Annotated in this window: 44 protein-coding genes (1 of these 44 running past the window's edge); 35 read left to right on the top strand and 9 right to left on the bottom strand. The window is 50.8% G+C overall.

All coding sequences use genetic code 11. From position 1 onward, the window contains the following. The 5 genes from DXV75_RS07855 to DXV75_RS07835 form a co-directional block, all read right to left on the bottom strand. A protein-coding gene (locus DXV75_RS07855) for an ABC transporter permease (RefSeq protein WP_115592860.1) crosses the window boundary here: on the bottom strand, positions 1 to 379 show its 5' end (the start). It extends 845 nt beyond the left edge of the window; only the first 379 of its 1,224 coding nucleotides appear in the window; it begins with the start codon at positions 377 to 379; the stop codon falls past the left edge of the window. Positions 380 to 393: 14 nt separating this feature from the next. After that, entirely contained in the window at positions 394 to 1,707 is a 1,314-nt protein-coding gene (locus tag DXV75_RS07850; RefSeq protein WP_115592859.1) for an ABC transporter permease, read from the bottom strand. Between the two features lie 9 nt (positions 1,708 to 1,716). After that, a complete protein-coding gene (locus DXV75_RS07845; RefSeq protein ID WP_115592858.1) occupies positions 1,717 to 2,418 on the bottom strand; it encodes an ABC transporter ATP-binding protein in 702 nt (233 codons plus the stop codon). 19 nt (positions 2,419 to 2,437) lie between these two features. Next, positions 2,438 to 3,733, bottom strand: a complete 1,296-nt coding sequence (locus DXV75_RS07840) for an efflux RND transporter periplasmic adaptor subunit (RefSeq protein WP_115592857.1) — start codon at positions 3,731 to 3,733, stop codon at positions 2,438 to 2,440. A gap of 80 nt (positions 3,734 to 3,813) precedes the next feature. Continuing rightward, a complete protein-coding gene (locus DXV75_RS07835) occupies positions 3,814 to 4,989 on the bottom strand; it encodes a hydroxymethylglutaryl-CoA reductase (protein ID WP_115592856.1) in 1,176 nt (391 codons plus the stop codon). 359 nt (positions 4,990 to 5,348) lie between these two features. Here DXV75_RS07835 and DXV75_RS07830 point away from each other — a divergent pair, with 359 nt between their 5' ends. The 29 genes from DXV75_RS07830 (at position 5,349) to rmf (ending at position 46,142) form a co-directional block, all read left to right on the top strand. After that, positions 5,349 to 6,536, top strand: coding sequence for a thiamine pyrophosphate-dependent dehydrogenase E1 component subunit alpha (locus DXV75_RS07830; RefSeq protein WP_115592855.1), 1,188 nt, complete (start codon positions 5,349 to 5,351; stop codon positions 6,534 to 6,536). Then, on the top strand, positions 6,536 to 7,513 hold the full coding sequence (locus tag DXV75_RS07825; protein WP_115592854.1) for an alpha-ketoacid dehydrogenase subunit beta: 978 nt from the start codon (positions 6,536 to 6,538) through the stop codon (positions 7,511 to 7,513). The genes DXV75_RS07830 and DXV75_RS07825 overlap by 1 nt, the downstream gene beginning before the upstream one ends. 9 nt (positions 7,514 to 7,522) lie before the next feature. Beyond that, positions 7,523 to 9,118: a dihydrolipoyllysine-residue acetyltransferase gene (locus DXV75_RS07820; protein WP_115592853.1), complete on the top strand. Its 1,596-nt coding sequence runs from the start codon at positions 7,523 to 7,525 to the stop codon at positions 9,116 to 9,118. Between the two features lie 98 nt (positions 9,119 to 9,216). Further along, positions 9,217 to 10,074 carry a 23S rRNA (adenine(2030)-N(6))-methyltransferase RlmJ gene (locus tag DXV75_RS07815; protein ID WP_115592852.1) on the top strand — a complete coding sequence of 286 codons (858 nt, stop codon included), beginning with the start codon at positions 9,217 to 9,219 and terminating at the stop codon, positions 10,072 to 10,074. Next, positions 10,075 to 11,913, top strand: a complete 1,839-nt coding sequence (locus DXV75_RS07810) for a protein kinase domain-containing protein (protein WP_115592851.1) — start codon at positions 10,075 to 10,077, stop codon at positions 11,911 to 11,913. 9 nt (positions 11,914 to 11,922) lie between these two features. Then, positions 11,923 to 12,795 carry an acyl-CoA thioesterase II gene (gene tesB, locus DXV75_RS07805; protein WP_115592850.1) on the top strand — a complete coding sequence of 291 codons (873 nt, stop codon included), beginning with the start codon at positions 11,923 to 11,925 and terminating at the stop codon, positions 12,793 to 12,795. Positions 12,796 to 12,855: 60 nt separating this feature from the next. Beyond that, a complete protein-coding gene (locus DXV75_RS07800) occupies positions 12,856 to 13,395 on the top strand; it encodes a gamma carbonic anhydrase family protein (protein WP_115592849.1) in 540 nt (179 codons plus the stop codon). A 435-nt stretch (positions 13,396 to 13,830) separates the two neighbouring features. Beyond that, positions 13,831 to 14,952: a pyridoxal-phosphate-dependent aminotransferase family protein gene (locus DXV75_RS07795; RefSeq protein WP_425451689.1), complete on the top strand. Its 1,122-nt coding sequence runs from the start codon at positions 13,831 to 13,833 to the stop codon at positions 14,950 to 14,952. 102 nt (positions 14,953 to 15,054) lie between these two features. Further along, the gene (locus tag DXV75_RS07790; RefSeq protein ID WP_115592848.1) at positions 15,055 to 16,284 is read left to right on the top strand and encodes a nucleoside recognition domain-containing protein; all 1,230 of its coding nucleotides are present in this window, start codon (positions 15,055 to 15,057) and stop codon (positions 16,282 to 16,284) included. Positions 16,285 to 16,404: 120 nt separating this feature from the next. Beyond that, entirely contained in the window at positions 16,405 to 17,100 is a 696-nt protein-coding gene (locus DXV75_RS07785; protein ID WP_181898384.1) for an SIMPL domain-containing protein, read from the top strand. A gap of 22 nt (positions 17,101 to 17,122) precedes the next feature. Then, on the top strand, positions 17,123 to 17,578 hold the full coding sequence (locus tag DXV75_RS07780; RefSeq protein WP_245953149.1) for a GAF domain-containing protein: 456 nt from the start codon (positions 17,123 to 17,125) through the stop codon (positions 17,576 to 17,578). Continuing rightward, positions 17,575 to 17,865, top strand: a complete 291-nt coding sequence (locus DXV75_RS07775; RefSeq protein WP_115592846.1) for a hypothetical protein — start codon at positions 17,575 to 17,577, stop codon at positions 17,863 to 17,865. The genes DXV75_RS07780 and DXV75_RS07775 overlap by 4 nt, the downstream gene beginning before the upstream one ends. 17 nt (positions 17,866 to 17,882) lie before the next feature. Beyond that, the gene (proQ, locus tag DXV75_RS07770; RefSeq protein WP_115592845.1) at positions 17,883 to 18,554 is read left to right on the top strand and encodes an RNA chaperone ProQ; all 672 of its coding nucleotides are present in this window, start codon (positions 17,883 to 17,885) and stop codon (positions 18,552 to 18,554) included. Position 18,555: 1 nt separating this feature from the next. Next, on the top strand, positions 18,556 to 20,595 hold the full coding sequence (gene prc, locus DXV75_RS07765) for a carboxy terminal-processing peptidase (RefSeq protein WP_115592844.1): 2,040 nt from the start codon (positions 18,556 to 18,558) through the stop codon (positions 20,593 to 20,595). A 133-nt stretch (positions 20,596 to 20,728) separates the two neighbouring features. After that, positions 20,729 to 22,063 (top strand): sodium-dependent transporter, encoded by a 1,335-nt coding sequence (locus tag DXV75_RS07760; protein WP_115592843.1) that lies wholly within the window; start codon positions 20,729 to 20,731, stop codon positions 22,061 to 22,063. A gap of 28 nt (positions 22,064 to 22,091) precedes the next feature. Beyond that, positions 22,092 to 23,561 carry a Na+/H+ antiporter NhaC gene (nhaC, locus tag DXV75_RS07755; protein ID WP_115592842.1) on the top strand — a complete coding sequence of 490 codons (1,470 nt, stop codon included), beginning with the start codon at positions 22,092 to 22,094 and terminating at the stop codon, positions 23,559 to 23,561. 24 nt (positions 23,562 to 23,585) lie between these two features. Continuing rightward, positions 23,586 to 26,189: an aminopeptidase N gene (gene pepN, locus DXV75_RS07750; RefSeq protein WP_115592841.1), complete on the top strand. Its 2,604-nt coding sequence runs from the start codon at positions 23,586 to 23,588 to the stop codon at positions 26,187 to 26,189. After that, on the top strand, positions 26,173 to 26,409 hold the full coding sequence (locus DXV75_RS07745) for a DUF2835 family protein (RefSeq protein WP_115592840.1): 237 nt from the start codon (positions 26,173 to 26,175) through the stop codon (positions 26,407 to 26,409). The genes pepN and DXV75_RS07745 overlap by 17 nt, the downstream gene beginning before the upstream one ends. A gap of 184 nt (positions 26,410 to 26,593) precedes the next feature. Then, positions 26,594 to 28,657, top strand: coding sequence for a DUF1302 domain-containing protein (locus DXV75_RS07740; RefSeq protein ID WP_115592839.1), 2,064 nt, complete (start codon positions 26,594 to 26,596; stop codon positions 28,655 to 28,657). 13 nt (positions 28,658 to 28,670) lie between these two features. Next, complete coding sequence (locus DXV75_RS07735) at positions 28,671 to 30,038, top strand: DUF1329 domain-containing protein (protein ID WP_115593058.1); 1,368 nt, start codon at positions 28,671 to 28,673, stop codon at positions 30,036 to 30,038. A gap of 74 nt (positions 30,039 to 30,112) precedes the next feature. Further along, the gene (locus tag DXV75_RS07730; RefSeq protein ID WP_115592838.1) at positions 30,113 to 31,147 is read left to right on the top strand and encodes a WD40/YVTN/BNR-like repeat-containing protein; all 1,035 of its coding nucleotides are present in this window, start codon (positions 30,113 to 30,115) and stop codon (positions 31,145 to 31,147) included. A gap of 9 nt (positions 31,148 to 31,156) precedes the next feature. Beyond that, positions 31,157 to 33,490: an efflux RND transporter permease subunit gene (locus DXV75_RS07725; RefSeq protein ID WP_115592837.1), complete on the top strand. Its 2,334-nt coding sequence runs from the start codon at positions 31,157 to 31,159 to the stop codon at positions 33,488 to 33,490. Between the two features lie 204 nt (positions 33,491 to 33,694). Then, positions 33,695 to 38,533, top strand: coding sequence for an NAD-glutamate dehydrogenase (locus tag DXV75_RS07720; RefSeq protein ID WP_115592836.1), 4,839 nt, complete (start codon positions 33,695 to 33,697; stop codon positions 38,531 to 38,533). Between the two features lie 58 nt (positions 38,534 to 38,591). Next, the gene (pyrD, locus tag DXV75_RS07715; protein WP_115592835.1) at positions 38,592 to 39,599 is read left to right on the top strand and encodes a quinone-dependent dihydroorotate dehydrogenase; all 1,008 of its coding nucleotides are present in this window, start codon (positions 38,592 to 38,594) and stop codon (positions 39,597 to 39,599) included. Positions 39,600 to 39,653: 54 nt separating this feature from the next. Then, on the top strand, positions 39,654 to 41,750 hold the full coding sequence (rlmKL, locus tag DXV75_RS07710; protein WP_115592834.1) for a bifunctional 23S rRNA (guanine(2069)-N(7))-methyltransferase RlmK/23S rRNA (guanine(2445)-N(2))-methyltransferase RlmL: 2,097 nt from the start codon (positions 39,654 to 39,656) through the stop codon (positions 41,748 to 41,750). Beyond that, positions 41,747 to 41,980 carry a glutaredoxin family protein gene (locus DXV75_RS07705; protein ID WP_115592833.1) on the top strand — a complete coding sequence of 78 codons (234 nt, stop codon included), beginning with the start codon at positions 41,747 to 41,749 and terminating at the stop codon, positions 41,978 to 41,980. The genes rlmKL and DXV75_RS07705 overlap by 4 nt, the downstream gene beginning before the upstream one ends. Then, positions 41,977 to 43,908: an ATP-binding cassette ATPase Uup gene (gene uup, locus DXV75_RS07700; RefSeq protein ID WP_115592832.1), complete on the top strand. Its 1,932-nt coding sequence runs from the start codon at positions 41,977 to 41,979 to the stop codon at positions 43,906 to 43,908. Before DXV75_RS07705 ends, uup begins: the two co-directional genes overlap by 4 nt. Before the next feature lie 12 nt (positions 43,909 to 43,920). Next, entirely contained in the window at positions 43,921 to 45,612 is a 1,692-nt protein-coding gene (locus DXV75_RS07695; protein WP_115592831.1) for a DUF3466 family protein, read from the top strand. A gap of 353 nt (positions 45,613 to 45,965) precedes the next feature. Beyond that, positions 45,966 to 46,142 (top strand): ribosome modulation factor, encoded by a 177-nt coding sequence (gene rmf / locus DXV75_RS07690; RefSeq protein ID WP_115593057.1) that lies wholly within the window; start codon positions 45,966 to 45,968, stop codon positions 46,140 to 46,142. A gap of 51 nt (positions 46,143 to 46,193) precedes the next feature. Here rmf and fabA read toward each other — a convergent pair whose 3' ends face one another. Further along, positions 46,194 to 46,712 (bottom strand): bifunctional 3-hydroxydecanoyl-ACP dehydratase/trans-2-decenoyl-ACP isomerase, encoded by a 519-nt coding sequence (gene fabA, locus DXV75_RS07685; RefSeq protein ID WP_115592830.1) that lies wholly within the window; start codon positions 46,710 to 46,712, stop codon positions 46,194 to 46,196. Between the two features lie 130 nt (positions 46,713 to 46,842). On the opposite strand from fabA, the gene DXV75_RS07680 reads away from it, so the two are divergent. The 4 genes from DXV75_RS07680 to DXV75_RS07665 all read left to right on the top strand — a co-directional run bounded on the left by DXV75_RS07680 (position 46,843) and on the right by DXV75_RS07665 (position 51,466). Continuing rightward, positions 46,843 to 47,103, top strand: a complete 261-nt coding sequence (locus DXV75_RS07680) for a hypothetical protein (RefSeq protein ID WP_115592829.1) — start codon at positions 46,843 to 46,845, stop codon at positions 47,101 to 47,103. A 99-nt stretch (positions 47,104 to 47,202) separates the two neighbouring features. Further along, positions 47,203 to 48,630, top strand: a complete 1,428-nt coding sequence (locus DXV75_RS07675) for a cryptochrome/photolyase family protein (protein ID WP_115592828.1) — start codon at positions 47,203 to 47,205, stop codon at positions 48,628 to 48,630. Between the two features lies 1 nt (position 48,631). Further along, positions 48,632 to 50,170, top strand: a complete 1,539-nt coding sequence (locus DXV75_RS07670; RefSeq protein WP_115592827.1) for a cryptochrome/photolyase family protein — start codon at positions 48,632 to 48,634, stop codon at positions 50,168 to 50,170. Between the two features lie 210 nt (positions 50,171 to 50,380). Beyond that, the gene (locus DXV75_RS07665) at positions 50,381 to 51,466 is read left to right on the top strand and encodes a zinc-binding metallopeptidase family protein (RefSeq protein WP_115592826.1); all 1,086 of its coding nucleotides are present in this window, start codon (positions 50,381 to 50,383) and stop codon (positions 51,464 to 51,466) included. A gap of 3 nt (positions 51,467 to 51,469) precedes the next feature. Here DXV75_RS07665 and DXV75_RS07660 read toward each other — a convergent pair whose 3' ends face one another. Next, on the bottom strand, positions 51,470 to 52,207 hold the full coding sequence (locus tag DXV75_RS07660) for a proteasome-type protease (protein WP_115592825.1): 738 nt from the start codon (positions 52,205 to 52,207) through the stop codon (positions 51,470 to 51,472). A 168-nt stretch (positions 52,208 to 52,375) separates the two neighbouring features. Here DXV75_RS07660 and DXV75_RS07655 point away from each other — a divergent pair, with 168 nt between their 5' ends. Together DXV75_RS07655 and DXV75_RS07650 are read left to right on the top strand one after the other, a co-directional pair. After that, complete coding sequence (locus DXV75_RS07655; protein ID WP_115592824.1) at positions 52,376 to 53,830, top strand: circularly permuted type 2 ATP-grasp protein; 1,455 nt, start codon at positions 52,376 to 52,378, stop codon at positions 53,828 to 53,830. Between the two features lies 1 nt (position 53,831). Then, a complete protein-coding gene (locus tag DXV75_RS07650) occupies positions 53,832 to 54,752 on the top strand; it encodes an alpha-E domain-containing protein (RefSeq protein ID WP_115592823.1) in 921 nt (306 codons plus the stop codon). 19 nt (positions 54,753 to 54,771) lie between these two features. Here the strand turns inward: DXV75_RS07650 and ypfJ are convergent, their stop codons facing one another. Together ypfJ and DXV75_RS07640 are read right to left on the bottom strand one after the other, a co-directional pair. Further along, positions 54,772 to 55,659 carry a KPN_02809 family neutral zinc metallopeptidase gene (ypfJ, locus tag DXV75_RS07645; RefSeq protein WP_115592822.1) on the bottom strand — a complete coding sequence of 296 codons (888 nt, stop codon included), beginning with the start codon at positions 55,657 to 55,659 and terminating at the stop codon, positions 54,772 to 54,774. Between the two features lie 243 nt (positions 55,660 to 55,902). Next, complete coding sequence (locus DXV75_RS07640) at positions 55,903 to 57,060, bottom strand: pyridoxal phosphate-dependent aminotransferase (protein ID WP_115592821.1); 1,158 nt, start codon at positions 57,058 to 57,060, stop codon at positions 55,903 to 55,905. Positions 57,061 to 57,671 lie beyond the last annotated feature (611 nt).

The following is a 57,671-nucleotide window of genomic DNA, read 5'->3' as shown; positions in this document are numbered from 1 at the left end:
GATAATTGGCCGTGCCAACATCTTCCACATCATCGCCAGGTTCAGTGGTCAGGCTCATGGACCAACCGCCACCGCTGATGGGAATCGCATTAATCTGTACTGCATCGACCACGCCCGGGGTATTCCTGATCAAGTCCAAATCTTCGCTGATTACCCGGCGTGACTCAAAATTGGCACCAAAGCCGGTACTGGTAAGATAGAATGTATTGTCTTCATCCAGACCGCTTTCACGCTGCATCAGCGCTGCTCGTTCAGTAATGATAAATACGGCGTTTACAATGATTGTCATGGTAACCGCCATCTGCAGGGCAATTAACAGTGCACCTACCTTATTGCGCAGAAGGGCTCTGAGAATAGGCCCGATTTCCAACTGGCTCATAGTGCCTCTCCTCGTTACTGATTTTTAAGCTGGCTGGCAGGGGGAACACTGCATGCACGCCAGGCCGGATAAGAGCCGGCCAGGATACTGACCAGTATGCTTAGCAAAATGGCGACACTGATCATGGTAAAATCCAACGTAGCCAGTTCGCTTATGAAATCCCCATACAGGCTGCGGATGCCAATTAATCCCACATTTGCCAGTATAAGTCCGAACAGACCTCCCAACACGCCAACCAGAGCCGATTCCAGAATGTACTGGGTGAAAATGGCCTGACGGCTGGCACCGATTGCACGGCGCAATGCGATATCGGAGGTACGGGTCGAAAATTTCGACAGCAACAAGCCTACGGTATTCAAAAGGCAAACCAGTAAAAACAGAAACGCCAGCCACATCATGATTTGCGCGTCGTCTGCGACGACTTTTTCGTTTTCCATCCATTGCATGACATCGGAAAGCCGATTGTTAATAGGGCGAGGAAAGCGCCCAAGGGCTTTCTGTTCTTCTGCATAGGCGTTGAGGTAATTGAAGTATTCTTCCCTATCCGCCGGGGTTGGCAGCTCAACCCACATCTGAAAGTTCACGCATTCAGACTGCAAAAAAGCCTCAAACCCTTCGCCTTCGGGTGATTTCCAGCAGTTGGTGTTACCGCCATTGGATAACTGCAGTGTCTGCTTGAAATAAAAAGGGATAAACACATCTTCAACGCTCTGAAACGCATCAGTAGTGACATCGTAAAACCGGGGAACCAACACCCAGTTATCCAGTACGCCTGTTACCCGGAATTGCGTGTTCTCAATAGTTACATAGCGGCCGACAGAATTCTCTCCGCCAAACAGACGGTCGTTAATTGGTTTGCTCAGCACTATTACCGGGACACGTTTGTCATCGTCGTTGGATGTCCAGCCGTTGCCGTACAAAAAGGGGGCGTCAAACATGGGGAAGAAATCGGCAAAATTGAGGCGTAATGACGCCAGAAAGGGTTTTATGTCAGGGTTGCCGGATTCTATTACAGCACCACTACTGGCCATGGCAGACTGGCGGTAAGCCTTGGCCGCAGACATGAGTTGGGTAGCATCCCGCCAGGTCAGCTGATCGGGTGGGTCATTGGGTTCCCGGGCGGCAGAGTAGGGGCTCCAGTTGTCAAGTTGCACATAGTAGAGCTGCTTGCTCTTATGCGGAATAGGGTCTGAAGACATGAGGTAATTAATGGTCAGTGTGGTCATGCTGGCGCCGATACCCAGTGCAATAGCGAGGGTCATAAGGCTGCTCAAATACGGGTTACGCCTCAGGCTTTGAAGCGCAAGTCTCAGGTAATAGGAAAACATACAGAGTCCTTACTGGTTGCTGACAGCCGGGATCGGATCGGGCAAATCTGAGGAGCAGATTCGACCGTCTTTTACTATCACAGTCCGCGCCGTCTGGCTGGCCAGTTCCGGGTCGTGTGTCACCATCACAATGGTTGTGCCTTGGCGGTTAATTTCCTTGAGCAGGGCCATAACACTTTGTGCCATTTGGCTGTCAAGGTTACCGGTCGGTTCGTCTGCGAGCAAAAAACGAGGCTCACCGGCGAGTGCTCTGGCGATGGCAACACGCTGTTGCTGCCCCCCGGAAAGCTGCGAAGGTAGGTGTTTCATGCGGTTGGCTAATCCCACGCGCTCAAGACTCTGTGTGATCCGCTGGTGGCGTTCGGCTGTACCAAAACCGCGATAACGTAGTGGGACATCGACGTTGTCATACAGGTTAAGGTCGGGGATGAGGTTGAAGCTTTGAAAGATAAAACCGATTTTTTCGTTTCGCAGGCGACTGCGCTGTCGATCGGTCAGGGCGCTGACATCCTGGCCATCCAGGAAATACTGCCCACTGGTGTAGGTTTCCAGTAGGCCGGCAATGTTGAGGAATGTGGTTTTTCCGGAACCGGATGGCCCGGTTACCGACACAAAATCACCGTCTTTAACCTGGAGGTTGAAGTCCCGCAACGCGTGCGTTTCCACCAGTTCGGTACGAAACGATTTTTGTACATTTTTCATCAATAACATGAGCGCTCCCTGAGTGTATTTAGTCAGTTATGAGTACGGTCTGTGCACCTTTGAAAGCAGCAGTATCAGACACTATGATTCGGTCATTAGCCTCCAGGCCGGAGAGGATTTCGATATCTGACATGCTGCGCACACCGGTGGTGATCTGCACACGATAGGCGCTGTCGCCATCGATTTTGTAAGCAACCCGACCGGCACCGCTGTCAAGAAACTGTCCGCGTTGAACCATGAGGACCTGAGGTTTGCTTTCAAGCAATATGCGGGTGGTCAGGCGTTGATTCTGGCGCAGACCTTCTGGCGTGTTCACCAGTTCACCGTCCGGTGTCTGGTCAAGAAACCGTACCCGGCCGGTAACCTGATTATTCTCGACTTCCGGAGAAATGGTGATCAGTTGTGCCGGGTAGGCGCGCCCGTTAATTACCACTTCCGCATTCATGCCTATCGCAAGGTCATCGGCGTAGCTCTCCGGAATCGCTACTTCGAGTTCGAACTCACTCAGGTCAACCACACTCAGGACCACCTGATTCTGATCGAGCTGGTTTTTCTGCTCTACCGCGAGATTGCCGACAATGCCGTCTACTGGTGATCTGAGGGTGAGTTGCTGGACCTGGCGGGTTAGATCGGCGACTTTGTAGGTTTGCCGGTTAAGCTGATGGGTTTTACTCTGGATTTCAAAAGTCAGGCTCTCAGCGTTAAGTTGTGCATCAGCCACCGCGTGTTCGTGAACCAGTTTTGCGTTTTGCAGATCATCCTGGGCTTTTTCGTAGTCAATGGTACTGATGGTGTGAGTGGCAAATGCGGCATCGGCACGGCGTTTTTCCCGATCAGCGGCTGTCAGCGAGACTCTGGCAAGATCGATGGCTTTCTGATCTGCCAGCATTCGGATCTTTGACTGGATCTTCTGGCGTTCCAGTGCGGTGGTGAGTTCATCCACTACAGCCTGTTGCTGTTCAAGTTCGTTTGTGAGTTCCGGACTGTCGATGGTGGCGAGAATTTGGTCTTTTTTGACTTTGTCGCCGGCATCCACCTGCAAGGTAATGGTGCCTTGGGCGGGGCTGTAGAGTTTGGGGCTAATGGCCGCGACAACGCGGCCCTGGACAGAAAGATCGCGCACCAAATCACCATAACGAACGGTGGCGATACGGAGGCGATCATGTGGTACACTGGCTTCAGATTTTCCCCATTGGGTTACCGCAGGGACAACATAAGTTGCAGAGACAACAATCAGGCCGGCAAAGCCGGCCCAGAGAAAAGGGCGTTTTCTGGTGTTCGGAACCAATGGCGTATCCTGGCCACTGGTGTCGGCAATCTGCATAACAAGTCCCACAAAGCAAAAGAGGTTGTCCTGCTATGTCGATGCCCGAACCGAAAAAGTTTATACGAGCTGAAAATTTTTTATTTGTTGCGCCCGAATTTGTCGTGGCTGGATACCCAGTGGCCAGCAATGACCGCACATGCCAGTGATATATCGCCGGCAAGAACCGTAGCCGCGACAATCTCGGCGAACTTGTTGGCCTTGCCTTTACCGTAACATCCAAGCAATTCGAGGCATTCCCGCTGTGTTGGTAATCCTGTGCCACCGCCGTAAGTCGCCACGATCAGTGACGGCAGAGTGACCGACAGATACAAATCCCCGTTAGCCAGCAATTCGTGAGACAGCAGGCCAGCGTGTGATTCCACCACATTGGCCTCATCCTGGCCGGTGGCAATAAACAAGGACGCGATGCCGTTCGCCGAATGGGGGCCGTTGTAGGCTGCACCAGCAAGCATAGCACCCATATTGGCCAATACTGAGGAGCGGGCCATGACCCAGGTGTCAACTTTCATGAGTTTCCTCATGATGTCTTTTTTCAGCACAACCTCTGCAATAACCCGCTTGCCCCGGGAGTGAAGCATATTCAGGTGAGAATGTTTTTTGTCTGTGTCCATGTTACCGGAAAGCAGGTATTCACAATCCCCCGGGTAATGGGCCTTGATCCATTCGCAGGCTGCGAGTGTGGCCTTACCCACCATATTCTGGCCCGCCGCGTCACCGGTTGTGTAGTTAAACCGTACGTATCTGATCCGGGATACTGACCATTGTTCCAGATGAATGAGTTTTCCGATGGAGGTGGTGCTTTCCGCCGCTGCGCGGATCCCTGCCATGTTTTCGTCCAGCCACAAACCAAACTCCCTGGCTTCCCGGGCGTCGCTGAAAATAAAAGCGGGGGCGCGCTGCATGTACTGCTCTACTACGGTGGTTTTCACTCCGCCGCATTCATTGATGACTCGCATACCCCGACTGTAACTTGCAACCAGGGTTCCTTCCGTAGTCGCAAGGGGAACATAGAAACGGCCCTGAGCGTGCTCACCATTGATTTCGATGGGGCCTGCAACCCCAACGGGCATCTGTACAATGCCAATAAAGTTTTCTATGTTTCCGGGCAGTACACCCGGGTCAATTGAAAATTTGCCGGTGTGTGTGAGCTCAGTACCGGTTTGCTCGAGCAAAAAATCCCGTCGAATTTCAGCCTGTTCCCGACTGTGATCATTTTGCCCATCGCGAGGAATTCGGTAGCGACCATCGCCCATAGCCTATCTCCTTATAATAGTGTGCTGTTGTCCACTATACATGAGAAGTGTTGCACGAAAAGCCATCGATTACTGGTAAGAGGAATTTTTCCCGGCTTCGATTTGGCGTGGGCTGGCGCAGACTTTGCGTAAATGCTATCAGAAAGAAAGCATGTTACTCATATGGCTTTCAAATTTATCATTATATTTACGTGGTGTTTACATTGTTAGGATGGGCATCCTTTATAGGTTTGGTTTTATAGGCAATTTATCTCGCTTGACAGGAGGAGGGCACCGCAAAAAGCAAGGCCATTCAATTACACTTGGTCTAGCATATTGACACCAAAAAGATTCCTCAACAGCGTCAAGAGGGCAACAGTGTGCAAGATCGTAATCATCTGGCAAGGGTAAAGGCTACGCATCAGGTTGAAGTGATTGAGAATGGCCTGATCGACATACCCATGCTGCAAATTCTCCAGTCTGACGGAACCTTGCATCCAGGTGCCAGTGCGCCCCCGCTCAGCCAGGACGTTGCAGTCAAAATTCTTCATACCATGCAATACATCCGGATTCTGGATGAGCGCATGATTGCCGCCCAGCGCCAGGGGCGCATCAGTTTTTATCTTGCCTGTACCGGCGAAGAAGCCGCGGCGGTTGGTAGTGTCGCGGCATTGAGTGATCAGGATATGATCATGTCCCAGTACCGTGAACAGGGGGCGCTGGCATACCGTGGTTATTCTACTGCCCAGTTTATGAACCAGATGTTCAGCAACCAGCTTGATCCAAACAAAGGCAGGCAGATGCCCATCCACTATGGTGACAAAGCGCTGAATTTTATGACCATTTCGTCGCCGCTGGCGACCCAGATCCCACAGGCAGCCGGCTACGCCTATGGCCAGAAAATGGCAGGAAACGACGCCATTACCATTTGTTATTTTGGCGAAGGTGCGGCATCAGAAGGAGATTTTCACGCTGGTTTGAATATGGCTGCCGTGCTGAACTGCCCAGTGGTGTTTTTCTGTCGCAACAACGGTTACGCTATTTCTACGCCCGCGGAAGAGCAGTTCGCTGGTGACGGTATTGCGTCCAGAGGCATCGGTTACGGCATAAAAACCATTCGGGTAGACGGTAACGATGTGCTGGCGGTTTACGCAGCTACCCAGGAAGCCCGCAGGATCGCTGTCGAACAGCGTTGCCCGGTTCTTATTGAAGCTATGAGCTACCGTCTGGCGGCCCATTCAACCTCCGATGACCCCAGCGGTTACCGTTCTCGTGATGAAGAAGACAAATGGCGGGCAAAAGATCCTGTCGCCAGAATGATTCACTGGTTAGATAGCCAGGGGTGGTTCGATGAGTCACAAAACAGCAAATGGCTGGAACAGTCACGGCAGGAAGTACTGGCGGCGCTCAAGGAAGCAGAGAAAGTTCCGGTAAACCCCATCGAAGATATTGTCGAAGATGTCTATGATTCGGTCCCCTGGCATCTCAGTGCGCAGCTCGAACAGCTCAAGTCCCACATCAAAAAGTACCCTGAGGTGTACCCCAAAACGTCGGGGAGAGTGAAGTAATGGCAAGAATGAATTTACTGCAGGCTGTTAACAATGCCCTGACCATCGCTATGGAACAGGACGAAAGGGTTATGGTGTTTGGCGAGGATGTGGGGCATTTCGGTGGCGTATTTCGGGCCACCAGCCACCTGCAGGAGAAATTTGGCAAGCCCCGGTGTTTCAACACCCCGCTCACCGAACAAGGCATCATTGGCTTTGCCAACGGGCTCGCTGCCCAGGGGGCGGTGCCAGTTGCAGAGATCCAGTTCGGCGATTACATCTTTCCGGCCTTTGACCAGATAGTTAACGAAACCGCCAAATTTCGCTATCGCTCGGGCGGGCAGTTTTCCTGTGGCACACTTACAATCCGCACACCCTACGGTGGTGGCATCGCCGGCGGGCACTATCACAGCCAGTCCCCAGAGGCGTTTTTTGCCCACTGCCCGGGCCTGAAAATAGTTATTCCTCGCGATCCCTATCAGGCGAAAGGCTTGTTGCTGGCGTCGATCCGCGACGATAATCCTGTTTTGTTTATGGAGCCTAAGCGTCTGTACAGAGCGTCGGTTGCCGATGTGCCGGAAGACGACTTCGAGCTCCCATTAGGCAAGGCTGATTTGGTTCAGGAAGGGCGGGACATCACTCTGGTTGGCTGGGGGGCTCAAGTAGAGATTTTGCAAAAAGCGGCTCAAATGAGCCTGCAGGACGGCATCTCCTGTGAAGTAATTGATTTGAGAAGCATTCTACCGTGGGACAGGTTAATGGTGGCGGAATCAGTAATGAAAACCGGCCGGTTGCTGATCAATCATGAGGCTCCATTAACCGGCGGTTTTGCCAGTGAAATTGCCGCTGCCATACAGGAACAATGCTTTTTGTATCTGGAAGCGCCGATTGCCCGTGTTTGTGGGCTGGATACGCCGTATCCGCTGGCCCATGAGAAAGAATATATGCCGGATGAATACAAAACCTACGAAGCCATTAAGCGTACGATGACGTATTAGGGGGACTGCATGAGTATTGAATTCCTGTTGCCTGACATCGGCGAAGGCATTGTAGAGTGTGAATTGCTCGAATGGCTGGTTGAGGAAGGCCAGCATATAGTCGAGGACCAGCCTGTAGCCGAGGTAATGACTGACAAGGCGACGGTGCAGATTCCTGCCATGCATGCAGGAACGGTTGAAAAACTTCATTACCGCCAGGGTGAGATTGCCCGTGTTCATCAGCCTTTGTTTTCTTTAGTGCCGGAAGCTGAACAGGTACCTGAAAATTCTGAAGCTGATTCAGATTACCCGCCAGCAGTGCAGCCTGATAGTGCACAGAGTTACGAAAGCACATTTGTGGATAAGAAGGGCCATATGGAGGACTTTATTCTGCCGGACATAGGTGAGGGTATTGTGGAATGCGAAGTCGTCAAATGGCATGTTCACGAAGGGGACTTTATTGAAGAAGATCAACCAGTCGTTGAAGTCATGACTGATAAAGCGGTGGTTGAAATCCCGGCGAAACACGCCGGAAAGGTAATGCACCTGTATTACCAGCAGGGTGATATCGCTGCTGTACATCAACCGCTGTTCTCACTGAAACGCGAGGATGGCCTGGCAGAGGCGGAAGTCGAATTGGCGACCGAGCAGAAAGCGAAAGCAGGTTCAGTGAAAAAAGCAGCAGTGACTGGCTGGCCCGATGGGGCATTCGAGCCGCCGGTGGTCATTCCGGGAAAAGTAATTGCCAGCCCGGCTGTGCGCAGGGTTGCCAGAGAGGCCAATATTGACCTGGCTCAGGTTCAGGGCAGCGGAAAAAAAGGGCGGATTTTAAAGGCAGATGTGCACACTAGCGCCATGGCTGAAAATACACAAAGCAAGGCTCAGGAAAGTGTCGAGTGGACAGAAGCGCCCCGGGATAGTGGTGTCCGGACAGAAAAAGTTCGCGGTATTCAAGCGGCCATGGCGCGGCAGATGTCGGCTTCAGTACACACTATTCCTCACTTTACCGTGAGTGATGAGGTGGTTATGGACAGCCTGATACAACTGCGAAATGCGCTTAAACCCGAGTTTGAACGAAAGGGCCTCAGACTCAGCTTTATGCCGTTTTTTATCAAGGCTTTATCACTGGCATTGCGTGAGTTTCCCATCATCAATTCCCAGTTGAACGACTCGGCGACGGAACTTAGCTATTTTGATGACCACAACATCGGATTTGCTGTGGATACGCCGAATGGATTGCTGGTACCAAACATTAAACAGGTTCAGACATTAAGCCTGATGCAGATTGCCGAACACATGCAGCGGATTGTTGAAGCAGCCCGTGAGGGCAGAATCGCCGGTGAAGATCTGAAAGGCGGGACAATTACCATATCCAACATTGGTGCAATAGGTGGGATAACGGCAACGCCGGTCATCAATAAGCCTGAAGCCGCTATTGTAGCTTTGGGTAAAACGCAGACTCTGCCGCGATTTAATACCAGCGGTGAAGTGATTGCACAAAACATCATGATGGTTAACTGGTCAGGTGATCACCGTATTATCGATGGCGCGACTATGGTGAAGTTCAATAACCTGTGGTGCCATTATCTGACTCATCCCTCGCAGATGCTGATGCACTTAAGTTAAGAAAGATAAGCCCGAAGGCGCAATGCCTTCGGCGCTTGTACCCCATTTACCTGGCGCGTTACACTTACGCTTTAAAATTATTATCAAGCAGACCCTAAGTGCTCAGTTATCAACACGCTTTTCATGCCGGAAATCACGCAGACGTGATCAAGCATTTATGCTGGCTGGGGGTGATCAATCACCTTAACAAAAAGGCCAAACCATACACCCTTATCGACACCCATGCCGGCAATGGCATATACCCGCTGGACTCAGAACAGGCGCTCAAGACCCATGAATACAAAAGTGGCATTGATGTGGTTCGCCAGCAACAGGCAGCAGGAGGCCTGCTTGGTGACTATCAAAAGCTGTGCGAACGCTACCTCAGTCTGAATCAATACCCTGGCTCACCGGCAGTCAGTGTAAGTGCCGCCCGTGCAGGTGATCATCTGCACCTGATGGAGTTACACCCTGCGGCGTTTCAGGATCTTTCTGCCAGGATATCTGGCATAGGCTGTGAGCCACAACTCCATTTGCACCACAGAGATGGCCTAGAAGGCGGTATCGCCCTTTGTCCGCCTACGCCAAAACGGGGAGCTGTGCTGATCGACCCGCCTTATGAACGCAAAGCCGAATACCAGGAAGTGCAGGCGGCCGTTGAAAAAATGCTAAAGCGCTGGCGAAGCGCGCAACTGGTGGTTTGGTACCCGCTGTTATCAGAGCGCGCGGGGGAAAAATGCGGTGCCAGTGAGCGCATGATCAGAAAACTGGGCCAGTCGGGGAATACCGCTTTTTGCGCTGAACTGATTGTGCTGGATAGGTCACAGGACCCTGGAATGTACGGCTCTGGCGTGTGTGTTATCAACCCCGCGTGGCAACTGGATACTGAGCTGGAACAGGCATTAAAAGAAGTGACGCGATGGATGGGCCCATCCTCGTCCTACCGGATCAACTGGCTGAAAACCGAGCAGAGCTGAATGAATCAGCCCAAGGCCCTTAAACATTTTTATATCCCGGAAGAGCAGTCGATATATTTGCTCTCACACACCGACGCAAAAAAACTCAAGGACTGGGTTAACCTGTGTATCGAACAACTGGGGTTGCTGGGCTACCGGAATATCCATCTTATTGGCAAAGGTGCTTTTGGCTTTGTGTTCGGAGGCCGGACACCTGCAGGACGACACCTGGTATTCAAGTTTTCGCGCATTAATCTGCCACAGCATGTACAGGATCGCCTGGAAGAAGAAGCCTTCATGCTGGGCCACGTGAGGCAGGCCAATGTACCGCAACTGGTTGAGTTTCAGCAGGTTGGTAAACAGGGGATCCTCGTTATGGAACGGGCCCGGGGTGAAGATCTGGAAAAGGTCAGTTTGCGCTACGGGCCTTTGCCAGCACGTTTGATTGTTAAAATTGCCGTGCAGGTCGCGGAGATATTGGGGGCACTCAGACACTACCAGCAAGGTGGTGAAGCCAGGCCAATCGTTCATGGCGACATTAAGCCGTCTAATCTGATGTGGGATACCGAACAGGAAGAAATCGGACTCATCGACTGGGGCTCTTCGGTGTTTGCCCAGTTAGATGCCCAAGGCCAGTTTGTTGCCAATAATGTCATGGATTTAATGTCCGGTGACATGCACCAGACCAATGCCCGTCTGGGCGATGTGTACTTTATCGGTGAAGAACAGTTGAGCGGCGCTTTGTCCTCGCCGCGATTCGACGAACAAGGGTTGGCGAGTACGCTTTATGCCCTGGCTTCGGGACAGTCCTGTCGGTTTGGTCACAAGGTTATCAAGCCCCAGTCTCTTGGCCTGCCCAGAATGCTGGCAGAAATTCTTGACCATATGCTAAGTGAGGATGCACAACGCAGGCGTCAGGGAGGCGATTACCTGTTTCGAAACCTCCATGTGCTTAAAAATATGGTGTTCGCCGAAGATGAGGCTATGCAGGTCAATGCGCTTATACCTACCTGGCTGGGTGCACAGAAGCAGGATATCGAAACTGTGGTTTACAGTTCACGCAAATCCTATTTACGACAACAGTCCTCAGGTGTTGAGGCCGACCTCAAATATGTGGACGATGCCCAGTTCGAGCGATATTACAAAAATTATTTGCAGGGGATGGGCGATACCGAAAAAGCATTTGTATCGGCTGTCAGCCGCCTGGGCCGCTACCCGGTAGTCGGTGGAATGGCGGTTCGCTGGGAGGCCGAAGGGGTATACGTTGATTCCAGTCTTAATCTGCATGACAGTGAACTGCGACCGGCATTTGAATCTGCGGTGAATAACGTAATCCATCTTGCAAGGGCTATCCATCGTCACGGCGTATTCAAGTGCTGTTTGTTTAATGCCAAGGATACGCTACATATTGAGCGCCACGATGAACATCAGCCTTTCGTTCCACCTGCGAACTGCAGGATCCCGTTTGAATTGTCGCGGGTGCGGATTGAAACCGACGAGTCCCGTACCCACTCGTATTTTGAAGATGGTGACGACCCTGATGAGCTGCTTCGTTTACCAACCCGTATCATGCATTTGCTGGAACAGTTAAACCGCATTCATCACACCGGTTGCATCATATTTGAGGCGCTTCCGACGCATCTGAAGATCCACAGCTACTACCTGCTGCTGGATCACCGTCAGCGGGAGCGCTTTGCGCAAATTCTCGACGCTATTGTCGAAGCGGTACCGGAAATTGTTGGTTTGGGCATTTCCGGATTTATGAAATTACCGTATAAAGACACGCGTTTTTTTGAACATCAGGCCCATATGCCCGAAAAATACTATCCCCGCAATCCCAAAGCCGCTGTAAAGGAGTAATGCCAGCCCATGTCTGAAGTTAAGTTGTCTGAATTATTTGAATTGGAATGCATTGAAGCTGGTCTGTATCGTGGCCAGAGCTGGGACCTGGGGTTTCGTGCTCTTTTTGGTGGACAGGTGTTGGGACAGGCCCTCGCCGCAGCGTGTCAGACAGTACCCAAGGAGCGAATTGCCCATTCATTTCACACCTATTTTTTGCTTCCCGGTGATGCAAAAAAGCCGGTTGTGTACGATGTGGAAACCGTGCGTGACGGCCGCAGTTTTTGTACCCGGCGAGTCAAGGCCATACAGGACGGGCAGACCATATTTTATATGACCGCTTCATTCCAGGGTGAAGAGCATGGGGTAAGCCATCAGTTTGCTGAAATGCCCAAGGTTCCGGCGCCAGAACAGGTGGATTCTGATCTCGCGGTATTTGAAGCCAGGCTGGAACACATGCCGCTGGCGCTTCGTGAAGCGCTTGCTTACCACCGGCCTATTGATATTCGTACGGTGGATGCGGCATACGCATTTAAAAGCCTGAAACGCCCGCCACAACGTTACATCTGGATGCGGGCCCAGGAGGTTTTAAACGGTACCCTGGATCTGCATCAGGCAATTCTCGCGTACGCTTCGGATTACCACTTTCTGAGTACATCACTGCAGCCTCATGGTATCGCAATTACAGATAAAAACCTTCGTATTGCTACCATTGATCATGCCATGTGGTTCCACAAACCGTTCAATTTCAACGAATGGCTGCTCTACGCCATGGATAGCCCATTCAGCGGAAACGCCCGGGGATTGGTAAAAGGTCAGATTTTCAACCAGGCTGGTGAACTGGTGGCTTCGACAATGCAGGAAGGTATGATGCGCCAGATTCATCCCGAGTCCGGGCAATGAAGGCAGGTACGGAAACCTGCCTTTTCAGTTGCCCTCTGAATGTATAAAGGAGATAACACCATGCTTTATCAGTTCGGTGAGCACGCCCCCAGACTGGGCACCAATGTTTATCTGGCTCCGGGAAGCCAGGTTATTGGCCGGGTAGACCTTGCAGACAACGTCAGTGTCTGGTTTAACACGGTTATTCGTGGTGATACTGACCAAATCCTCATTGGTGCAAACACGAATGTACAGGACGGATGTGTGCTGCACACTGATTCTGGTTACACCCTGAAACTCGGAGAAGGGGTGACTGTGGGTCACAAGGCCATGCTGCATGGCTGTGAGGTAGGTGATTTCAGCCTGGTTGGTATTAATGCCGTCATACTCAATGGTGCCAGGATTGGCCGTTACTGCGTTATTGGTGCCAACACACTGATACCTGAAAATATGCAAATCCCTGATTATTCGCTGGTGGTTGGTAGCCCTGGCAAGGTTATTCGTACACTGGACGAAGGGGCCGCTGAAAAACTGGAGATGTCTGCCCGGCACTACGTAGAAAATGGCCGAAAATTCAGGCAGCAACTTAAAGCACTGCCATACGAAGACATGGAGGCATAGCCGTCCGCACAATAAAAAATGCCCAGAACGGTTAAGTTCCGGGCCTAGGGGAATGGCTCATTGCTGAGCCGTGCGCTAACTTGTACAAAAGTTGTTCAGCCGAACAACTCAAAACGGACAGTAACTATAGATCAAAACTGGTCGAAATATAAACTATTTTTTATGAAATTTATGTTTCTCCATTTCAATAGCTTACGAAAATTGCATCAGCCCGCCATTCGTTATGCCCAAAGACTTTCCGCCAGAGCTGTAAATATTTGTACAGACATTGTCCACATGCTGTGCACAGATTGTTCAGTAGTCTGTGTCTGGTTTGCACTACGTGTGTTTGCTACCTCCTTTTTTACATTCATGTTGTTTATGTTCATGATGGATAATTGCATGTCTGTGAATGAGCTGCCAGAATGATTTCACCCTCAAAAAAGAGTGTTTCTGATGACTGAATACCGCCCGTTTGTACCACCTGAAAGAACACTGATGGGGCCTGGTCCCTCTGATGTCAGCCCGCAGGTATTGAATGCCATGTGCCGAAGTACCGTCGGTCATCTGGACCCGGAATTCATCAAACTCATGGATGATACCAAACGGCTCCTGCAGTACGCGTTTCAGACCGCAAATCCTCTTACTATGCCGATCTCTGCTCCGGGCTCTGCAGGGATGGAAGCCTGTTTTGTCAATCTGGTTGAGCCAGGCGATAAAGTCATCGTGTGTATCAATGGCGTCTTCGGGCAGCGTATGGCAGAGAATGTGGTTCGTTGCCAGGCCACTCCCATTCTGGTCGAGGACCCCTGGGGAACGCAAACGGATCCAGATAAAGTTGAACAGGCGTTGAAGGCTCATCCGGATGCCAAGATACTGGCGTTTGTGCATGCTGAAACGTCTACGGGAGTGCGCAATGATGCAAAGGCGTTGTGTGCACTGGCACGGCAGTACCACTGTCTGACCATAATGGATGCAGTAACGTCGTTGGGTGGAATAGAGGTAGATATTGACGGATGGCAGGTGGATGCGGCCTATTCTGGCTCGCAGAAGTGCTTAAGCTGTGTACCCGGTCTGTCGCCGGTAACGTTCAGTCAACGGGCAGTTGAGCTGATTCAGAATCGCAAGACCCCGGTGCAGAGCTGGTTTCTGGATATGAACCTGATCGTGGGCTACTGGGGGCAGGGTGGTAAAAGGGCATACCACCATACCGCACCGGTAAACAGTATTTACGCCTTATATGAGTCTTTGCGTATTCTGCATGCGGAAGGACTGGCAGCGAGCTGGCAACGACATCATCGCTGCCATCAGAAGCTGGTTAACGGTCTGGCAGCAATTGGCTTGGATATGGCTGTTGATGAACATTATCGCTTGCCCCAGTTAAACTCGGTGCTGGTGCCCGAAAACATCAATGAAGCTGAAATTCGGCAGCGCCTGCTCAACGAGTTTAATCTTGAAATTGGTGCAGGACTGGGGAAACTGGCCGGAAGAGTATGGCGAATCGGTTTAATGGGATACGGGTGTAGTGACAAGAATGTGGATTATTGCCTTTCCAGTCTGTCCACTGTAATGAATTAGGCCAGGCCGGCCTGAACAACCGGAATGCGGGGTAAAGAGCACTGATCTTTACGCCGTTTTTGCGTTACACTGGCGAAATAATTCGAATAAAAAACTACGCTTATGCTCCATCGGATCTGGTTATTTTTCATTGTCAGTGCGTTTCTGGCAACCTGTCTGCAATTTTTTACCGGTGCTCAGCCCGAGGGCTTCCAGGATGTAATGGCTTCGGTGAATGCCATGGCAGGCCTGAGTGTTGAGATTGCGATTGGGTTGGTTGGGGTACTGGCGTTCTGGTTAGGCATCTTCCAGATAGCTGAGCAATCCGGGTTGATAAATCATGTTTCCCGGGTTCTTTCCCCTTTGTTGTGCCGTCTGATGCCGGATATTCCCCTTGAGCATCCTGCTCTTGGTAGCATTACCATGAATTTGTCAGCGAATATGCTGGGACTGGACAACGCAGCCACTCCGTTCGGCATCAAGGCGATGCAGGATATGCAATTACTGGCACCAAAAAAAGATACACTGACCAACAGCCAAATATTGTTTCTGGTACTCAACACCTCCTCGGTTACCTTGTTTCCAATTGCGGTATTTTTATACCGGGGCGAGCAGGGTGCTGCTCAGCCCACTGACGTGTTTATTCCCATTTTGCTTGCAACCAGCGCTTCCACATTAGCGGGCTTATTCGTGACCTGCCTGGTGCAGCGGGTCAATTTGTTTAATCGCGTGGTGTTGCTTTATCTGGTAGGGGTATTCGGTTTTATCGGGGCACTGGTGTTGTATTTTGCGCAGTTGGCCGCCAGCCAGCTTGCCAGTCAGTCAGCACTGATTGCCAATTTCCTGCTTTTCCTGTTTGTGGTTGTGGTGTTGCTTGCAGGCTGGCGCAAACAACTGAATACCTACGAGTTGTTTGTGGAAGGCGCAAAAAAGGGGTTTGACGTTGCGGTAACCCTTATTCCTTATCTAATCGCCATGTTAATAGCGATTGGCATGCTACGTGCGAGTGGGCTGTTGACCCTGGTTGTTGAATCCATTGGCTACCTGGTGGCTTGGCTGGGTATGGACCCACGGTTTGTTGACGGTTTACCTACCGCGTTGATGAAACCACTCAGTGGCAGTGGTGCCCGGGCTATGATGATTGAAACCATGCAGCATCAGGGTGCTGACTCGTTTGCCGGGCGTTTGGCTTCAGTGCTGCAAGGCTCAACAGAAACCACATTTTATGTGCTGGCGGTATATCTGGGAGCAGTAGGGATCAAGCATGCGCGCTATGCCGTTGCCTGCTGTCTGGCGGCTGATTTGGCCGGTATTGTGACGGCAATTGCCGTCTCTTACTGGTTTTTTGGTTAAGCACAGGTACAGACTGGTTCATACAGCGTTCACCTTTAATGGGCATCCTGTTGTCAGAACTGCAGCTGTCCACCATAAAAGAATGGCTGTGTAAGCAAGCTAATGACAATGAGGTATATTATGAATTCGAGGGTAAAATTTCTGTTGCTGCTGACAACTGCTGCCATTTTAACGCTGCCAGCCAGTTACGCCCAGTCAGCTTCAGCCCCAGCAATCCATGTGCAAGGGCAGGGTGTTGTGAATGTGGTGCCGGACGCATTTTCGGTGACCTTTGTACTGGAACAACGGGGGGCTTCAGTCACAAAACTGAATTCCCAGCTGGAGTTTGATCTTAATCAGGTCGTCAGTTACCTGCTTTCTGTGGGGGTAAGCGAAAAGCACATTCAGTCAATGCAGGTTCAGCTTAATCCATGGATAGAGCATGGGCCAAATGGCAGGGAGGACAAGGGATTTGTGCTTGCGCGCCAGGTAAGGGTGATGCACGGTGATCTGCAAAGCTATGATAAACTGCTGGATGGCGTAATGGCGCGCGGCGTAACCCGTATTCAGCAATTTGAGTTTGTTGCCAGCACGGAAAAAAACGCTTATCAGCAGGCATTGATAAATGCAGTAGGAGACGCCAGATCCAGAGCACAACTGCTGGCACGGGAGTTGGGCGTGAAGATCGGCCAGGTTATATCGGTATCCGAATCCGGGTTCAGTCAGCCCACACCGGTACACCGGGCAGTGATGATGGACAGAGAACGAACCTCTTCAATGCCGGGCCAGCAGCAAATCGAAGCCAGAGTGCAGGTTTCCTTCGCCATAGCGGAGTAGCAACTATGAAGGTAAACATACATTGAGCAATACAAACTACACCCAACTGGTTGAGCAGGCGAGAAGCCTGGTCAGCGGAGAATCTGATCTTATCGCTAACATGGCCAACATCAGTTCGCTACTGTTTAACCAGTTACCTGCAGTAAACTGGGCAGGGTTTTATCTCTACAAGCAGGAGCAACTGGTGCTTGGTCCGTTTCAGGGGCAGCCAGCCTGCATCCGAATTCCGATGGGCAAAGGAGTGTGCGGAACGGCAGCGGCAACCCGTGAGACCCAACTGGTGGAAGACGTTCACCAGTTTAAAGGGCACATTGCCTGCGATGCGGCGTCAAATTCCGAAATAGTGATCCCATTGGTTATCGGCGACGAACTAATTGGTGTACTGGATATAGACAGCCCGGAGTTTGGACGATTTTCCGAACAGGACAAACAGGGGTTAGAGCAGATTGCGGCAGCGTTGTTGGAAAGCCAGCAATGAAACATAACGTAGACATTCATATTGTTCTTGCCACCGCTTCTGACATGGAGGATTATCACTCCGACCCTGACGAAGCGGCGGACAGGATCAATTTTATACTGCATGGCATGTACGATAATGCAGATGATGATATTGAAACTGCCCGTTTGGAAGGGTTGCTGCAATACACTTGGGCATTCTGGCATCAAAATGGCAATTTATTGGACGTTGAGGACGATGATTTGCTGGATTGGGTTGACCACACGCTGGCAACTTGGGATGATGCGGATACAGACGAAATCTTCTGATCAAGCTAGTAAAATTGATGGATTCACCAGAGAAGTTTACCAACAGTAAGGAAGTCATCGCGTTTTTGGCCGATGCGTTTCCAAATTGTTTTTCAATCGAAGGCGATGCCAAGCCTTTAAAAATAGGCATATTTCAGGATTTGGCTTCCCGCCTGCAGGATGACGAACGTGTTAGCAAAACTTTGCTTCGTTCTTCGTTGAGGCATTACACCAACAGCTGGCGGTATCTGCACTGTATCAAGGAAGGGGCTTTCAGAGTCGACCTTGACGGAAATCCGGATGCACCTATCGAACAGGATCATGCTGAACACGCCAAACAGCAGCTGGATGAAAGCAAAGCCAAAGCTGCTGAGAAGCGCAAAGCCCGTTCAAAGCAGGCGCCTCGTTCGAAAGACAAACGACACAGTCTTCCCGGCACATCCGCCGGTGCTGCAGACAGCAAGAAAGCCGCAGGCGTGAAGTCGGGAACTAAATCAAAAACCGGCAGACCAAATAAAACACCCCCGGCGAAGTTAACGGAATCGGACTTACAGACTGGCACCCGGGTTACAGTGAAGTTAGGCAAGGCGCCTATGCCCGCTGTGATCACCGAAATTGCTAAGGATGGAGTTCATGTCCAGCTGGACTCGGGGATGGTCGTTAAAGTCACTCCAGAGACTTTACGTTTGGCGAGTTCCAAGAGGTCGTAGAATGAAAGATATCCTTCGTATTTCCATTGCAAGTGCGTTTATGGGCGTCAGTATCGGCGCCGGTGCCGTTTCCACAACGCCGTCTGTTGAAGATCTTCCCATGCTGCAGCAGGAGTCTCAACACAGTGTGGCAGTGAAACGGATCAGTAACCTGTTCACCCGTGCTCACTACAAGGAAATAGCGTTGGATGACGCGCTCTCAAATAAAATTTTCGAGCGCTATCTGCAGTCTCTGGACAATAATAAGCAAATCTTCCTGCAGTCAGATGTAGACGGGTTTGAAAAATACCGCGATCAGTTTGATAACGCGCTGAGCCGGGGAAACCTGTCCATTGCCTATGAAATGTATAACCTCAGTGCTGAGCGGCGTGTAGAGCGGTTTGAATACGCGTTATCCCTGCTCGAACAACCGTTCAACTTTGAACAGGAAGGCGACAAATTCTACTTCGACCGTGAAGATGCGGCATGGCCCACCACTGTTAACGAACTGAATGAACTGTGGCGCCAGCGCGTGAAGTATGACGCACTCAATCTGGTTATGGCGGACAAAAGCTGGGAAGAAGCCAAAGAGCTGCTTACCAAGCGCTATAATCGGGCAATCAAACGGCTGAAGCAGGCCCAGAGTGAAGACGTTTTTCAAACGGTCATGAACTCTTTCGCCCGCAGCATTGAGGCGCATACCAGCTATTTGTCTCCCCGCAATGCCGACCGCTTCCAGATGGAAATGAATTTGTCATTTGAAGGCATCGGGGCTGTGTTGCAAAGTGAAGACGATTTCACCGTCATTAAAAGCATCGTGCCCGGTGGCCCTGCCGATAAGTCCAAGGCGCTTAAGCCTGAAGACAAGATAGTGGGTGTTGCCCAGGATGACGAAGAATTCATTGACGTGGTTGGCTGGCGTCTTGATGAAGTGGTCGAACTGATTAAAGGGCCAAAGGGCAGCACAGTGCGCCTGCAGGTTCAAAAAGGAACCACTGACAGCAAATCCATGTCTGTGGTCAGTCTGACTCGTGACAAAATCAAACTGGAAGACCGGGCTGCCAAATCGGAGGTGTTTGTCCCTGATACTGGTCCTAATCAGGGCGAAAAGCTCGGCGTGATAACCATCCCAAGCTTCTACAACAACTTGCACGCCGACGTTCAAAAGGAAATCGATTCACTCAAAGCGCAGAATGTTAAAGGCATTATTGTGGATTTGCGTGGTAATGGTGGAGGTTCCCTAACCGAAGCAACCTTGTTGACAGGCCTGTTTATTGAGCAGGGCCCAGTGGTTCAAATCCGTTACGGAGAAGGCAAAGTCAGTGTTAACAGCGACACTGATGGTGTGGTTTCCTACGATGGCCCACTGACAGTACTGGTTGACCGCTATAGCGCATCCGCTTCTGAAATTTTTGCCGCAGCAATGCAGGATTACAATCGCGCCCTGATAATTGGTGAACAGACTTTCGGTAAAGGTACGGTTCAGCAGCACCGCGGTCTGGGCCGTATTTACGATTTGTACGATAACCCGCTTGGCAGTGTGCAGTTTACTATTGCAAAATTTTACCGTATTGACGGTGGCAGTACCCAGCATCGGGGTGTAGTACCGGATATTCAGTATCCTTCACCCATCGATCCGGCAGACTGGGGCGAGAGCCAGGAAGAAAATGCACTGCCTTGGGACAGTATTGAACGGGCAAATTACACTACTTTTGCCGAAGGGCAGACAGCGTTGGACGTATTGACTGCCAAACACAATGCCCGGGCATTGCAGGACCCTGAGTTTGCTTACCTGTATGAAGACATTCAGGAATACCAAAAGAATAAGGACAAAGATTATATCTCTTTGGTGCAGTCCGAGCGTCTGGCAGAAAAACGTGAGGCTGAACAAAACCAGCTGAAGCGAACCAATGAACGGTTGGCCAGACTGGACCAGAAACCGGTTGAATCGCTGGATGATTTGCCTGAAGTGCTGGAAGATTTGGATCCGTTTCTTAATGAAGCGGCCAATATAACCTTTGATATGATTGATACCGGCCGTTACGCAATCACGCGCAATTAGGCCGTGCGCATATAGCGGGGGCTGGTATTTGCCAGCCCTTTTTTGTGCCGACAATATTAAAATACACAGGCTGCTCGCCAGCGCCGGTAGCCTGTGGTAAACCTGTCATTAATAGAATAATAAAGGGAACAGAATGGCAACACGTGGAGAATTCTCATCCCGCATCGGGTTCATCCTGGCAGCGGCCGGGTCAGCGGTAGGGTTGGGAAACATATGGGGTTTTCCTACCCAGGTCGCAAGTAACGGCGGGGCGGCGTTTGTGCTGGTCTATTTAATACTGGCGTTTGTGCTGGCGTATCCCGTTCTGATGGCAGAGTTGATCATAGGCCGTTCCACCCGCGCTAACATGGTCGACGCTCTTGGTAAAATTTCCGGTAATGTTCTGGGGCGCATGACCGGTATCTGGGGTTTTATCACCGTATCGTTGATTCTGGCTTTTTACGCCATTGTCGGCGGCTGGATGCTGGCCTATTTCGTTAATTCAGGCCTGAATTTGATAGGTATTGATGGCCTGTCTGAATGGTTGCTGTCTTTTTCCACTCCCCGCAATCTGCTGTTCTGTGGCTTGTTCATGGCGCTGACGTCATTCATTGTTATCGGTGGCGTAAAAGCCGGTATTGAAAAATGGTCTGTGCGCCTGATGCCCACACTGGTTATCATCATTGCACTCCTCATTATCTATGTGAGTTTTCAGCCTGGCGCTGTCGAAGGCTGGGGGGCCTATCTGGTGCCGGATTTCAGCCGCATCCTGGACCCTGATTTGTTAATCAGTGCGATGGGACAGGCGTTCTTCTCAATGTCACTGGGGGTTGGAACCATGTTGGTATACGGTTCCTACGTCAGCAAGAACGAGAATCTACCCTCAATCGGTGCATCTGTCGCCCTCGTTGATATTGGTGTTGCAATCATTGCTGGCATGCTAATTATTCCGGCGATGTACGTTGCGCTCAATAATGGGGTAGAAATTTTTACTGCCGATGGGTCATTGATCGAGGGTGATCAGCTTATTTTTACCGTTCTGCCAGCACTGTTTGAATCGATTGGCTATATGGGAATTCTGGTATCGGCCGCATTTTTTGCATTGATGGTGATCGCTGCCGTGACTTCATCAATCTCAATGCTCGAAGTGCCGGTTGCCTATCTGGTCGAAAGCAAAGGGCTGGGGCGTAAAAAAGCTGTTGTGTGGATGAGTTCCATAATCTTTCTTTGCAGTTTCGTTATTATGCTCAATTTTGAGCAGTTGTTCGGGCTGGTGATCGCGGCTACCACGCAGTATAGTCAACCATTACTGGGGCTTGCCCTGTGCCTGTTTGCGGGTTGGGTATGGCGTCGTGATGCGATTCTGGAAGAATTGAAACACGGCAGCCCCGACATCGAAACCGGAATGTTCTGGCGAATTTGGCCGTGGTACGTTCGTTTTGTGTGCCCGGTAGTGATTGCGGTGATGTTTTTCCGCTCAGTGTTGTAAACAACGTAAGTAAAGATTGATTCCTATAATGACAAATACAATCAAACAACCCACTCTTTTGGATGCACTCATCCCCATTATTTCCCTAGTGATCATGATGGGGGGCGCAGTTTACCTGTTTGGCGACGGCTCCTCGTTTGGCCCTAACCAAGTAGCCCTTTTGCTCGGTACCGGCATGGCAGCCATTATCGGCATGAAGAATGGCCACAGCTGGCTGGAGATTGAAAAGGGTATCGTCAAAGGCATTTCTATGTCATTGGGAGCCTGCCTGATATTATTGGCGGTAGGGTCACTGATTGGTTCCTGGATGCTGGCCGGGACGGTTCCCACGTTAATTTACTATGGCCTTGAGCTGTTAAATCCGTCTTTTTTCTACGCCGCAACCTGCCTGATTTGTGCCGTGGTTGCGATGAGTATTGGCAGTTCCTGGACTACAGCGGCCACTGTGGGTGTTGCCTTGATGGGGGTTGCTTCCGGCATGGGGATGTCTCCGGCAATTGCTGCAGGTGCGGTAGTTTCCGGCTCGTATTTTGGCGACAAGATTTCACCCTTGTCTGAGACCACAAATCTGGCACCTGCCGTTGCAGGGACCAACCTGTTTGAACACATTCGCTATATGCTGTGGACCACCATCCCCAGCTTTGTAATTGCATTAATTCTATTTACCATTCTGGGTTTCAGCGAATCAGGAAACGCAACCGCAGACCGTATTGAGCAAATGCAGACATTGCTCGAACAGTCTTTTTCTCTGGGCTGGCATCTTCTGGTCCCATTAGTGGTACTGCTGACATTGGCGATTCGAAAGATGCCAGCATTTCCAGCGGTAGCAATTGGTGCGTTACTGGGCGCGTTGTGGGCCGTGATCTTTCAGTCCGATGTCGTCTACAGTATGGTCGGCGAGGGCGAGCAGAGTGCAATCGGAGCACTCAAAGTTGTCTGGACTTCGTTATTTGATGGGGTGAGCTTTTCCACCCCGGATGAAAACCTCAACAGTCTGTTGAGCCGAGGTGGCATGTCGTCAATGCTCAATACCATATGGCTAATCATCTGTGCCATGTCATTTGGTGCGGTGCTGGAGAGCGTTGGGTTGCTCAAACGCGCCGTTAGTACAATTCTGTACGGAGCCAAATCTGCCGGGGATATGGTCAGCCGAACCATCCTTACCTGTATTGGTACCAACCTGATTACGGCCGACCAGTATATGTCAATTGTCATGCCAGGGCGCATGTACAAGGAAGAATTTGAAAAGCGTGGGCTTGACCGTCTTAATCTTTCCCGCAGTCTGGAAGACGGTGGAACCATTACCTCACCACTAATCCCGTGGAATACCTGTGGTGCGTATATGCAGGGTGTATTAATGGTTCATCCGTTTGAATACATTTTCTATGCGTTCTTTAACCTTATTAGCCCGGTGCTGGCAGTGATTTACGCCTATCTGGGGATAAAGATCCTTAGAATTGAGCCTCCGTATACAACTTCTGCCAAAGAATCCAACTAATCAGACAGTCTGAATAGGGCAACTATGAACATGCAAGTTAAACGGCGGGCGGATTATACCCCGCCGCTTTTTGTCATCCGTGACGTCAAACTGTTTATCGACCTGAATCCTACCCAAACCCGGGTGAAAAGCCGCCTGGAGATAGAACGCAAGGGCAAGCACTCCGAGCCCCTTATCCTGGATGGTGAAAAGCTGGAACTCGTCAGTGTCCGGCTCGAACAAAAGGTATTGGAAGATTATGCTCTCAACGACACCAGCCTGGCGCTGGCGAACGTTCCGGATTGTTTTACCCTTGAAATTGAAACTCTCATTGACCCTCAGCACAACCAGGCATTGGAAGGGCTTTACCTGTCCAATGGGGTGTATTGTACTCAGTGTGAGGCGGAAGGATTCAGGCGCATAACCTATTTTCTTGATCGCCCGGATGTACTTGCAACCTACGAGGTGACAGTTCAGGGCGACAAGACATCACTGCCCACCCTGCTAGCCAATGGAAATCCGGTTGCCCGGGGAGAAAATACTGACGGCACCCATTGGGTGACCTGGCAGGACCCTCATCCAAAGCCCTGCTATCTGTTTGCTCTGGTGGCCGGTGACTTTGATTTGCTGACCGATTCCTACACTACCGCCAGCGGTAGGGAAGTCGCTTTGGAATTGTATGTAGATATCGGGAAACGGGAGCGGGGCAGGTTCGCACTTGATGCGCTGAAGCGAGCGATGCGCTGGGATGAGCAGAAATACGGCCTGGAGTATGACCTCGATATTTACATGATTGTTGCGGTGGACTTTTTTAACATGGGAGCCATGGAGAACAAGGGGTTGAACGTCTTTAACAGCAAATTTGTGCTGGCGGACCAAAACTCTGCGACCGACGAGGATTTCTTTAATGTTGAATCGGTGATCGCCCATGAATATTTCCATAATTGGACAGGTAACCGGGTAACCTGCCGTGACTGGTTCCAGTTGAGTCTGAAAGAAGGCTTGACCGTATTTCGCGATCAGCAATTCAGCGCGGATATGACATCGCCGCTGAGCAACCGTATCAAGCATGTCAGAGTCATGCGTGAACATCAGTTTGCCGAAGACGCCAGTGCCATGAGTCATCCTATTCGGCCAGACGAAGTCATCGAAATGAATAATTTTTATACGGTGACGGTTTACGACAAGGGTGCGGAAGTGATCCGTATGCTGCATACCTTGTTGGGTGAAGAGGGATTTCGCCAAGGTATGGACGAATATTTTCGGCGTCACGATGGTCAGGCGGTAACTTGTGATGACTTTGTCGCAGCAATGCAAAGTGCCACCGAACTGGACCTGAGCGCATTTTCACGCTGGTACAGCCAATCCGGAACACCGGTCATTGAGGTTGAACGTAAACCCGTTGATGAGGCAGGGAACCAGACCATTACGCTGCGTCAGCGTAACCCGAAAACCGCCGATCAGCACAAAAAAGAGCCACTGTACTTACCTGTGGCGATGGATTGCATTGACGCCAACGGCGCACACATTACTGATGATGAAGGTAAGATAAAGGATGGCCTGGTTATTCTGGACTCGGAATCAGTAACGCTGAGTTTTTCAGGCCTTGGCAACCCGGTTATTCCTGTAGTGCTGGGCAATTTTTCTGCCCCGGCCAAGGTAAATAATCCGCTGTCGGTACAGGAATTACTTCATGTATTTCGTTTTGCGGACGACAGTTTTAATCGTTGGGATGCTCTGCAGTCGCTCTATGACTGGTGTATTGAACAGTACGCGAATGGCAACGGCAGCAACGTTAACGATGCCATATGGTCCGGGTTGAAGGGCGTGTGTCTGGACGAAGCAGATAATCACGAATTGCTCGGCGAATGCCTGGTTATTCCCAGTTTTGAAACCCTGTGCCAAAGTCGCACGCTGGTGGATGTAGACCGGTTGCACCGTGCCAGAGAACAGTTTTGCCATGACTTTGCGATGCAGCTGAGTGAGCCGCTTACACAGATATACGCTTCGATTGCTGCCGGGTCGTATCAGTATTCCCAGTATCAGGTGAATGCGAGAAGGGTCAGAAATGTGGTTTTAGGCCATCTGGCACTTACCGAAAAGGGCAGTCAACTGGTTGAGCGCCAGTACCACAACGCTGATAACATGACCGACACACTGGGTGCGCTGAAAGCGGCACAACGTGGAAAGTCGCAATTGTTCGAAACCCTGATGGCAGACTTTGAATCTCGCTGGAAGCAGGACCCACTGGTGCTGGATAAGTGGTTTTCTCTGCATGCGACCTGTGAGCGGGCAGACAGCCTCTCACAACTGACACTGCTCAGGGAACACCCACAGTTCAGTGACGGCAATCCCAACCGGGTACGTGCGCTGATTGGCAGTTTTGCATTCTACAATACGGCCGGCTTCCATGCTGTGGATGGCAGTGGTTATAAGTTTGTCACTGATTATTTGCTCCAGTTGGACAAAACCAATCCACAGGTTGCGTCGCGCATTGTTACGCCGCTCACACAATGGCAACAATTCGCACCCGGGTATCAGGAGAAAATGAAAGCCCAGCTTGGGCGTTTGCTCAATCAGAGTGGGTTAAGCAGGGATCTGTTTGAAAAAGTCAGTAAGAGCCTGGCCTTTGATGAACACCAAGCCTGAGCAAATTTATTACTTCACTTTGTCGTTAAACTACCAGCAATGTGAATCGCTTTATTTTCCTGGCAACCACAAGGTAGTATTAACGGCCGAAAACGGTACGAGGGTTCAGATACCCTCAAGCCGCTTGCGCTCCCACGTTCACAGCTATGGCCTGAGCGGCCGTTTTCGTCTTATTGTCGGTAATGACAACAAAATCCGCACCTTTGAGAAGATTCGTTGAATTACCTGCGCTTGCTGCGTTGATGTGCGTCACACATCAACTCTCAGGTTATTTTTCATACAGTTGTTTGACTGGTACGATTTGTTCTTGCGATCAATGAAAAATGATGTAATCATTTTGTTAAACAACGTGATTGGTCTTACAGTCAGCACATGTAACGTGATGACTTAGGAGAATAAAAACTATGACAAACAGGCCTGGTCCATTTCAAAAGTCTCCCATCGCAGCAGGCGTTGTCGCAATACTCGGTGCGGTTTCAGCCCCCGGTTATGCGGCGAGCTGGCAAGTGGGCGATGTTAGTATTTCACTCGACTCCAACTTTACTCTGGCAACCAGTATCCGTACTGAAAACCGGGATTTCAGTCTGATTGGAAACAGTAACCACCCCCAGTTTGACTGGAGTGGGTACAATGCCGCAACCAACGTTATCTACCCTGCGGCTGACGTTTGGGCGTCTTCTGACGGCGCATATTCAACAAACAACGATTTGGGTAACCTTGCACACGACCCCGGTGAAGCGTTCTCTACCCAGGTATCCGGTAACCATGAGCTGGATGTGAACTTTGGCGACTATGGTTTTTTTGCCCGCGCATTCTGGTTCCATGATTTTGAACAGATGGATGGCGATCGTCCCTGGTCCAATCCCATTACCGGCACCCAGGTAGACCTGTGTGAAGACCCGGAAGCCAAGGATTTGTTGTGCCAGGATATTCGGCTGCTGGATGCGTTTTTCTACGCAGACTGGTGGATTGGTGATCAACCCTTGTCGGTCCGTGTCGGTAACCAGGTTATCAGTTGGGGTGAGAGTACTTTTATACAGCACGGCATTAACACCACGAATCCGGTTGATGTTACCCGGGCCAGAGCGCCTGGCGCAGAGTTGAAGGAAGTATTTATTCCGGTAGGGATGGTGTTCGCTTCGCTTGGTCTGACCGATACACTGAGCGTTTCCGGTTATTACCAGTATGAGTGGGAGCGCAGTTGGCTTCCGGTTTCAGGAAGCTATTTTGCTACCAACGACTTTGCCGGCGAAGGCGGGCAGGCCAATAACATTCAGCTGGGCTTTACCGGAAACCCCGATATCGATATGGAGCACCTGTTATCTTCACTGAATGATTTGGGTGCAGCGCTGGCAGCCGGTGCCGATCCGGCACAGATCTCACAGGCTTACCTCGCTTACCCGACCAAAGTAGCTGTGCGTGGCTATTCAGATGCCGCTCACCATGATGCTGACGATCAGGGCCAGTATGGCTTGCGCCTGACTTGGTTTGCGGAAGAGCTGAACCAGTCAGAACTGAGCTTTTACCACATAAATTACCATAGCCAGCGTCCGCTGATTTCCGGTGTAACGTCTGACTTCACTGCTGCCGGTATCGGTGCTGATTTGGCCTATATGGCTCAGAATACCATCACCAAAGAAAATATTACCGACTTGCAGGCTTTTACCGAGGCCCAGTTCTTTTACCCGGAAGACATCAAGCTTTACGGATTCAGCTTCAACACCAACGTAGGTACGACGGCTCTGGCTGGTGAATTTGCTTACCGCCAGGACGAACCTCTTCAAATTGACGACGTTGAGTTGCTCTATATGGGCATGCCCGAGCAACTTGCCAATGTGGGATTAAGACCCGACCTTGCGGGCATTTCGCAACTGAATAACATCGGCCGCAATGTCGGGCCAGGCGAGACTGCACAAGGTTTTCTGTTCTCCGATACCTGGCAGGCCCAGTTTACGGTTTCACATGTGTTCGGACCGGCGCTCGGGTCAGACAACCTTATTCTGTTGGGTGAGGCAGGGTACGTTAATATTATGGATTTCCCTGATCCGAACGTTGTCCGTCTGAATGCGCCGGGCACTCACCGTACACCTTCACTGGAACCGACAGCCGATGGCAACCCTCGTCCTGGTTTGCACACAGGTCTGTCTAACGGGCCGGAAACCAACCCGTTTGCTACCGAAGATGCATGGGGCTACCGGATCCTTGCGGTGGCAGATTTTAACAACGTCTTTTCCGGTGTGAATCTGCGTACCCGGGCGACCTTCTCCCACGATGTTGATGGTACAACGCCTGATCCACTGTATCTGTTTTTGGAAGACACCAAGTCTGCCAGCATATCTTTGACATTTGATTACTTGAGCAAGTGGTCAGCAACAGCGGCCTACAATGCCTATTGGGGTGGTCTGGGTACCACCAACGCGCTGTCTGATCGTGACTTTGTGTCTTTCAATATCAAGTATTCAATCTAGAGGCCAAATAATGATGATTAAAAAAGTTGGATTAATTGCTGCGGCATTATCCCTGGCGCTGGGCAGCGCTGCCGCCAATGCCAAAATCAGCCCTGAAGAAGCCAGCAAACTGGGCAACGAACTCACGCCTCTGGGCGCTGAAAAAGCGGGTAACGCAGATGGCAGCATTCCCGCCTGGACTGGTGGTATCACCACCCTGCCTGCAGGGTATCAGGTTGGCGACCATCACCCGGATCCTTATCCTGGCGATGCGGTGTTGTTTGAAATTACCGCCAAAAATTACAAGGAATACACTGCCAATCTGACCGAAGGGCAGATCAAAATGTTTGAGACTTATCCGGATACCTTCCGGATGCCGGTCTATCAAACCCGCCGTTCTGCATCCAACCCGCAGTCGGTGTATGAGCAAACCAAGATAAATGCGACGCGCGCGGAACTGCTTGACGGCGGGAACGGGTTAAAAGGTGCGGCTATCGGGATCCCTTTCCCAATTCCACAAAACGGTCTGGAAGCCATCTGGAACCATATTCTGCGTTACCGTGGTGAAGCCATTCAGCGTTATGGTGGCCAGGCTGCAGTTACATCCTCCGGAGACTACAACGTAATCGGTTTTGACGAGCAGTTACTGCTCCAGTATTCAAAAGCTGATGCAACGCCGGAACAGCTTGAGGCGGACAATATTCTGTTTATGTTCAAGCAGAAAATTACCGAGCCGGCACGTCTGGCAGGAACCGCGTTGCTGGTACACGAAACGGTTGACCAAATTAAAGAGCCACGCAAAGCCTGGACGTACAATACCGGGCAACGTCGGGTGAGATTGGCACCAAACATTGCCTATGACACGCCGGGAACTGCATCTGACGGTCTGCGTACTACTGACGATTTCGATATGTTTAACGGTTCTCCGAACCGCTACAACTGGGAACTGAAGGGCAAGAAGGAACTGTACGTAGCCTACAACAACTATGCGCTGCACAGCGACAATGTGAAGTTTGCTGACGTTCTGCAGCCAAACCATATCAATCCGGATTTAACCCGCTGGGAAAAACACCGGGTCTGGGTGGTAGAAGCTACTTTGAAAGAAGGTTTCCGCCACATTTACCAGAAGCGCGTGTTTTTCATTGACGAAGACAGCTGGCAAATTCAGGTTGCTGATATGTACGACAATCGCGGTGAGCTGTATCGGGTTGGTTTTGCCTATGGTGTAAACTACTACGAGGTACCCACCCAATGGTCTACGCTTGATGTGTACCACGACCTGAATTCCCGTCGCTATCTCGCCATGGGGCTTGATAACGAGAAGACCATGTACGACTTTACCATTCGCCCGAGAGAGGTAGAGTTCACGCCGCAGGCGCTGCGACGGGAAGGCATGCGTTAGGACCAAGCGGTTGGCATTGCCAACCGTTTTTGTATATACAGAATGAAAATAAAAAATAAGGAGCAAACCCGGGTATGAAGAACGCTCTTGCGTCGGTGCTCGTGACATCCGCCATCACTTTTTCTGCCTCCGCCCAGGAGGCATTTCTGGCACCTCTGGTCGAGCAATCGGTTCTGCTGGATGTGGCGGCGAGTGACTATCTGGTGGTAGTTGGTGAACGCGGGCATATTCTGACATCCAATAACGGCGTTGATTTTACGCAGTCTGCAGTTCCTACCCAGTCCACCCTTACTGCAACAGCGGCAGTGGGTGATCGGGTTTGGGCAGTTGGGCATGACGCCACCATTTTGCATTCTGCTGACCGGGGCCAGTCCTGGCAGACTCAGATGCAGGAACCCGATCTGGAACGCCCGTTTCTCGATATTGTGTTTTGGGATCAGGCACATGGTATAGCGATAGGAGCCTACGGGCTTTTTTACCGCACACTTGACGGCGGCGTGAACTGGCGGGCAGAGCGCCATGCTACCTTGCTCGACCCCATGGACCAGGAATACCTTGAACAGATACGCGAGGAAGACGAAGCCTTCTACCAGCAGGAACTGGATTCCATATTGCCACACCTGAACAGGGTTACCCGGGCGGGTGAAAAGTTGTATCTGGCCGGTGAGGCGGGTTTACTGGCCGTAAGCGAAGACCAGGGGCGTTCCTGGGTACGTTTTGATGTGGATTACACAGGGTCATTTTTTGATGTTCAGCCACTGGATGAAAACACCATTTTAGCGGTAGGACTACGGGGTAATATGTTCGTCAGGCGCGAGCAGGGCGATTGGGAATACGTCAACACCTGTTCAGACAGTACACTGAATTCCGTATTACCGCTGCAAAGCGAAGTCATCGCTATGGGTAACAATGGCATCATCATTCATGCGCAAAGGCCACTTCCGGTCAGTGAACCAGATCCATACGCCAGCTCTGTCACCTGCGAGCCACCTGCCGGTATTACCATGGAGCAGATTAGCGATAAGGCGGCGATCCTCAATGCCGTTCAATTTGACGGAAAAGTGATTGCTGTCACCGCCAACGGCATCAAACAACTGAATAAAGAATAAGAAGATTACATGTCCAGAATCATTCATTTTCTTGAACACCTGATTTTTGGTAACCGCAGGCTCGTAGTGGGCCTGTTTGCCCTGCTTACGCTGTTTTTGGGCTATCAGGCCTCAAACATGAAACTCGACGCCGGGTTTGAAAAGAACATTCCGCTCAATCACCCCTACATGCAAACCTACATGAAGCACCGCAAAGATTTTGGTGGTGCCAACAATGTGTTGGTTTCCGTGTGTGATCGTAACGGTAATATCTTCAATCAGAACTTTTTTGACACACTCAAGAATGTCCACGACCAGCTGTTTTTCATCAACGGTGTTAACCGTTCTCTGGTAGTGTCCCTGTTTTCGCCTTCAACACGGTTTACCGAAATCGTTGAAGGAGGTTTCGCCGGTGGCCCGGTGATACCGGCCGATTTTAATTCGGCCAACCCAAGGGCACTGGAACTGGTAGCCGCCAATATAGAGAAGGCCAACATTGTTGGCCGTCAGGTTTCCAATGATTACAGCTGCGCAATGGTAACCGCGCAACTTCTGGATATTGACCCTCAGACCGGCGAGTCATTGAACACACTGGCGCTGGCAGGCGAGCTTGAATCCAAACTGCGTGGGCAGTTTGAAAACGATCGTATTTCCATTCATGTGATTGGGTTTGCCAAAATGATCGGCGATGTGGCCGATGGTGCCAAAGATGTGGTGATGTTCTTCGCCATAGCCATCGCCATTACCGCTGTGATGGTGTATTTTTTCTCACGCAGCATCATGCTCACCATACTGCCGCTGCTTTGTTCTGTCATTGCAGTAGTATGGCAACTGGGTTTGCTGACGGTATTGGGGTTCGGTTTGGATCCCATGTCGATTCTGGTCCCGTTTCTGGTTTTTGCCATTGGTGTCAGCCACGGTGTGCAAATGATCAACGCGGTAGAAAAGCGTGCGGTCTCGGGCATGGGTGCGAAACACGCCGCCATGGCGGCTTTTCACAGTCTGCTTATCCCGGGGGGCATTGCCCTGTTGTCGGATACCGTAGGCTTTCTGACACTGCTGGTTATCGACATCGGCATCATTCGTGAACTGGCTATCACCGCCAGCATGGGTGTGGCCGTGATCATCTTTACCAACTTGGTATTACTGCCCGTACTGATGAGTTTTTTGCAATTCGGTGAACATTACGTCGATCGTTTTGCCAACAAAGAGCAACACTCAGAGCGCTTTTGGTCCTGGGTGGCGAAGTGTTCGTACAAAAAGCCTGCTGCCTGGATTCTTGCGATTACCACTGTGCTGTTCGTTGCCGGTTTCATGCAATCCCAGCACATGAAAATTGGTGATCTTCATGCCGGTGCTCCTTCGTTGCATGAAGACTCCCGGTATAATCAGGATACTTTCCTGATTACGGACCGTTATGAAGTAACTGTCGATTACCTCTCTGTTCTGGTAGAAACTTCGCCTGAAGCCTGTACTTCGCACTCCGTGATGAAAGCCATTGACGACTTCCAGTGGCGAATGGAAAACGTCGATGGGGTGCAGTCAACGGTTTCACTGGCTTCAGTGGCCAAAATCGTTAACGCCGGTTACAACGAAGGCAACGTAAAATGGCAGGTGCTTCCGCGCAATCAGCAGACACTGGTGCAGGCCATTTCCCGCATACCTTCCTCATCCGGTCTGCTGAATGGTGATTGTTCGGTAATGCCAATTATTCTGTTTATGCAGGACCACAAGGCGGAAACCATCAGCCGGGTAGTCGATGCTGTTAAGCAGTTTCGTAAGGAGTTTGAAACCGACGATATGACCTTCAGTCTGGCGTCAGGGCCGGTGGGCGTGATGGCGGCAACCAACGAAGCGGTGGCGGCGGCACAAATCCCCATGATGGCCTATGTATTCGGCGCAGTGATAGCGCTTTGCCTGCTGAGCTTCTGGTCTGTACGTGCAACACTTTCCGTCGTTATCCCGCTGTTTGTGGTATCCGTGCTGGCCCAGGCGCTGATGACCCTGCTTGAAATAGGCCTTACGGTGTCGACTCTGCCGGTGATTGCCCTGGGCGTAGGTATTGGTGTGGATTATGGGATTTATGTGCTGTCCACCATGAGCTACCGTCTTAAGCGTGGTGACAGTGTTCAACTTGCTTACACCAAAGCACTTCAGGAACGTGGCAGCGCCGTTTTGTTCACTGGTATAACCTTGGCGATAGGTGTCAGTACCTGGGTATTTTCAACACTCAAATTCCAGATGGACATGGGCATTTTGCTCACATTTATGTTCCTGGTGAATATGCTGGGTGCCATCATCGTATTACCCGCTTTGGCTCGTTTTTTATGGCCCAAACGAAACATAGACACAAATGCAGATTAAGCGAACTGAAAATACAGCAAGTGTAAAAAATATTTTTGCATAGCTACGCATTAAAAAGGGCCTTCGGGCCCTTTTTTTTCGGCCTTTTGTGCATACTTATCTAATCTGTTAACTAATGGTTAAAAAGGGGCTTTTATTGGATTCCCGTTTTAGCGAAAATAGCGCGCGCTAGATATGCACTTACGACAAAACTAAGGTTTTAACATGACTGTCACTTCGCAACGCCATTCTGTTTTGCTTGACAACGTTTACTCGCTAATCGACAAAAAGGTGGATGCACAACAAAAAACACTGGTGAAGCAATTCGGCCAGGTACTCTATAAAAATATTTCCAGTGATGATTTAGAAAACCGTAACGACAGCGACCTTTACGGTGCCACGCTGAGTTTGTGGAATGCGCTGGACAAATTTGACAGCGACGAGCAATACATCCGGGTGTTTAACCCCGAGATCAGTAAACACGGTTGGCATTCCACCCATACTATTGTTGAGATCATCGTCAAGGATATGCCTTTTTTGGTCGATTCGGTACGCATGGCACTGAATCGCCTCGGGATCACCGCCCATTTATTCCTTCACAGCCCCATAGGGCTCGTCAGAGACGAAGCCAGCAAGATCACCGATGTGGTTGAACCCGGTAAAAAGGTTAAGGGCACGCAAAAGGAAACGGTCATTTTTATTGAAATTGACCGTCAGACCAGCCGCAAGGAACTGGACGCTCTGACCAAAGAACTGCATTCGGTTGTCGACGAGGTATCGCTGGCGGTCAACGACTGGCTACCCATGTCTGAACAGCTGAGCTCCATTACCGAAAACAGCCAGTCACTCAACTGGCCGGTGTCCGATAAGGAAAAACAGCACATTCAGGCATTTCTGGAATGGCTGGTTGATCATAATTTTACCCTGATGGGCTATCGCTACTACAGCATAAAGGCCATCGAAGGGGATCACCGCTGGATCCCGGAGAACGACACCAGTCTCGGACTGATGAAAAATTCCATCAGTGATCGTGAGCGTCTGTTATCAAAACTTCCTGCCACGGCCCGTGCAGAAGCTTTGAGTAAGTCGCCGTTGCTGGTAACCAAAACCAATTCCCGCTCCCGGGTTCATCGGCCGGCGCACATGGATTACATCGGTATCAAGGTGTTTAACGAAGCCGGTCAGGTTGTGGGCGAACACCGTTTCCTGGGCTTGTATTCAGCGGCATTTTACAATTACAGCGTTACCCAGTTGCCTATCCTGCGGGAAAAAATCAAACGTGTGTGTGAGCTCTCCGGCTTTGAATCGGGAACCCACGCCTACAAAGCGTTTGTCAATATTGTTGAAACTTACCCCCGTGACGAACTGCTGCAAACACCTGCCGAAGAACTGGCACAAATTGTCATGGGTATTTTCCAGATGCAGGAGCGCGGCATTTCGCGGCTGTTCATTCGCAAAGACGTGTTCGGGCGCTTTTTTTCCTGTCTGGTCTTTGTTCCCAGGGAACGCTACAACACCCAATTGCGTAAGGAAACCCAGGCTTTGCTGAAAGCCTCGCTGGGGGCGGTAGAGGAAGTGGAATTCACCACCTTCTTTTCTGAGTCGGTTTATGCCCGTACTCATTACATTGCCCGAGTTCAAGACAACACTGCGGAATTCGACGTGAAGGAAATTGAAAATAACATTATTGAGCTGACCAAGACCTGGAACGATCGTCTCGCGTCAGCCATTGTCGCCACCCATGGTGAAGCCAAAGGCAAGAGCCTAGAGCGTAAATACAATAACGCGTTTTCCCGCAGTTACATGGAACAGAATCTGCCCGGCGCAGCCCTGATTGATATTGAAAAGCTGGAATTGCTGGACGAAAACCATACGCTTGATATGTTGTTCTACCGCCCGCAGGAAGAACAGTCCGACAGCCAGATTGTGAAGCTGAAACTGTTCCATAAAGCAGAACCGATTCACCTTTCGGATGTACTGCCAATGCTTGAAAACTTCGGTCTGAGAGTGGTGGACGAAAGCCCGTATAAAATTACCTGTGCCGAAGGTGAGCGCAACTGGGTGATGGATTTCACCATGCTGCACAAAAGCGGGCAGCACATGGACATGGAAAAAGCCCAGCAACTGTTTCAGGACGCCTTTTCCAAGGTCTGGTACAACGTTCTGGAAGACGATGCCTTTAACCGCCTGATATTGGGCGCAGGCATGACCGGCCGTAAAGTCACCATTCTGCGTGCCTACGCAAAATATATGCGTCAGACCGGTTCTTCATTCAGCCGTGATTACATAGCCAATACACTGTCCAATTACCCGGATATCGCCCGTTTACTGGTGGCCTATTTTGAGCAGGCTTTCGACCCGGCCAGAAAACGCAGTCAGAAAAAGCTTGATAGCCTGTTTGAAGAAATCAAAGCCCAACTCGACAACGTGGGTAACCTCGATGACGATCGTATTATCCGTCGTTATCTGGATATGATGAAAGCCACCCTGCGAACCAACTTCTATCAGCCGGACGAGCAGGGTTACGAAAAGTCCTATGTATCGTTCAAAATGATGCCGGAAAAAATTCCGGATATGCCGCTGCCACTGCCCAAATTTGAAGTGTTTGTGTACAGCCCACGGGTAGAAGGGGTGCATCTGCGGGGTGGAAAAGTAGCCCGTGGCGGCTTGCGCTGGTCTGACCGGCAGGAAGATTTCCGTACGGAAATTCTGGGCCTGGTAAAAGCCCAACAGGTGAAAAATACGGTAATTGTTCCGGTTGGTGCCAAGGGCGGCTTCGTGTGCAAGCAATTGCCGGTTGGCCAGGGCCGTGAAGCAATTCAGGCCGAAGGGCAGGCTTGCTACCGCACTTTTATTCGCAGTTTGCTCGACATCACCGACAACATTGTTGACGGTCAGATTGTGCCGCCAAAAGATGTGGTGCGCCTGGACGATGATGACCCTTATCTGGTTGTCGCCGCCGACAAAGGTACAGCAACCTTTTCTGACATTGCCAATGGCATTTCCGAAGAATACGGCTTCTGGCTCGGTGATGCCTTTGCGTCCGGTGGCAGCATTGGATACGACCACAAGAAAATGGGTATCACCGCCCGTGGTGGCTGGGAATCGGTCAAGCGCCACTTTCGGGAAATTGGTATTGACTGCCAGACCACCGATTTTACCTGTGTGGGTATCGGTGATATGGCAGGGGATGTATTCGGTAATGGCATGCTGTTGTCGGAACACACCCGTCTGGTTGGTGCATTTAACCATTTGCACATTTTCTTTGACCCGAATCCGGATGCGGCTTCCAGTTACAGGGAGCGCAAGCGTCTGTTTGAAAACCCGCAACTGAGCTGGGAAGACTACGATTCCAGCCTGATATCCAAAGGCGGAGGCATTTTCAGCCGGGCAGCCAAATCCATTAAGCTGACGCCAGAAATGAAGCGTTGCCTGGGCACCCGTCAGGTCACAATGACTCCCAACGAACTGATCCACAATATGCTGAAAATGCCTGTGGACCTGATTTGGAACGGTGGAATTGGTACCTACATCAAGAGCCGCAAGGAATCCCATTCCGATGTGGGTGACCGCGCCAACGATGACCTGCGGGTTAATGGCCAGGACGTCAAAGCCAAAATCGTCGGCGAAGGCGGCAACCTGGGCCTTACCCAACTGGGCCGTGTTGAATACGCGGCACACGGCGGGCGCGTAAACACCGACTTTATCGACAACGTGGGCGGTGTGGATTGTTCCGATAACGAAGTGAACATCAAGATCTTGCTCAACAGCCTGGTTAACGCCGGAGATCTGACGGTTAAGCAGCGTAATAAACTGTTGTATGACATGACTGACGATGTGGCACAAATCGTTATTAACGATTGTTATCGCCAGACCCAGTCCATCTCCATTACAGAGCGAGCCGGTGTTACCCAGCTGAAAGAGCAGCTTCGCTTTATTCATGGCCTGGAGCGGGAAGGGGCGTTGAACCGCGAACTGGAATTTATTCCCAGCGATGATGAAATTTCCGATCGCGTGGCTTCCGACCAGGGCCTGACCCGTCCGGAACTGAGTGTGTTGATTGCATACGGCAAAATGGTGCTTAAGGATGCGCTGAACATCCCTGAGATCACCCAGAACCCGTATCACGGCAAGCTGTTGATTGAAGCCTTCCCGACGGTACTACGGGAAAAATTTGCCGCACAAATGCAGGATCACCCTCTGCGTAGCGAAATTATTGCCACCAAGCTGACCAACAATATGGTCAACGACATGGGGCTGAATTTTGTATTCCGCATGCAGGAAGAAACCGGTGCCAATGTGGCAGAAATCGCCAATGCCTATTCAATTGTTAAAGGCATCTTTAACATTGGCCCATTGTGGAAACGCATAGAGCAGCTGGACAATGTGATAAGCGCCGATCTGCAACTGGAAATGCTGGAGGCTACCCGCCGCACCATGCGCCGCAGTGCCCGCTGGTACATTCGCCACGGTAGCAAGTCCGCGGGGATTCAGGAAGCCATCGACAGCTATCGCAGCACCTTCGATGATCTTTCCCGTAATCTGCAGCATTACCTGGTAGAAGACGAGTATGCGCAGCTTGAGTCTGCGACCTCACGTTTGATCAAGGCAGGTGTGCCGGATGACATAGCCTATCAGGTTGCCAGCTTCTCCAATATGTTCTCAAGCCTCGATTTGGCACAAATCAACGAGGTTGCCAGCCATGGTCACGATGTGATTGCCAAACTGTACTTTGAGCTGGGTTCCCGACTGGAATTGCACTGGTTCCTCGACCAGATCAACAATCAGGCGGTATCCAATCACTGGCAGGCGCTGGCGCGGGCTTCCTATCGCGAAGAGCTCGACTGGCAGCAGCGTTCGATTACGGCGAATCTGCTGCATTCCCGCCCTGATGCCAAAGACGCGGATGAAATCCTGGGTAACTGGATGGATCAAAACCAGACTCTGCTGAAACGCTGGTATCACATGATGTCGGAGTTCAAAACCAGCAGTACTCACGAATTTGCCAAGTTTTCTGTGGCATTACGTGAATTGATGCTTTTAAGCGTTAAGTCGAACCATTAGAATACCCCCATTCTGAACTGACCAAGCCCTGCTCAGCAGGGCTTTTTTATGGTGTTTCATGTTATCTTTAGGCCAAAAACTGCTGTTACAGTTTCCTGCAGAATTCAGTCATGACCTGACCATCCGGACTTTGCACCAAACCCAACACACCCCGTTGAAGTCCCTTTACAGCACCCGTCTGGAAAGAAAACCAGTGAAAGTTGCCGGGCTTACCTTTGATAATCCGGTAGGGTTGGCAGCTGGGCTGGACAAGAACGGTGAGTGTATCGACGCTTTTGGTGCCATGGGTTTTGGTTTTGTTGAGGTAGGCACAGTCACGCCCCGTCCACAGCCGGGTAATCCCAAGCCCCGTTTATTCCGCATTCCGGAAAAACAGGCCATTATTAACCGTATGGGCTTCAACAATAAAGGTGTTGATTACCTGGTTGAACAGGTCAAACAGAGCCGTTACCAAGGCGTAATTGGCATTAATATCGGTAAAAACAAAGACACCGAAGAAGCCAGGGCACTGGAAGACTACCTGATTTGCCTGAACAAGGTATACCCTTACGCCAGTTACGTTACGGTGAACATTTCCTCGCCCAATACGCCCGGATTGCGGAATCTGCAGTACGGAGAAGCGCTGGACAACCTGCTCACCGGCCTGAAAGCTGCGCAGGAAACCCTGTGTCAGACTCACAGCAAGTATGTGCCTCTGTTCATTAAAATTGCCCCGGATCTGAACGACGAGGAGATCAACAGCATCGCTGGTTCTTTGCTCAACAGCAAAATGGACGGTGTGATTGCAACCAATACCACGCTAAGCCGTGAAGCGGTGGCAGGCCTTCCAAACAGTGAAGAGGCGGGTGGTCTGAGTGGTTCGGTGTTAACCGACATGAGCTTGTTGGTGACCCGCAAACTTTCTAAGGCGCTGGACCGGGCCATTCCGATTATTGGTGTTGGGGGCATTGACAGCCCACAGGCGGCGAAAGACAGAATTGATGCCGGTGCTTCACTGGTGCAGATATATTCGGCGTTTATCTACCAGGGCCCGGAACTGGTTAAACAGTGCGTTAAAGCCCTGTGAAACGCCAATTTGATGCTACATCCATGCGCCTATGCGCGGTGAGATTTGCCTGCTATGAATAAAATACTCGTAACTACCAGTCGTGGTCTGGACGAACTGCTTAAACAGGAAGTCCTAAACCTGGTGCCCGGTGCTGAAGTGAAAGTGTCGCCCGGTACCCTGATGTTTGAAGGCACGCTGGAGCAGGCCTATACCCTGTGTCTGTGGTCAAGGCTGGCGAACCGGGTTATCTGGTTACTGGCTGAAGGCAAAAGCGATTCTGCTGATGCCTTGTACCAGTGTGCCCAGTCGGTTGACTGGCAACAGCACATGAGCCATAAGCATACCTTAAGCGTGCAGTTTGTCGGCACCAATCGGGCGATTAAAAACACCCAGTTTGGCGCAGTGCGTATCAAAGATGCGATTGTCGATCAGTTTAACGAAGAGTTAGGCCATCGTCCCTCGGTGGACCGAAGTCAGCCCGATATTTCCATCTATGCCCGCTGTCAGCGGGACCGGCTGCTGCTCGGCCTGGACCTCTGTGGTCAGAGCCTACACCAGCGGGCCTATCGCCAGGATACCGGGTCAGCGCCGCTCAAAGAGCACATTGCCTGTGCCATGCTGATGCGTTCCGGCTGGACCGACAACATGCAGGCACCGCTGATTGATGTGATGTGCGGTTCTGGCACCATTGCGATTGAAGCGGCTTACATTGCCCGTAACATAGCACCGGGCATAAAGCGCGATCGCTGGGGTTTCAGCCACTGGTTACAGCATCAGCCAAAAACCTGGGATGCCTTGCTCGAAAAGGCCTTCGGGGCCCAGCGCCGTATTGAACAGCCAATTTATGCCAGCGACGTTAGCCGCAAACTGGTCGCCATCGCGCGAAAAAATGCCGACGAGGCAGGCGTATTTAACGACATCCAGTTTTCGGTACAGGATGCCAGCAAGGCATCACCGCCAACCAAACAAGCCGGTTATCTGGTTTCCAACCCGCCTTACGGTGAGCGGTTGGGGGAGCTTGCTGAACTTATTCCTCTGTTTGCCCAGTGGGGCAGGCAGCTCAAGGAAGCCTGGCAAGGCTGGCAGGTTACCCTGCTGAGCAGTAACCGCGACTTACTCAGAGTACTCAAGCTGCGGGCGGAGAAAGATTACGCCATGAACAATGGCCCGCTGGAATGCCGTTTGGTGAATTACCCGATGGACGCAGGTAATTGTCAGCAATTTGGTGGTGACGCCGAACAGCATGATTTCGCCAACCGTATCAGGAAAAACCTCAAGCGCATGAAGCGCTGGATAGATCAGCAGGACACCAACTGTTACCGCATTTATGACGCCGACCTGCCCGAATACAATGTAGCGGTAGACCGTTATGCAGACTGGCTGGTTGTGCAGGAGTACGCGCCGCCGAAAACCGTGTCGGAAGACAAAGCCCGCCGGCGTATTCAGGAAGTGCTCATGTACCTTCCAGCGGCCACTGGCGTGTCAGCGAAGAATATCGCTCTGAAAGTGCGCAGCCAGCAAAAGGGCAAGAACCAGTACGACAAGTTTGACACCAAAGGCGAACGGCTTGAGGTGTGGGAAAACGGTGCCAAACTACTGGTGAACCTGACGGATTATCTTGATACCGGCCTGTTTCTTGATCATCGCATCACCCGTCAGTGGGTGAGGGAGCGCGCGGCCCAAAAGGACGTATTAAACCTGTTTTCCTATACCGGCAGCGTGTCGGTGTTTGCCGCACTGGGTAAGGCCCGCTCTGTTACCACCGTGGATATGTCGAACACCTATCTGCAGTGGGCCAAAGACAACTTTAGGCTTAACAATTTAAATGGGCCGTACGCGTTTATACAGGCTGATTGTACCCAGTGGCTGGGCCAGCACAGCGGCCAGTACGATTTGATCTTTATCGATCCGCCTTCGTTTTCCAATTCAAAACGCATGAATACCACCTGGGACGTGCAACGGGATCACCTGCGCTTACTTACTGAAGCGCGCAAATGCTTGCGTCCCGGTGGAACCATCATCTTTTCCAACAACCGGCGTGGATTCAAACTGGAAACCCTGGAGTTGGAAGCCATGGGGTTCAGCGTGGAAGATGTGAGCAAGGCCAGCATTCCGGAAGATTTTGCCCGTCATGCCAACATCCATCAGTGCTGGGTGCTGCAGCTATGAAATTAGCGTTTTATACCGGCCCGCACTGCCATTTGTGTGACGACGCCCTGGCTATTTTACAGGCCAGCCGTTCGTGGCCGTCACTGGACATTGAAAAGTTCAATATTCGTGAAGACACGCAGCTTTACCATTTGTACGCCGTGCGTATTCCGGTCATCAAGCGCCTTGATAATGGCGAAGAGCTGGGCTGGCCCTTCGATTTAACCCGCCTGGAGCAGTTTCTGAAATGAGTGTGATTCAGTTAAAAGGCATTACTGTTATTTATGGTAACCCACCATTACTGGACGGCGTGGAACTGGTTGTGCAACCCAAAGAGCGCGTGTGTCTGGTAGGCCGCAATGGCAGCGGAAAGTCCACCCTGATGAAAGTCATTGCCGGTGACATCATCGCCGACGACGGTCAGCGCATTATCGACAGCAAAACAGTTGTTGCGCGACTGGAGCAGGACCCGCCTCAAACCACCGATGTCACCCTGTTTGATTATGTGGCAGAGGGGTTGTCGGATGTGGGTGAAATACTCAAACAGTATTTTCACTGTACCCGTGTGGTGGCCGATGACCCGTCTGAGGCCAACCTGATCCGTATGCAGAACCTGCAGGAAGCCCTCGAAGCCCGCGATGCCTGGCAGTTTGAACAGCAGATTGAACAGGTTCTGACCATGCTCAAGCTTGATGGTAATGCTTCATTGTCGACCTTGTCCGGCGGTTGGCGACGCAAAGCCGCGTTGGCCCGGGCGCTGGTACGCCAGCCCGATTTGCTCTTACTTGACGAGCCCACCAACCACCTTGATATTGAGATGATACGCTGGCTGGAACAAAGCCTCAGCCACTACAGTGGTGCCATTGTTTTCGTCAGCCACGACCGTGCTTTCATTCGTAATATGGCTACCCGAATTGTTGACCTGGACAGGGGAGCACTTACCAGTTATCCGGGCAATTACGAAGCCTATCTGGAGAAGAAACAGCAGGACATCGAAGTCGAAGCGGCTCAGAATGCGGAGTTTGATAAAAAGCTGGCGCAGGAAGAAGTTTGGATCAGACAGGGCATTAAGGCTCGCCGCACCCGCAATGAAGGGCGGGTGAGGGCGCTGAAAAAGCTGCGCGAAGAACGTCGACAAAGGCGGGAACTGCAGGGCAATGCGGTGGTGAACCAGCACCAGGGTGCGCGTTCCGGTAAGATGGTGTTTGAAGTAACCGGTTTGCACTACCAGATTGAAGGAAAGACGATTGTTAAGGGGTTGGATCTTAATGTATTGCGCGGCGACAAGTTAGCGCTGATTGGCCCTAATGGTTGCGGAAAAAGTACGCTCATCAAGTTGTTGCTTGGCCAGCTTAGCCCTGATTCCGGGCAGTGCCGCCAGGGTACCAACCTGGAAGTAGCGTATTTTGATCAGCACCGGCAGGGCCTCGATTTGGAAAAGTCGGTGATTGATGTGGTGGGTGACGGCAAGCGGGATTTGATGGTCAACGGCCATCCCCGCCATGTGATCAGTTACCTGCAGGATTACCTGTTCACGCCAGAACGGGTGAATGCGCCGGTTAAATCCCTTTCCGGGGGGGAAAAGAACCGCCTGATGCTGGCCAAACTGATGCTCAAACCCAGCAATCTGCTGGTTCTCGACGAACCCACCAACGATCTGGATGTGGAAACGCTGGAAATGCTTGAAACCCTGCTGGCTGAATATCAGGGTACGGTGTTGCTGGTAAGCCACGACCGTGAGTTTGTGGATAATGTTGCCAACAGTTGCCTGGTGTTTGAAGGTGAGGGCAGCGTACGGGAATTTGTCGGCGGTTTCAGCGATGTACAGCAGTGGTATGCCCAACAGCAGGAACAACAGCGCAAGGATGCAAAAAAAGTTGGCGTTAGCGAAACTAAAGCCGACGTTGGCAGTCCTAGTGCTAAGTCTTCACCCCGCAAGCCGAAAAAGCTATCATACAAAGATCAGCGGGAACTGGAAGCGTTACCTGCACAAATCGAGAACCTGGAAATCTCCCTTGGAGAGGTGCAGGAACAGGTTAATCACCCAGACTTTTTTAGGCAGGACAGTGATGCCACAGCGGCCACGCTGGCTCAGCTTAACGAGATTGAATCACAACTTTCCCAGAAATACGCGCGCTGGGATGAATTAGAAAGCATGCTGGAAGATAATCAGCAGTAAATAGGATTTTGAATGAAAGTAAATCAGCTTGCAGCGGCCATTTTATTGGCATCCAGCAGTGCAACTGCCCTGGCTGCCACCTACTCTGTTACCCCGTTACCGGTCCAGGAATTTTCCAAAAACAATTTTGGGCAGTCGCTGGACAACAGTGGTTTTGCAACTACGAGTTTGCAATATGAATTTAATCCACCGATAGATGTAGACCGGCTTGATGACAGCGGTTTTTACAGTGCTGTCACGTTGGAAAACGAAGAAGACGTTAAACAGGGCATTTTCAGCGATCGGGACTACACAACCATCGTGAACTATTTGCTCACTGGGAGAGATAGTCGTTTCGTTCAGCAATTGGCAGCTTACCGCAGTTACATTACCGATGGTGTGAGCTACAACCTGGTGCCTGGCCTTGATGAAGAACTGCCACTGTTTGGAACCTACAGTCATTCAGTTAATACCCTGGCTCGGGATAGCCTGGCGGGCGACTACATTGTCGGTACCACCGAAGGGGTTTACAAAGAGGTGGATTACGTTGATGAAGAAGTCAACGAGCTTACCTACACCTACAACGAGACCCTTCAGCAAGCTTATGTGCAGGTTAATGGCGTTACCCATGTGCTGGCACCACAGAACGCGTTTCTGAACGGTATCAGTGAGGCGTATGCCATCAACAACAACCTCCAGGTAACAGGCTACGGTACCACCGAGGTTACCGACGCGATAATTGAAGACGCTGAAGAATGCAACGACCCGGAACTGCGCGGGGATGAACCGGTTGAAATTTGCATCAGCGATACTCGCCGCTCGTTAGCTGGCGCCGCACAGTTCCGGCCCCACATCTGGCAACTGGACGCCACCGGAAACGTAATCGATCTGCAAACCTACCCGCTGGTGTTTACCCCTGAAGAAGATTCTACCGCAATTTATCTGGCCCGGGCTTATGATATCAACGACGAAGGCATTGCAGTCGGTGAGTCTATGACAGGTGAATTTGTCTGGGTTACCCGCCCTCAATCGAACCCGTCACCAGAGAGTGAGCTAGTCGCTACCATCTATCAGAATGGCGAAACCACTGAATTGTTGCCTCGGGATGAAAACATTCAAAGTGCCGCCAACGTCATCAATAACAACAACTGGGTAGCAGGTTATGTGACCCGTGCCCCGTACGACGTGGCCAGGAACAGGTTGTTCGTTCACAACCTGGATACAGGCGAATCCCGCTACCCCAGCGGATTCTTCTCTGGTTCGCAGGTTACGGTAAAGGCCATCAACAATAACAATATGGTAGTGGGCAAGGCCGATGTGGAAACCAGCGATGAGCGTAATCGTGAAACTCACGCTTACATGTATAACATCGACACCGAAGAGTTTGTTGACCTGAACACACTGCAAGCCTGCGATAGCCCTTATACCTTGCTGGAAGCGGTGGACATCAATGACAATAACGAAATCCTGGTCAACGCCCGTTTTCGTGAGCCGCAAACGTACGTTACCGGCAATGAGGTGCTGAATTCCGCGGGTGAAACCGTACCTGTGGACAATGTCATTGCCGTTCTCATGCGCCCGCTTGACGGGGGCAGTATTGAAGAGTGCGAAGCTGACGGTGGCAAGTATGAACGTCAGGGTGCGGCGCTTTCAGCCTGGTGGCTGGCCTGTTTTGCCGGGCTGGCATTTATGTTCCGCCGTAAACGCCCGCAACTTAATAGCTAGTAATATTGCGCCAGGGCACAGTGTTTTACGGAAGCAAAGCCACGCAAATAATGCGTGGCTTTTTGTTTTTGAGCAGGCCAAAAAATGCTGGTGATCCAATTCAGAATCAGCATAGATCCAATCGTAGTAATAACTGAAACATTTATGCAAAAAAAGTGTAACTTAAAAAATCACACTTTTTCATTATGTTACCGCTTGTCAATAGCCTGAAGATAACTTTTCTCTTGAACCAAACTCTCCAAAGCACTATCTCAGTAATTGCTGTGACACTTTTTAACGGCACTAGCAAACACAAATTGGTGAGGGAGCCTGAAGGTTTGTCGCAGCATTTAACCCAAAAAAGAGGCTTATCAATGAAAAGACAAAAAAGAGATAAATTGACGCGCGCCCACGCTAAGGGGTATCAAGCTGGTATTAGCGGTCGATCAAAGGAAAATTGTCCATTTCAGGCGTACGATGCCAGGTCCCACTGGTTAGGTGGATGGCGTGAGGCTGTCGAGGACCGACAGCTCGGTTACAACGTTCGTTGAACATCTCTTTGAGCACAGCTAAGCCCCTTTAACGGGGCTTTTTTATGCCCGTCAGAAACTGCTGGTGTCCTGGAACAGGCCTACTTTGAGGTCTTTGGCGGTGTAGATAACGCGGCCGTCAACCGCAACGCTGCCATCGGCCAGGCCCATAAACAACTTGCGCTTAACCACACGTTTCATAGTGATACGGTACTCTACCTTTTTTGCAGTAGGCAGGATTTGGCCGGTAAACTTCACTTCGCCCACACCCAGTGCGCGACCTTTACCCGGGCCTCCGCTCCAGCCGAGGAAGAACCCAACCAGTTGCCACATGGCGTCAAGCCCAAGACAGCCTGGCATTACCGGGTCACCGGGAAAGTGGCAATCAAAAAACCAGAGGTCCGGAGTGATGTCCAATTCCGCGATGATTTCGCCCTTACCGTGTTCTCCTCCATCCTCGGTGATTGAGGTGATGCGATCCATCATCAGCATGTTAGGGGCGGGTAGCTGGCTGTTTCCCGGGCCAAACATTTTACCCTGGCTACACGCCAGCAGGTCGTCACGGTTAAAGCTATTTTGTTTCTCTGACATTGTTTACTCAGTAGTGGTTGCAATCAACGGGCTAATTTAGCGAACAGTCGTACGCCAAACAACTCTGAACAGTAATTTATTTTGCGTTTTTCACCGTGGTACACTGCCGGTTCATCAAAGAGACAACAACATGAATGAAAAAAAGAAAACCAATTCCAATGCCAACGCTGAAAAGCAACGTCGTTTCCGTGAACGGCAAAAAGCCGCCGGTAAGAAACTGGTTCGCGGGTATGTAACCCCACAGGCCATGGAGTGTTACGAAGAGATCAGTGAAAAAACCGGCTGGAGTGACAGTGAAGTGTTGTCTAATGCATTGCGGGTGCTTTACGCCGCATACCGCTGTGGGCAAATTAAACTGCTCAACGAATGGTTAAAGGACCACAAACGTTAGGCCCTTGAGGGGAAACTGAAAATTTTTCCGCCACCCGGAGATCGTAAAGTTCCAAAATACGTAAAGAACAGCTATTAGCACCTTTAGAAAGGAAGTGATGTGGCTGTTCCTACCTGCCTGATGTGGTTCCGCCAGGACCTGCGTGTCAACGATAACCCTGCGTTAAGAGCTGCCTGTGACGAGGGCAAGATCATCCCGGTATTCATTCTGGACAGCACCGCTCCCGAACAATACCAACCCGGTGGTGCATCGCGTTGGTGGCTACATCATTCTCTGCAGAGCCTCAATGAGCGCCTGAATAATCACTTGCTGGTATTTAAAGGGGACGCGGAGCGTCTGCTTCCTCAGCTTATGAACGAACTGGGGGCAAGCTGTGTTTTCTGGAATCGTTGCTATGAACCCTGGCAAATTCAACGGGATCAACGGCTCAAGCAATCCCTTCGGGAGCATGGCTTTAAAGCACAGAGTTTCAACGGCAGCCTGTTGTGGGAACCCATGGCCATCAACAAGGCTGATGGCAGCCCCTATAAAGTGTTTACACCCTATTACCGAAAGGGGTGCCTGAATGCCGCGCCCCCGCGCTATCCGCTGGCAGCACCAGCAAGAATAACCTACGGGCAAACTGAAAATTCAGGTAGTGCACTGGATTCGCTGGGCCTCATCCCGGCTATCCGCTGGTACCAAACCATGGGGGCAATCTGGAACCCGGGTGAAGAAGGCGCCGCTTCGCGTTTGAAAACCTTCATTGAAGACGCCGCGTTAAACTACAAGCAAGCCCGGGACAAACCCGGGTTACAGGGCACTTCCAGGCTGTCCCCACACCTGCACTTTGGTGAAATTTCCCCCAACCAAATCTGGTATGCCATCAAAGATGCGTTCGGCGATACTGACAATCAGCACATCGACTGCTTTATGAGCGAACTGGGCTGGCGGGAATTCAGCTACTATCTGCTCTACCATTTTCAGGAACTGCCTGAATGCAATTTCAACCGAAAATTTGATGGCTTTCCCTGGCGTTACGATAACGCCCACCTTAAAGCCTGGCAACGGGGCCAGACTGGTGTGCCCATAGTGGATGCAGGTATGCGGGAGTTGTGGCAAACCGGCTACATGCACAATCGGGTGCGGATGATAGTCGGCTCCTATCTGGTGAAAAACCTGCTCATTGACTGGCGGCAAGGGGCCCGCTGGTTCTGGGATTGCCTGCTTGATGCCGACCTGGCCAGCAACAGCGCGAGCTGGCAGTGGGTGGCGGGTTCCGGCGCCGACGCAGCACCATACTTTCGAATTTTCAACCCGATACTGCAGGGAGAGAAATTTGACAAGCAGGGCGAGTATGTAAGGCACTACTGCCCGGAGCTGGCGGAGTTACCGGACAAATACATTCATCAGCCCTGGCAGGCTCCTGAGCCGATTCTACAGCAGGCCGGGGTTGAACTGGGCAAGACTTATCCGCAGCCTCTGGTGGATCTCAAAGCTTCCCGCCAGCGTGCACTGGACGCCTTTGTGAGCATAAAAGGCAACTGATATGGCAGGCACACTGTTTTTACTGCTGGGTGATCAGCTCACCGAATCTCTGGAAATGTTTCAATGTATTAATAAGAACACCGATGCGGTGCTGATGGCAGAGGTTAAGCAGGAAGCGACCTATGTGCACCACCACAAAAAGAAAATTGTGCTGCTGTTTTCTGCCATGCGCCACTTTGCCAGGCAGCTGGAAAATAGCGGAATCGAAGTTATTTACCGAACTTATGACTGTGCTGACAATCAGGGCAGCCTGCAGGGTGAAGTGATGCGGCAGTTAAAGCTGCGAGATTGGGGCCGGGTGGTGGTAACCGAACCGGGCGAGCACCGTTTGTTAATCAGCATGCAACAATGGTCGTCCATGCTGGGGGTTGCGGTAGAAATTTTACCGGACACCCGTTTTATTTGCTCCAGGCAAGGCTTTGCAGACTGGGCAGAAGGGCGAAAGCAACTTCGCATGGAGTTTTTTTATCGTGAAATGCGCCGTCAAACCGGAGTGTTAATGGAGGGAACCCGTCCGGTTGGCGGAAAGTGGAACTATGATCAGCAAAACCGCGAACCCATGCCCGCTAATGTGGCCGTACCAAAACCCACGATTTTCCAGCCAGACCCGGTTACAAAGGAAGTCATAGCGCTGGTAAAAGCGCATTTTCCCGATCACTTTGGTGAACTGGAACGTTTTGGTTTTGCAGTGACCCGGGAGCAGGCTCTCACGGTTCTGAATACGTTTATTCAGGAGCGACTGCCTGATTTTGGCCGTTATCAGGATGCCATGCGGGAAGGGGACCCATGGCTGTTTCATTCGCACCTGTCTTTTTATCTCAATTGTGGCTTACTGACACCCCGGGAAGTGGTTAGTCAGGCCGAAGCTGCCTACCATGCGGGGCAGGTCCCTTTAAATTCAGCAGAGGGTTTTATTCGCCAGGTACTTGGATGGCGCGAGTTTGTGCGCGGGTTTTACTGGTATTTTATGCCGGATTTGGCAAGCCAAAACTATTTTTCTGCCCAGCGGCCTTTGCCTGAATTCTTTTGGACCGGCCACACCAACATGAATTGCCTGCGCCAGTGTATTCAGGACACCCGTAAACACGCCTATGCCCACCACATCCAGCGCCTTATGGTGATAGGCAATTTCAGTCTGTTGGCAGAGTTATCCCCCCAGGCGGTGCAGGAGTGGTACTTACTGGTGTATGCCGACGCCTATGAATGGGTTGAACTGCCCAACGTGGCGTCGATGATCCTTTATGCCGACGGTGGAAAACTGGCCAGTAAACCCTATATTGCCAGCGGCAGTTACATCAATAAAATGTCGGATTATTGCAGTAACTGCGGCTACAGTGTGGCCAAAAAAACCGGCCCCTCGGCCTGTCCTTTTAATTACCTTTACTGGCAGTTTGTGGCGCGGCACGCAGACAAACTTGCAAGCAACCCCCGTATGCAACTTATCTACAACAGTTTCTACCGAATGGATGACAGCAAGCGAAGCGCTGTGGAACAAAGCTGCGCGGAGTTCTTGCAAAAACTGGAGAAAAATGACGTTTAACACCATAGTGCGTAACCCTAAAGCATTAAATCCTGTTACGCGTAACCTATTAAGCTTCTGAAATATAGTAAGTATTGAGTCTGTGCGCGAGCAGTCCTCCGGGCCCTTAATAACGTCTGCCGGAACATGAAAATCACATTTACTTGGTAGGCCGGTGTCAATTCCGCTTATACTTAAAACATTATTCCAGAAATTTAAGAGGGAACTCCGGTGAAAAATTTCCACTGCGAATGTGGTAATACGCTGTATTTCGCCAATTCCATGTGTTTGTCCTGTTCCAGGCCAGTGGGGTTTATCGGTGGTTTGCTGGAAATTACCGCTTGCGACATTGTGGAGCCAGATTTGTGGCGGGCCTGCATTGATCACAAGCTTTACCGCCCCTGCACCAATTACAGCAAGAACCAGGTTTGTAACTGGCTGGTACCGGCAGAAGAGGACCATGCCTTGTGTGAGTCCTGTCGGCTAACCGACACCATTCCCGATTTGTCCAAGCCGAATAATCCACAATTATGGTATAGAATGGAGCGGGCCAAACGTCATCTGCTTTATACCTTAAGCAAATTGGGTTTGCCGGTTTGGGATAACCCTGAAGATAAGGAACCGCCACTCAGGTTCCAGTTTCTTGAAGACGTCAGTGAGGATGAGTACGGGCAGGAATTAACGGTTAAACATACGATAATGACCGGTCACAGTAACGGCATGATCACGCTGAATCTCAATGAGGCAGAAGACGCTTCCCGTTTGCAGATGCGTGAAAAAATGAATGAACGCTATCGTACCCTGATAGGTCATCTCAGACACGAATCCGGCCATTACTACTGGGACAAACTGATTAAAAACAGTGCCTGCCTGAATGAGTTCCGCAGTCTGTTTGGGGACGAACGCCAGGATTATGGCAACGCACTCATTTACTACTATGACAATGGGCCAGCTCCCGAGTGGCAGGACAGTTACATCAGTGCCTACGCAAGCATGCACCCGTGGGAAGACTGGGCAGAGACCTGGGCCCACTACCTGCATATTGTAGATACACTGGAAACCGCAACGGAATACGAAGTCAGTGCGATGCAAAGCACCCTTCAGAACCCGCTCAGCCGTGTAAACGAAAGCAGCCTGTGCGAGGATTTTACTGCAATTTACGAGGATTGGTGCCGGCTGACGACGGTGTTAAATGCGCTGAACAGGAGTATGGGTCTGGATGACGCATACCCCTTCGTGATACCTCTCAAAGCTCAGCATAAACTGCAGTTCATCCATAACCTGGTTCACGGTTATTGCGCTTACCGCAATGGTTAAGTTCTAGGTTTTTTCCCAGTCAAACCGCGGAAGCCGGTTGAATGCCCGTTTCAGCCCTTCGTTCCATTGCTTCTGGAGCGACTTGTAGAATTTGCTGTTGTTATTGAAAGACTGATGATAAGGCTCTTCAATCTTGTTGGTAGTGTGAATGGCCAGCTCAATGGGGGCGGCCACGGAAATGTTGCTGCGGATAGTGGAATCGAGGGAAACAATAGCACAGCGGGCGGCGTCTTCCACACAGGTCTGCGGTGAGATAATCCGGTCAAGAATAGGTTTTCCGTATTTGTTTTCCCCAATCTGTAAATAGGGCGTTTCCGGGGATGCGGCAATAAAGTTTCCCTGAGGGTAAATCATGTAAATTTCGGGTTCCTGGCCCTCAATCTGGCCACCAAAGATAAAACTGGATTCCGCGCTGTTACCACTTTTTTCCATCGCTTTTGCGTGCCGTTGCTGTTCAGCCTGGCTAAGGCGGCCTATGTACTGCGCGACCTCATGCAAATGCTTGCCACTGCGCAGGCTAAATTCCGGCTTGGGGTGCTCCAGATCGCGATTGATGGCATTCATTACAGCCTGGGAGGTCGCCAGGCTACCCGAAGTAAGCAACACGCAAGCCCGTTCTCCCGGCCAGGCGTAACGGCGCATTTTGCTGTAAGTGGCAATGTAATCGACGCCGGCATTGGTCCGGGAATCAGAGGCAAACACCAAACCTTTGTTGACTTTTATGGCCAGACAATAAGTCACAATTTCTCCTTAACTCACAAACTGCGTTGGGTTAGTAATTTTGGCAGAGTATATAAACAAACGTATTGAAAAGCTTGCCAAAAAATAAACGATTAGCGTTGCTTTTTTGTACCAAACACGTTTAGATAAATTTTTAATTCATTTCAGTAAAGTTGAGGGATTGACACGATGGCCATACGATGGGGCAACTACCGCACCGGTCCATTCTATGACGAACTCATTCAGGCAAAAAACAAACCTCGTCCCGCTGCGGCTCAATTGTGCTCCTACCTGAGGAATTTGTCGGATAAAGATCTCGAAGAATACAAAACCGCTGCGAACACCGCCATTCATGTGATGGGGATCACCTTCACGGTATATACGGAAGAAGAAGGCTCAATCGACAGGGCCTGGCCGTTTGATATCATTCCCAGGGTTATCGATAAAAAAGAATGGCTTACCATAGAACAGGGCCTGAAACAGCGGGTGACTGCGCTCAACAGGTTTATTGATGATTTATACAACGAACAGAAAATCATCAAGGACGGCATCGTGCCGGAAAGCCTTCTGATTGAATCAAAAAACTTTTTGCCTGAATGCATAGGGGTGAAGCCCAAACATGGGGTGTGGGCCCACATCTGTGGTTCGGATCTGGTGAGGGACGATACCGGCACCGTTTACGTTCTTGAGGATAATCTGCGGGTGCCTTCCGGTGTTTCCTACATGCTGGAAAATCGCCATGTCATGAAGCGGGTATTTCCTGATTTGTTCGAGAAATACAACATCCTGCCGGTTGACGACTATCCTTCGCAGCTTTATGACTTGCTATCGCAAATGTCTCCCCGTGAGATTGAGCAACCTGAAATCGTGGTGATGACACCGGGTATCTACAATTCGGCGTATTTTGAACATGCCTACCTGGCCCAGCAAATGGGCGCAGAACTGGTTGTGGGCTCCGATTTGGTGGTGAAAGATGACGACATTGTGTACATGCGCACCGTTGAAGGGTTGGCAAGGGTTGATGTGATTTATCGCCGTATTGATGATGCCTTTCTGGATCCGGAAGCGTTTCGTAAAGATTCAATGCTGGGTGTTCCTGGCTTAATGCGCGCCTGGAAAGCAGGAAACGTTGCGCTGGTAAACGCACCAGGTGCCGGTGTTGCCGATGACAAGGTGGTATACGCCTATGTTCCCGACATCATTCGATATTACCTTAACGAAGAACCCTTGTTGCCCAATGTTCCAACCTACAAATGCATTAACAAGGACGAGCGGGACTACGTGATTGAAAATATAGACAAAATGGTAGTAAAACCTGCCAACGAGTCCGGCGGTTATGGCATGTTGATAGGGCCACATGCTACCAAGGCTGAGCGGGAAAAATTTGTGCGCCTGATCAGGCGAGACCCCCGTAATTATGTGGCTCAGCCCATGTTGCTGTTGTCCACCGCGCCCACATTGATTGAAAACAAGGCTGAAGCCAGACATCTGGATTTGCGCCCGTTTATTCTGTCCGGCAGTGACATACAGGTTACCACTGGCGGTTTGACCCGGGTTGCCATGCGCAAGGGGTCAACGGTGGTAAATTCTTCCCAGGGCGGTGGCAGTAAAGATACCTGGATTGTTGACATGGAGGCGGAATAAAATGTTATCGAGAGTTGCCAATCACATCTATTGGATGGCACGTTATCTGGAACGCGCAGAAAATACGGCTCGGCTTATCCAGGTCAACACCCACTTATTGCTCGATTTGCCCAAAAACGTGACCCTGGGCTGGGAGCCGATTATTGATATGTTGTCCTTCCGGGATAACTTTTACGAACGCTACAGCCAGGCTGACGAGCGCAGCGTGATCAAGTTTATGGTCACCGACAGCCAAACCCCGGGTTCGATCATCAACTCACTGGCTTATGCCCGTGAAAACGCCCGCATCATACGTGACATTATTCCGTCGGAGTCCTGGGAGCAAATCAACAATCTTCACCTTACACTCAAGGAGGACGGGCAAAGTGTGCTTACCCGCCGCCACCGGTTTGAGTGTCTGAATCGCATCATTACCGGCAACCAGTCAATCACTGGGCTGTTTGGCGGTACCATGAACCGGGACGATGGCTACGCGTTTTTACGCCTTGGAAGGCACCTTGAGCGGGCTGACATGACAACCCGGATCATTGATGTGCGATCGGCTTCACTGCTGCCTGACATGTCTGCGGAGCATTCCGCATTTGAAAACATTCAATGGATGGGCGTGCTCAAGTCGTTAACAGCGTATCAGATGTATCGGCAGGAAATGCGGCTTCGGGTAAACCGGGCCGACATTCTGGAGTTTTTGATGAAGCGCGCCGTATTTCCCCGCTCACTGATGCACTCAGTCATGCAACTGAACAAATGCATGGCGGAACTGCCTAACCGGGAAACCGTGTGCAACGAGATCCAGAGCGTCGCCAGCCAACTTGAAGAACTCGATACCCGTTCACTCAAGCAGGCCCGGCTTCACGAGGTGATAGACGATATTCAGGCAGGGTTGATGAACATCCATAACGCCATCGATGAGGCTTATTTCTGAGTTTAGAGTGCAACACTCCCTAAAAGGTGTTGCACTGCTGTACATCACCACTTTCAAACCCCTGGCGGAACCACTGTACCCGCTGTGCGGCACTCCCATGAGTAAAGCTGTCCGGGCTGACGGACCTTCCGGCTTTTTTCATTAGCCTGTCGTCACCAACCGCAGACGCTGCGCCAATGCCTTCCTCAAGATCACCCGATTCAAGCATGCCCTGTTCGGTGTGCGCGTAATGCGCCCAGACTCCGGCGTAGCAGTCGGCCTGCAGTTCCAGCCTGACCGAAAGCCGGTTTGCGGTAACTTGATCCGCGCGCTGGCGTTGGGCCTGAACCTGGCCTTCTATTCCGGTTACCCGTTGGACATGATGACCTACCTCATGGGCAATTACATAGGCAAAGGCAAAATCACCCGGAGCCCCTAGGCGCTTAAGTTCGCTTAGAAAACTCAAATCAAGGTATACCTTTTGATCACCCGGACAATAGAAAGGGCCAACCGCGGAGGAGTTGAAACCGCAGGCTGACTGAATCATGTTGCTGTAAAGAACAAGGGTAGGGGGCCGGTACTGACTGCCTTGCTGGCGAAACAGTGCGCCCCAAACATCTTCGGTACTACCCAGTACCACAGAAACAAAATCGGCAATTTCATCATCCGGACGACTGGATTGGGCAGGGCTTTGCCCGGGCTGGTTTTCAAGAGAGCTTTGGGGTATCGATGGCTGAAGGGAATAGCCGCCACCCAAAAACTGAAATGCGATAAATCCGGCAATGATCAACCAGCCTATCTTACTTTTAAGCAACAAAGGCAGTAACCCAACAATGCTGCCCAAATGCATACCTGAGCCACCGCTCATACCAGGATCGCCACGGCGATCTTCCACATTACTGCTTCTTCTACCTTGACGCCAGCGCATGAGAATACCTCAGTGTTCCCAACAGTTAATTGTGAAGTCTAGCTCAGAATGGAAACAAGCGGGAACCGTAAGGCTAATTTTCAGGATTGCACAGGCTATCGGGATAGGAATTCGAAAGAAGTTTTCGAGCGCAGGTAAACAGACACTGGTTTGGAAATGGCATTGTAAAAAAAGCCTAGTGCCTTGGGTATATGGAACCCATCAACAGGCAATAGGCCAGCAATAAAAACGAGTAGATTTAACCTACACCCAACTTTTTTCCCTGAATGCTTTCAGTGTTTTGCAAAATGCTTCCATTTGCTCAGGCACGCCAATTGACACACGGTTCCAGCCGTCCTGCTGTGTCATTTTACGCCCGACAAGAATGCCATTTTCCTTCATCCGCTGTTGATAAATGTCAACTGGGCCGTTAATTCGATGCAGTACGAAATTGGTGTGACTGGGAATGTATTCAAGCCCAAGCTGGTCCAGGGTTTCCAGCAGTATTTGCTTAGCCTGGTAGTTGGATTTCAGGCTGTGCTGGTAAAAAGATTCATCTTTAAGCCCGGCAATCGCAGCAGCCAAACCTGCAGCATTCAGGTTAAATCCAGCACCGTGTGCATCCACAACTTTCGCGGTTTTCTCAGTGGCAATACCATAGCCCATACGAAGTCCGGCCATGCCGAATATTTTCGAAAAGGTGCGCGTAACAATGACATTGTCGCGCTGCTGTTTTATGAGTTTCAGCGCTGTCTCATAGGCCGGATCCGCCGCTGCGTAATCGTAGTAGGCTTCGTCAATCAGAAACACATGCTCTGACGGAGAAGACGAAACCCACTCCTGCAGTATTTCGTAAGGTGTAATTGTTCCGGTCGGGTTATTTGGGTTACACAGATTGATCAATAACGGGCCATCTATCTGCGCAGCACGATCCCGCATTGCGGCGATATCCGTTACAAATTTTGCGTCTGTTGGAACCTGGATGATATCAAGCCCTGCAAGGGTGAATTGTTCACTAACCTGGCTGTAAGTTGGTGAGGGTTCGAGTAATACTGCGTTAGATTTACCCAGCCAGCGAACTACCGCGTTGATAACTTCAGTGGAGCCATTACCCAATACAATCTGACTTTTACTCACCCCATGCTGTTTCGCCAGCATTTCACGCAAGGTATCACAGTAATCGTCGGCATAACGGTTGCCCATAATCCGAACCGCTTCCTGGCCTGCGGCTAATGCTTTGGGAGACATCCCAAGAGAATTTTCATTGAAATGAAGTGGTAACAGTGTGGCACCGCGCCGAAATGGTAACAATGTACTTTCTGACGCAAACAGTGGCGAAGCAAAGCTGGCAGTGCCTGCAGCGACGAGACCCGACGTTATGGTCTTCAGAAAGCGGCGGCGTGGATTAAACGGCTCTTGCATGTGAGTTCCTTATTATTATTCATGTAGTTATGCGCATCTTGCCTAACAATAAGCGCATTTTAACGCCAGCTATTAATAACGGAAATGAGGTTTAAATTCTAGTTTCTGGTAGCACTACTTTTTCCTATTTCTGCGTTCCTAATTGAGTTCCAGTACTGTTATACCTGAATAGGGACATAAATCATTTCAAGCCAACGACGTTAGAGAGTCTAAGAGCATCAGGTCGATCGCGTTCTGCATTTTATAAACCAAACCATCAAGCAGCGCTGACGCACAGGCGGTGAGCACGTGTGCGCCTGAACAGTGAGTGGCAACAGCGTCGAGCACCGACGGGAGCGCAGGCGTGTTGCATATACGAGCCGAAGGAGCAGAGCCACAGGTCCTCATCCACTCAATATAGTTAATTGCGCATAATGTATATTATGTTAAATATAGTGTATTTTAACGTCTTTAAATCAATGTGTGATGTCGTTTCTATTCCAGTGGTAATCCCCCCTAAAAATAACAGCAGCCAAAAGTAGAATTTTCTCGTAACCTGAACGCAGGAGATTCTGCATGAAAAAATCACGATACACGGACAGTCAGATCCTGGCCATTCTTAAGCAGGCGGA

Origin of the sequence: Alteromonas aestuariivivens (assembly GCF_003367475.1) — a bacterium.
Classification (GTDB): domain Bacteria; phylum Pseudomonadota; class Gammaproteobacteria; order Enterobacterales; family Alteromonadaceae; genus Alteromonas; species Alteromonas aestuariivivens.
This window is presented reverse-complemented; position numbering and strand designations above follow the sequence as displayed.

Excerpts from the sequence above, each read along its gene's own strand:
- DXV75_RS07850 (WP_115592859.1), bottom strand. The coding sequence starts at position 1,707 with ATGTTTTCCTATTACCTGAGACTTGCGCTTCAAAGCCTGAGGCGTAAC.
- DXV75_RS07845 (WP_115592858.1), bottom strand. The coding sequence starts at position 2,418 with ATGTTATTGATGAAAAATGTACAAAAATCGTTTCGTACCGAACTGGTG.
- DXV75_RS07840 (WP_115592857.1), bottom strand. The coding sequence starts at position 3,733 with ATGCAGATTGCCGACACCAGTGGCCAGGATACGCCATTGGTTCCGAAC.
- DXV75_RS07835 (WP_115592856.1), bottom strand. The coding sequence starts at position 4,989 with ATGGGCGATGGTCGCTACCGAATTCCTCGCGATGGGCAAAATGATCAC.
- DXV75_RS07825 (WP_115592854.1), top strand. The coding sequence starts at position 6,536 with ATGGCAAGAATGAATTTACTGCAGGCTGTTAACAATGCCCTGACCATC.
- DXV75_RS07820 (WP_115592853.1), top strand. The coding sequence starts at position 7,523 with ATGAGTATTGAATTCCTGTTGCCTGACATCGGCGAAGGCATTGTAGAG.
- DXV75_RS07810 (WP_115592851.1), top strand. The coding sequence starts at position 10,075 with ATGAATCAGCCCAAGGCCCTTAAACATTTTTATATCCCGGAAGAGCAG.
- tesB (WP_115592850.1), top strand. The coding sequence starts at position 11,923 with ATGTCTGAAGTTAAGTTGTCTGAATTATTTGAATTGGAATGCATTGAA.
- DXV75_RS07800 (WP_115592849.1), top strand. The coding sequence starts at position 12,856 with ATGCTTTATCAGTTCGGTGAGCACGCCCCCAGACTGGGCACCAATGTT.
- DXV75_RS07795 (WP_425451689.1), top strand. The coding sequence starts at position 13,831 with ATGACTGAATACCGCCCGTTTGTACCACCTGAAAGAACACTGATGGGG.
- DXV75_RS07790 (WP_115592848.1), top strand. The coding sequence starts at position 15,055 with ATGCTCCATCGGATCTGGTTATTTTTCATTGTCAGTGCGTTTCTGGCA.
- DXV75_RS07785 (WP_181898384.1), top strand. The coding sequence starts at position 16,405 with ATGAATTCGAGGGTAAAATTTCTGTTGCTGCTGACAACTGCTGCCATT.
- DXV75_RS07775 (WP_115592846.1), top strand. The coding sequence starts at position 17,575 with ATGAAACATAACGTAGACATTCATATTGTTCTTGCCACCGCTTCTGAC.
- proQ (WP_115592845.1), top strand. The coding sequence starts at position 17,883 with ATGGATTCACCAGAGAAGTTTACCAACAGTAAGGAAGTCATCGCGTTT.
- prc (WP_115592844.1), top strand. The coding sequence starts at position 18,556 with ATGAAAGATATCCTTCGTATTTCCATTGCAAGTGCGTTTATGGGCGTC.
- DXV75_RS07760 (WP_115592843.1), top strand. The coding sequence starts at position 20,729 with ATGGCAACACGTGGAGAATTCTCATCCCGCATCGGGTTCATCCTGGCA.
- nhaC (WP_115592842.1), top strand. The coding sequence starts at position 22,092 with ATGACAAATACAATCAAACAACCCACTCTTTTGGATGCACTCATCCCC.
- pepN (WP_115592841.1), top strand. The coding sequence starts at position 23,586 with ATGAACATGCAAGTTAAACGGCGGGCGGATTATACCCCGCCGCTTTTT.
- DXV75_RS07745 (WP_115592840.1), top strand. The coding sequence starts at position 26,173 with ATGAACACCAAGCCTGAGCAAATTTATTACTTCACTTTGTCGTTAAAC.
- DXV75_RS07740 (WP_115592839.1), top strand. The coding sequence starts at position 26,594 with ATGACAAACAGGCCTGGTCCATTTCAAAAGTCTCCCATCGCAGCAGGC.
- DXV75_RS07735 (WP_115593058.1), top strand. The coding sequence starts at position 28,671 with ATGATTAAAAAAGTTGGATTAATTGCTGCGGCATTATCCCTGGCGCTG.
- DXV75_RS07730 (WP_115592838.1), top strand. The coding sequence starts at position 30,113 with ATGAAGAACGCTCTTGCGTCGGTGCTCGTGACATCCGCCATCACTTTT.
- DXV75_RS07725 (WP_115592837.1), top strand. The coding sequence starts at position 31,157 with ATGTCCAGAATCATTCATTTTCTTGAACACCTGATTTTTGGTAACCGC.
- DXV75_RS07720 (WP_115592836.1), top strand. The coding sequence starts at position 33,695 with ATGACTGTCACTTCGCAACGCCATTCTGTTTTGCTTGACAACGTTTAC.
- pyrD (WP_115592835.1), top strand. The coding sequence starts at position 38,592 with ATGTTATCTTTAGGCCAAAAACTGCTGTTACAGTTTCCTGCAGAATTC.
- rlmKL (WP_115592834.1), top strand. The coding sequence starts at position 39,654 with ATGAATAAAATACTCGTAACTACCAGTCGTGGTCTGGACGAACTGCTT.
- DXV75_RS07705 (WP_115592833.1), top strand. The coding sequence starts at position 41,747 with ATGAAATTAGCGTTTTATACCGGCCCGCACTGCCATTTGTGTGACGAC.
- uup (WP_115592832.1), top strand. The coding sequence starts at position 41,977 with ATGAGTGTGATTCAGTTAAAAGGCATTACTGTTATTTATGGTAACCCA.
- DXV75_RS07695 (WP_115592831.1), top strand. The coding sequence starts at position 43,921 with ATGAAAGTAAATCAGCTTGCAGCGGCCATTTTATTGGCATCCAGCAGT.
- rmf (WP_115593057.1), top strand. The coding sequence starts at position 45,966 with ATGAAAAGACAAAAAAGAGATAAATTGACGCGCGCCCACGCTAAGGGG.
- fabA (WP_115592830.1), bottom strand. The coding sequence starts at position 46,712 with ATGTCAGAGAAACAAAATAGCTTTAACCGTGACGACCTGCTGGCGTGT.
- DXV75_RS07680 (WP_115592829.1), top strand. The coding sequence starts at position 46,843 with ATGAATGAAAAAAAGAAAACCAATTCCAATGCCAACGCTGAAAAGCAA.
- DXV75_RS07670 (WP_115592827.1), top strand. The coding sequence starts at position 48,632 with ATGGCAGGCACACTGTTTTTACTGCTGGGTGATCAGCTCACCGAATCT.
- DXV75_RS07655 (WP_115592824.1), top strand. The coding sequence starts at position 52,376 with ATGGCCATACGATGGGGCAACTACCGCACCGGTCCATTCTATGACGAA.
- DXV75_RS07650 (WP_115592823.1), top strand. The coding sequence starts at position 53,832 with ATGTTATCGAGAGTTGCCAATCACATCTATTGGATGGCACGTTATCTG.
- ypfJ (WP_115592822.1), bottom strand. The coding sequence starts at position 55,659 with ATGCGCTGGCGTCAAGGTAGAAGAAGCAGTAATGTGGAAGATCGCCGT.
- DXV75_RS07640 (WP_115592821.1), bottom strand. The coding sequence starts at position 57,060 with ATGCAAGAGCCGTTTAATCCACGCCGCCGCTTTCTGAAGACCATAACG.